The organism is Blastococcus sp. TF02A-26 (assembly GCF_003319125.1).
Classification (GTDB): Bacteria; Actinomycetota; Actinomycetes; order Mycobacteriales; family Geodermatophilaceae; genus Trujillonella.
Map to the genome: position 1 here is coordinate 53,875 of NZ_QOHG01000009.1, position 54,681 is coordinate 108,555.

63 protein-coding genes (2 of these 63 cut by a window edge) are annotated in these 54,681 nt (G+C 74.3%); 37 read left to right on the forward strand and 26 right to left on the reverse strand.

All coding sequences use genetic code 11. The features are described 5' to 3' along the window. Positions 1-294, forward strand: partial view of a DUF1028 domain-containing protein gene (locus DQ240_RS11895; protein ID WP_113839824.1) — the end only. It extends 621 nt beyond the left edge of the window; 294 of the gene's 915 nt are visible here — the last part of the coding sequence; its start codon lies beyond the left edge, outside the window; its stop codon occupies positions 292-294. 23 nt (positions 295-317) lie between these two features. Next, a complete protein-coding gene (locus tag DQ240_RS11900) occupies positions 318-818 on the forward strand; it encodes a hypothetical protein (protein ID WP_113839825.1) in 501 nt (166 codons plus the stop codon). 22 nt (positions 819-840) lie between these two features. Here the strand turns inward: DQ240_RS11900 and DQ240_RS11905 are convergent, their stop codons facing one another. Continuing rightward, a complete protein-coding gene (locus DQ240_RS11905) occupies positions 841-1,383 on the reverse strand; it encodes a PaaI family thioesterase (RefSeq protein WP_113839826.1) in 543 nt (180 codons plus the stop codon). After that, positions 1,373-1,879 carry a helix-turn-helix domain-containing protein gene (locus DQ240_RS11910; protein WP_233498659.1) on the reverse strand — a complete coding sequence of 169 codons (507 nt, stop codon included), beginning with the start codon at positions 1,877-1,879 and terminating at the stop codon, positions 1,373-1,375. Before DQ240_RS11910 ends, DQ240_RS11905 begins: the two co-directional genes overlap by 11 nt. Before the next feature lie 78 nt (positions 1,880-1,957). On the opposite strand from DQ240_RS11910, the gene DQ240_RS11915 reads away from it, so the two are divergent. Then, on the forward strand, positions 1,958-3,157 hold the full coding sequence (locus tag DQ240_RS11915) for a thiolase family protein (RefSeq protein ID WP_113839828.1): 1,200 nt from the start codon (positions 1,958-1,960) through the stop codon (positions 3,155-3,157). Positions 3,158-3,309: 152 nt separating this feature from the next. Here the strand turns inward: DQ240_RS11915 and DQ240_RS11920 are convergent, their stop codons facing one another. The 3 genes from DQ240_RS11920 to DQ240_RS11930 all read right to left on the reverse strand — a co-directional run bounded on the left by DQ240_RS11920 (position 3,310) and on the right by DQ240_RS11930 (position 6,820). Beyond that, the gene (locus DQ240_RS11920; protein WP_113839949.1) at positions 3,310-4,083 is read right to left on the reverse strand and encodes a succinate dehydrogenase/fumarate reductase iron-sulfur subunit; all 774 of its coding nucleotides are present in this window, start codon (positions 4,081-4,083) and stop codon (positions 3,310-3,312) included. 76 nt (positions 4,084-4,159) lie between these two features. Beyond that, positions 4,160-6,106 (reverse strand): fumarate reductase/succinate dehydrogenase flavoprotein subunit, encoded by a 1,947-nt coding sequence (locus DQ240_RS11925; RefSeq protein WP_113839829.1) that lies wholly within the window; start codon positions 6,104-6,106, stop codon positions 4,160-4,162. A gap of 12 nt (positions 6,107-6,118) precedes the next feature. After that, entirely contained in the window at positions 6,119-6,820 is a 702-nt protein-coding gene (locus tag DQ240_RS11930) for a succinate dehydrogenase cytochrome b subunit (protein WP_233498661.1), read from the reverse strand. 184 nt (positions 6,821-7,004) lie between these two features. Here DQ240_RS11930 and DQ240_RS11935 point away from each other — a divergent pair, with 184 nt between their 5' ends. Then, positions 7,005-7,613: a sulfite oxidase-like oxidoreductase gene (locus DQ240_RS11935; RefSeq protein ID WP_113839831.1), complete on the forward strand. Its 609-nt coding sequence runs from the start codon at positions 7,005-7,007 to the stop codon at positions 7,611-7,613. Continuing rightward, the gene (locus tag DQ240_RS11940; RefSeq protein ID WP_233498662.1) at positions 7,606-8,337 is read left to right on the forward strand and encodes an FAD-binding oxidoreductase; all 732 of its coding nucleotides are present in this window, start codon (positions 7,606-7,608) and stop codon (positions 8,335-8,337) included. Before DQ240_RS11935 ends, DQ240_RS11940 begins: the two co-directional genes overlap by 8 nt. Here the strand turns inward: DQ240_RS11940 and DQ240_RS11945 are convergent. Then, positions 8,334-9,776 (reverse strand): M1 family metallopeptidase, encoded by a 1,443-nt coding sequence (locus DQ240_RS11945; protein ID WP_113839833.1) that lies wholly within the window; start codon positions 9,774-9,776, stop codon positions 8,334-8,336. The genes DQ240_RS11940 and DQ240_RS11945 overlap by 4 nt on opposite strands. 108 nt (positions 9,777-9,884) lie before the next feature. On the opposite strand from DQ240_RS11945, the gene DQ240_RS11950 reads away from it, so the two are divergent. Next, positions 9,885-10,403 (forward strand): GNAT family N-acetyltransferase, encoded by a 519-nt coding sequence (locus tag DQ240_RS11950; RefSeq protein ID WP_113839834.1) that lies wholly within the window; start codon positions 9,885-9,887, stop codon positions 10,401-10,403. Between the two features lie 40 nt (positions 10,404-10,443). Here the strand turns inward: DQ240_RS11950 and DQ240_RS11955 are convergent, their stop codons facing one another. Continuing rightward, a complete protein-coding gene (locus tag DQ240_RS11955) occupies positions 10,444-12,564 on the reverse strand; it encodes a catalase (RefSeq protein ID WP_113839835.1) in 2,121 nt (706 codons plus the stop codon). Positions 12,565-12,697: 133 nt separating this feature from the next. Between DQ240_RS11955 and DQ240_RS11960 the strand changes: the two genes are divergently transcribed. Genes DQ240_RS11960 through DQ240_RS11970 form a run of 3 tightly spaced genes read left to right on the forward strand, consistent with a single transcriptional unit; the run spans position 12,698 to position 15,192 of the window. Continuing rightward, entirely contained in the window at positions 12,698-13,513 is an 816-nt protein-coding gene (locus DQ240_RS11960; RefSeq protein WP_233498663.1) for a formate/nitrite transporter family protein, read from the forward strand. A gap of 48 nt (positions 13,514-13,561) precedes the next feature. Continuing rightward, on the forward strand, positions 13,562-14,464 hold the full coding sequence (locus tag DQ240_RS11965) for an ABC transporter ATP-binding protein (protein ID WP_113839837.1): 903 nt from the start codon (positions 13,562-13,564) through the stop codon (positions 14,462-14,464). Beyond that, on the forward strand, positions 14,461-15,192 hold the full coding sequence (locus DQ240_RS11970; RefSeq protein WP_113839838.1) for a hypothetical protein: 732 nt from the start codon (positions 14,461-14,463) through the stop codon (positions 15,190-15,192). Before DQ240_RS11965 ends, DQ240_RS11970 begins: the two co-directional genes overlap by 4 nt. Here the strand turns inward: DQ240_RS11970 and DQ240_RS11975 are convergent. Next, the gene (locus DQ240_RS11975; protein WP_158548657.1) at positions 15,189-16,343 is read right to left on the reverse strand and encodes a serine hydrolase; all 1,155 of its coding nucleotides are present in this window, start codon (positions 16,341-16,343) and stop codon (positions 15,189-15,191) included. The two genes, DQ240_RS11970 and DQ240_RS11975, sit on opposite strands and share 4 nt — an antisense overlap. A gap of 83 nt (positions 16,344-16,426) precedes the next feature. Here DQ240_RS11975 and DQ240_RS11980 point away from each other — a divergent pair, with 83 nt between their 5' ends. Next, a complete protein-coding gene (locus tag DQ240_RS11980; protein ID WP_233498664.1) occupies positions 16,427-16,777 on the forward strand; it encodes an iron chaperone in 351 nt (116 codons plus the stop codon). A 4-nt stretch (positions 16,778-16,781) separates the two neighbouring features. Here DQ240_RS11980 and DQ240_RS11985 read toward each other — a convergent pair whose 3' ends face one another. Next, the gene (locus DQ240_RS11985; protein ID WP_113839840.1) at positions 16,782-17,327 is read right to left on the reverse strand and encodes a DUF1990 family protein; all 546 of its coding nucleotides are present in this window, start codon (positions 17,325-17,327) and stop codon (positions 16,782-16,784) included. Positions 17,328-17,354: 27 nt separating this feature from the next. On the opposite strand from DQ240_RS11985, the gene DQ240_RS11990 reads away from it, so the two are divergent. The 4 genes from DQ240_RS11990 (at position 17,355) to DQ240_RS12005 (ending at position 21,196) form a co-directional block, all read left to right on the forward strand. Continuing rightward, positions 17,355-18,218, forward strand: coding sequence for a HipA family kinase (locus DQ240_RS11990; RefSeq protein ID WP_233498665.1), 864 nt, complete (start codon positions 17,355-17,357; stop codon positions 18,216-18,218). Then, complete coding sequence (locus DQ240_RS11995) at positions 18,215-18,607, forward strand: DUF3037 domain-containing protein (protein WP_113839842.1); 393 nt, start codon at positions 18,215-18,217, stop codon at positions 18,605-18,607. Before DQ240_RS11990 ends, DQ240_RS11995 begins: the two co-directional genes overlap by 4 nt. 2 nt (positions 18,608-18,609) lie before the next feature. Next, positions 18,610-19,095 (forward strand): DUF3995 domain-containing protein, encoded by a 486-nt coding sequence (locus DQ240_RS12000; RefSeq protein ID WP_113839843.1) that lies wholly within the window; start codon positions 18,610-18,612, stop codon positions 19,093-19,095. Positions 19,096-19,207: 112 nt separating this feature from the next. Next, a complete protein-coding gene (locus tag DQ240_RS12005; protein WP_113839844.1) occupies positions 19,208-21,196 on the forward strand; it encodes a PhoX family phosphatase in 1,989 nt (662 codons plus the stop codon). A 23-nt stretch (positions 21,197-21,219) separates the two neighbouring features. On the opposite strand, the gene DQ240_RS12010 is transcribed toward DQ240_RS12005, so the two are convergent. From DQ240_RS12010 to DQ240_RS12035, 7 genes are all read right to left on the reverse strand, one after another. Further along, positions 21,220-21,513, reverse strand: coding sequence for a 4a-hydroxytetrahydrobiopterin dehydratase (locus DQ240_RS12010; RefSeq protein WP_113839845.1), 294 nt, complete (start codon positions 21,511-21,513; stop codon positions 21,220-21,222). Positions 21,514-21,527: 14 nt separating this feature from the next. Beyond that, positions 21,528-22,238: a phosphoadenylyl-sulfate reductase gene (locus DQ240_RS12015; RefSeq protein ID WP_113839846.1), complete on the reverse strand. Its 711-nt coding sequence runs from the start codon at positions 22,236-22,238 to the stop codon at positions 21,528-21,530. Next, positions 22,235-22,414 (reverse strand): Insertion element protein, encoded by a 180-nt coding sequence (locus DQ240_RS12020; RefSeq protein WP_113839847.1) that lies wholly within the window; start codon positions 22,412-22,414, stop codon positions 22,235-22,237. Before DQ240_RS12020 ends, DQ240_RS12015 begins: the two co-directional genes overlap by 4 nt. Beyond that, positions 22,411-24,084, reverse strand: a complete 1,674-nt coding sequence (locus DQ240_RS12025; RefSeq protein ID WP_113839848.1) for a nitrite/sulfite reductase — start codon at positions 24,082-24,084, stop codon at positions 22,411-22,413. Before DQ240_RS12025 ends, DQ240_RS12020 begins: the two co-directional genes overlap by 4 nt. A gap of 99 nt (positions 24,085-24,183) precedes the next feature. After that, entirely contained in the window at positions 24,184-24,279 is a 96-nt protein-coding gene (locus tag DQ240_RS24525) for a putative leader peptide (protein ID WP_369832008.1), read from the reverse strand. A 32-nt stretch (positions 24,280-24,311) separates the two neighbouring features. Further along, positions 24,312-24,863 (reverse strand): adenylyl-sulfate kinase, encoded by a 552-nt coding sequence (gene cysC, locus DQ240_RS12030; protein ID WP_113839849.1) that lies wholly within the window; start codon positions 24,861-24,863, stop codon positions 24,312-24,314. A 29-nt stretch (positions 24,864-24,892) separates the two neighbouring features. Then, positions 24,893-25,366 (reverse strand): Rrf2 family transcriptional regulator, encoded by a 474-nt coding sequence (locus DQ240_RS12035; protein ID WP_113839850.1) that lies wholly within the window; start codon positions 25,364-25,366, stop codon positions 24,893-24,895. 43 nt (positions 25,367-25,409) lie between these two features. On the opposite strand from DQ240_RS12035, the gene DQ240_RS24420 reads away from it, so the two are divergent. After that, positions 25,410-26,171 (forward strand): (deoxy)nucleoside triphosphate pyrophosphohydrolase, encoded by a 762-nt coding sequence (locus DQ240_RS24420; RefSeq protein WP_113839851.1) that lies wholly within the window; start codon positions 25,410-25,412, stop codon positions 26,169-26,171. Between the two features lie 79 nt (positions 26,172-26,250). Here DQ240_RS24420 and DQ240_RS12045 read toward each other — a convergent pair whose 3' ends face one another. Further along, on the reverse strand, positions 26,251-26,421 hold the full coding sequence (locus tag DQ240_RS12045) for a CsbD family protein (protein WP_113839852.1): 171 nt from the start codon (positions 26,419-26,421) through the stop codon (positions 26,251-26,253). A gap of 353 nt (positions 26,422-26,774) precedes the next feature. Between DQ240_RS12045 and DQ240_RS12050 the strand changes: the two genes are divergently transcribed. The 7 genes from DQ240_RS12050 to DQ240_RS12080 all read left to right on the forward strand — a co-directional run bounded on the left by DQ240_RS12050 (position 26,775) and on the right by DQ240_RS12080 (position 33,977). Next, on the forward strand, positions 26,775-28,394 hold the full coding sequence (locus tag DQ240_RS12050; RefSeq protein ID WP_113839853.1) for an ABC transporter substrate-binding protein: 1,620 nt from the start codon (positions 26,775-26,777) through the stop codon (positions 28,392-28,394). Positions 28,395-28,555: 161 nt separating this feature from the next. Continuing rightward, a complete protein-coding gene (locus DQ240_RS12055) occupies positions 28,556-29,479 on the forward strand; it encodes an ABC transporter permease (RefSeq protein ID WP_113839854.1) in 924 nt (307 codons plus the stop codon). After that, complete coding sequence (locus DQ240_RS12060; protein WP_113839855.1) at positions 29,472-30,443, forward strand: ABC transporter permease; 972 nt, start codon at positions 29,472-29,474, stop codon at positions 30,441-30,443. The genes DQ240_RS12055 and DQ240_RS12060 overlap by 8 nt, the downstream gene beginning before the upstream one ends. Continuing rightward, on the forward strand, positions 30,440-31,486 hold the full coding sequence (locus tag DQ240_RS12065; protein ID WP_113839856.1) for an ABC transporter ATP-binding protein: 1,047 nt from the start codon (positions 30,440-30,442) through the stop codon (positions 31,484-31,486). The genes DQ240_RS12060 and DQ240_RS12065 overlap by 4 nt, the downstream gene beginning before the upstream one ends. Positions 31,487-31,552: 66 nt before the next feature. Then, positions 31,553-32,638 carry an ABC transporter ATP-binding protein gene (locus DQ240_RS12070; RefSeq protein WP_113839857.1) on the forward strand — a complete coding sequence of 362 codons (1,086 nt, stop codon included), beginning with the start codon at positions 31,553-31,555 and terminating at the stop codon, positions 32,636-32,638. Positions 32,639-32,685: 47 nt separating this feature from the next. Next, a complete protein-coding gene (mshB, locus tag DQ240_RS12075; RefSeq protein WP_113839858.1) occupies positions 32,686-33,585 on the forward strand; it encodes an N-acetyl-1-D-myo-inositol-2-amino-2-deoxy-alpha-D-glucopyranoside deacetylase in 900 nt (299 codons plus the stop codon). Continuing rightward, positions 33,582-33,977 carry a hypothetical protein gene (locus tag DQ240_RS12080; RefSeq protein WP_113839859.1) on the forward strand — a complete coding sequence of 132 codons (396 nt, stop codon included), beginning with the start codon at positions 33,582-33,584 and terminating at the stop codon, positions 33,975-33,977. The genes mshB and DQ240_RS12080 overlap by 4 nt, the downstream gene beginning before the upstream one ends. Here DQ240_RS12080 and DQ240_RS12085 read toward each other — a convergent pair. Then, positions 33,931-34,689, reverse strand: a complete 759-nt coding sequence (locus tag DQ240_RS12085; protein WP_113839860.1) for a GNAT family N-acetyltransferase — start codon at positions 34,687-34,689, stop codon at positions 33,931-33,933. The genes DQ240_RS12080 and DQ240_RS12085 overlap by 47 nt on opposite strands. 151 nt (positions 34,690-34,840) lie before the next feature. On the opposite strand from DQ240_RS12085, the gene fdxA reads away from it, so the two are divergent. The 3 genes from fdxA to DQ240_RS12100 are packed head-to-tail and all read left to right on the forward strand — an operon-like array spanning position 34,841 to position 36,829. Continuing rightward, positions 34,841-35,167 carry a ferredoxin gene (gene fdxA, locus DQ240_RS12090; protein WP_158548659.1) on the forward strand — a complete coding sequence of 109 codons (327 nt, stop codon included), beginning with the start codon at positions 34,841-34,843 and terminating at the stop codon, positions 35,165-35,167. 23 nt (positions 35,168-35,190) lie between these two features. Further along, the gene (gene dapC, locus DQ240_RS12095; RefSeq protein ID WP_255410896.1) at positions 35,191-36,273 is read left to right on the forward strand and encodes a succinyldiaminopimelate transaminase; all 1,083 of its coding nucleotides are present in this window, start codon (positions 35,191-35,193) and stop codon (positions 36,271-36,273) included. A gap of 43 nt (positions 36,274-36,316) precedes the next feature. After that, positions 36,317-36,829: a DinB family protein gene (locus DQ240_RS12100; protein ID WP_113839863.1), complete on the forward strand. Its 513-nt coding sequence runs from the start codon at positions 36,317-36,319 to the stop codon at positions 36,827-36,829. Between the two features lie 7 nt (positions 36,830-36,836). On the opposite strand, the gene DQ240_RS24270 is transcribed toward DQ240_RS12100, so the two are convergent. Both DQ240_RS24270 and dapD read right to left on the reverse strand, forming a co-directional pair. Further along, positions 36,837-37,463 (reverse strand): hypothetical protein, encoded by a 627-nt coding sequence (locus DQ240_RS24270; protein ID WP_199589264.1) that lies wholly within the window; start codon positions 37,461-37,463, stop codon positions 36,837-36,839. A gap of 63 nt (positions 37,464-37,526) precedes the next feature. Then, on the reverse strand, positions 37,527-38,498 hold the full coding sequence (dapD, locus tag DQ240_RS12110; RefSeq protein ID WP_113839864.1) for a 2,3,4,5-tetrahydropyridine-2,6-dicarboxylate N-succinyltransferase: 972 nt from the start codon (positions 38,496-38,498) through the stop codon (positions 37,527-37,529). A 52-nt stretch (positions 38,499-38,550) separates the two neighbouring features. Between dapD and dapE the strand changes: the two genes are divergently transcribed. Genes dapE through DQ240_RS12135 form a run of 5 tightly spaced genes read left to right on the forward strand, consistent with a single transcriptional unit; the run spans position 38,551 to position 42,069 of the window. Continuing rightward, the gene (gene dapE, locus DQ240_RS12115) at positions 38,551-39,657 is read left to right on the forward strand and encodes a succinyl-diaminopimelate desuccinylase (protein ID WP_113839865.1); all 1,107 of its coding nucleotides are present in this window, start codon (positions 38,551-38,553) and stop codon (positions 39,655-39,657) included. A gap of 10 nt (positions 39,658-39,667) precedes the next feature. Then, on the forward strand, positions 39,668-40,495 hold the full coding sequence (locus DQ240_RS12120) for a TIGR00730 family Rossman fold protein (RefSeq protein ID WP_113839866.1): 828 nt from the start codon (positions 39,668-39,670) through the stop codon (positions 40,493-40,495). Positions 40,496-40,504: 9 nt separating this feature from the next. Beyond that, complete coding sequence (locus DQ240_RS12125) at positions 40,505-40,888, forward strand: DivIVA domain-containing protein (RefSeq protein WP_113839867.1); 384 nt, start codon at positions 40,505-40,507, stop codon at positions 40,886-40,888. Then, positions 40,881-41,345 carry an SRPBCC family protein gene (locus tag DQ240_RS12130; protein ID WP_113839951.1) on the forward strand — a complete coding sequence of 155 codons (465 nt, stop codon included), beginning with the start codon at positions 40,881-40,883 and terminating at the stop codon, positions 41,343-41,345. The genes DQ240_RS12125 and DQ240_RS12130 overlap by 8 nt, the downstream gene beginning before the upstream one ends. A gap of 4 nt (positions 41,346-41,349) precedes the next feature. Continuing rightward, positions 41,350-42,069 (forward strand): DNA alkylation repair protein, encoded by a 720-nt coding sequence (locus DQ240_RS12135; protein WP_113839868.1) that lies wholly within the window; start codon positions 41,350-41,352, stop codon positions 42,067-42,069. Positions 42,070-42,084: 15 nt separating this feature from the next. Here DQ240_RS12135 and DQ240_RS12140 read toward each other — a convergent pair whose 3' ends face one another. After that, positions 42,085-42,705 carry a LysE family translocator gene (locus DQ240_RS12140; protein ID WP_233498666.1) on the reverse strand — a complete coding sequence of 207 codons (621 nt, stop codon included), beginning with the start codon at positions 42,703-42,705 and terminating at the stop codon, positions 42,085-42,087. An 80-nt stretch (positions 42,706-42,785) separates the two neighbouring features. Here DQ240_RS12140 and DQ240_RS12145 point away from each other — a divergent pair, with 80 nt between their 5' ends. From DQ240_RS12145 to DQ240_RS12165, 5 genes are all read left to right on the forward strand, one after another. Beyond that, a complete protein-coding gene (locus DQ240_RS12145; RefSeq protein WP_113839870.1) occupies positions 42,786-43,682 on the forward strand; it encodes a DMT family transporter in 897 nt (298 codons plus the stop codon). A 131-nt stretch (positions 43,683-43,813) separates the two neighbouring features. Then, positions 43,814-44,362, forward strand: coding sequence for a DNA-3-methyladenine glycosylase I (locus DQ240_RS12150; protein WP_199589265.1), 549 nt, complete (start codon positions 43,814-43,816; stop codon positions 44,360-44,362). 120 nt (positions 44,363-44,482) lie between these two features. Then, the gene (locus tag DQ240_RS12155) at positions 44,483-44,650 is read left to right on the forward strand and encodes a DUF3117 domain-containing protein (RefSeq protein WP_081807929.1); all 168 of its coding nucleotides are present in this window, start codon (positions 44,483-44,485) and stop codon (positions 44,648-44,650) included. 89 nt (positions 44,651-44,739) lie between these two features. Then, positions 44,740-46,263, forward strand: coding sequence for a M17 family metallopeptidase (locus DQ240_RS12160; RefSeq protein ID WP_113839872.1), 1,524 nt, complete (start codon positions 44,740-44,742; stop codon positions 46,261-46,263). A gap of 1 nt (position 46,264) precedes the next feature. Next, on the forward strand, positions 46,265-47,725 hold the full coding sequence (locus tag DQ240_RS12165) for a hypothetical protein (RefSeq protein WP_113839873.1): 1,461 nt from the start codon (positions 46,265-46,267) through the stop codon (positions 47,723-47,725). A 3-nt stretch (positions 47,726-47,728) separates the two neighbouring features. Here DQ240_RS12165 and DQ240_RS12170 read toward each other — a convergent pair whose 3' ends face one another. Both DQ240_RS12170 and DQ240_RS12175 read right to left on the reverse strand, forming a co-directional pair. Next, positions 47,729-47,968 carry a DUF664 domain-containing protein gene (locus tag DQ240_RS12170; protein ID WP_233498667.1) on the reverse strand — a complete coding sequence of 80 codons (240 nt, stop codon included), beginning with the start codon at positions 47,966-47,968 and terminating at the stop codon, positions 47,729-47,731. 40 nt (positions 47,969-48,008) lie between these two features. After that, positions 48,009-48,569, reverse strand: a complete 561-nt coding sequence (locus DQ240_RS12175) for a TetR/AcrR family transcriptional regulator (RefSeq protein ID WP_113839874.1) — start codon at positions 48,567-48,569, stop codon at positions 48,009-48,011. Positions 48,570-48,644: 75 nt separating this feature from the next. On the opposite strand from DQ240_RS12175, the gene DQ240_RS12180 reads away from it, so the two are divergent. Together DQ240_RS12180 and DQ240_RS12185 are read left to right on the forward strand one after the other, a co-directional pair. After that, positions 48,645-50,186, forward strand: coding sequence for an AMP-binding protein (locus DQ240_RS12180; protein ID WP_113839875.1), 1,542 nt, complete (start codon positions 48,645-48,647; stop codon positions 50,184-50,186). Further along, a complete protein-coding gene (locus DQ240_RS12185; RefSeq protein WP_113839953.1) occupies positions 50,183-50,965 on the forward strand; it encodes a crotonase/enoyl-CoA hydratase family protein in 783 nt (260 codons plus the stop codon). Before DQ240_RS12180 ends, DQ240_RS12185 begins: the two co-directional genes overlap by 4 nt. A gap of 2 nt (positions 50,966-50,967) precedes the next feature. Here the strand turns inward: DQ240_RS12185 and DQ240_RS12190 are convergent, their stop codons facing one another. From DQ240_RS12190 to DQ240_RS12200, 3 genes are all read right to left on the reverse strand, one after another. After that, positions 50,968-52,470 (reverse strand): NAD(P)/FAD-dependent oxidoreductase, encoded by a 1,503-nt coding sequence (locus DQ240_RS12190; protein ID WP_113839876.1) that lies wholly within the window; start codon positions 52,468-52,470, stop codon positions 50,968-50,970. A gap of 23 nt (positions 52,471-52,493) precedes the next feature. Beyond that, positions 52,494-54,143 carry a SpoIIE family protein phosphatase gene (locus DQ240_RS12195; protein ID WP_113839877.1) on the reverse strand — a complete coding sequence of 550 codons (1,650 nt, stop codon included), beginning with the start codon at positions 54,141-54,143 and terminating at the stop codon, positions 52,494-52,496. A 92-nt stretch (positions 54,144-54,235) separates the two neighbouring features. Beyond that, positions 54,236-54,681, reverse strand: partial view of a spore photoproduct lyase family protein gene (locus tag DQ240_RS12200; RefSeq protein ID WP_199589266.1) — the final stretch only. The gene runs 670 nt beyond the window's last position; only the last 446 of its 1,116 coding nucleotides appear in the window; its start codon lies beyond the right edge, outside the window — the gene reads right to left on this strand; it ends in the stop codon at positions 54,236-54,238.

Here is a 54,681-nt window from a genome sequence, read left to right on the forward strand (position 1 = left end):
GACGTCGTCCGCGCGTTCCAGCAGGCCATCGGCGGCGACCCGGTGACCGCCGACCGCGTGCTCGAGGAGCTGCGGCTGCCGGATCCGCACTCGGAGCCCGACCACGTGCTGTGGCGCGCCGTGGTGGCGGGCCTGGCCGGGCGGGAGGACGCCGCCCGTGCCCTGCTGACCGAGCTGGCCGACGTCGCGCCGCAGTTCGTCGAGGTCGGCCGCCGCTTCGGCGACGCCGGTCTGGTGGACCCCGACCTGCTGTCGCGGATACTGCCCGGCGTGCCGGCGCCGACCGCCGGGTGAGCACCAGGACGGAGTGGGCGCCCGTGCGCAGGGTCGCACTCGTCGGGATCTCGCTCGTCCTGCTCTCGACCGGCTGCACGGAGGACGACGAGGCCGCGGAGGCGGCGCCGAGCGAGGCGCCGCCGGCCGCGACGGAGGGGCGCCCCCTCACCTTCGGGGCGACGCACGTGGCCGTCGACGGCCTGGAGGTGACGGCCGGGGAGCCGCGGTCCTTCACCCCGTCGGCGACGGCGGCCGTGCCGGAGCCGCCGCCGGCGCACTACGTGGTGCTCGACCTCAGACTCGAGAACGGTTCCTCGCGGCCGGTGAGCACGTCCCAGTTCGTCGTCACGCTGTCGAGCGGCGGCCGGGAGCAGGAACAGGTCTTCGACACGGTGGGTGGCGCCCCCGGCGACCTCGCCGGGATCCTGCCGCCCGGCTCCGGGACCGAGGTCCTCCTCGCGTTCGGCGCCGACGACCCGGCCGATCTCGAACTGCGCGTCCACCGCGAGGACGGGACCGACCCCTGGGTCTTCAGCACGTGAGGGCGCGGGGAGGCTGCCGGTCTCAGCCGGGGATCGGGAAGACCAGCAGGGAGCTGGAGGCCGTGGCCACGCTGCGTCCGGCGGCGTCGACCACCTCGCCCTCCGCGAAGGCCACCCGCCGGCCCGGCTTGACCACCCGGCCCACCGCGCGCAGCGGACCGCTGTCGGCGGTGACCGCGCGCAGGTAGGTGACCTTGAGCTCGATCGAGGTGTATCCGGTCCCCCGGGGCAGCGTGGAGTGGACGGCGCACCCGGCCACGGTGTCCAGCAGCGTGCACACCAGCCCACCGTGGACGACGCCGATCGGGTTGTAGACCGACTCGTCGACCAGGCAGGAGAACTCGACCCGGCCCTCCTCGACGGCGACCAGGTCCATCTGCACCAGCGGGACGATCGGCGGCGGGGGCAGCACGCCGTCCCGCAGCGCCTCGAGCGTCTCCAACCCGGAGCGCTCCAGGGCGCCGGCGGCGGTGAGCATCGGGTCGTACCAGGTGACGGTGCGCGAGCGCGGCTCGCCCCACGCGGCGGGTGCCGGCGCGATCTCCGGAGACAGGTCAGTGCTCATGGTCGTGGTCCTCGTCGGCGGGCAGGCCGGACAGCGCCCGGCCGGCGGGGGTGAGCTCTCGGGTGACCCGGGACCCGGTCGCCGGCTCGCCGCAGGTGCGGCAGATCCACTCCGCGTCGATGGCGTGCTCCGGATGCCCCGCGGGGGCGTGCTTGAGGCGCAGCGGTGGCTCGGCCGCGACCCACTTGTCGCCCCACTGCAGCAGGGCCTGCAGCACCGGCAGGAGGTCGCGGCCGGCCGCGGTCAGGTGGTAGCCCGACCGCGGCGGGGAGTCGCTGTAGGGGCGCTTCTCCAGCACGCCGGCGGTGACCAGCGCGTTGAGCCGCGCGGTCAGCCGGTCGCGCGGGGCGCCGGTGCCACGGGCGATGTCGCTGAACCGGTGGTTGCCCCAGGCGACCTCGCGGATGACGAGCAAGGACCACCGCTCGCCGACCAGCTCGAGGGAGCCGGCGATGGAGCAGGCGTCGCGGGGGAGGGGGAACGGAACGGCGGTCACCGCCATAGGTTTGCATGTCAAACCGACGCGCGCTAGTTTTCCCGCTGTCAGTTGGGAAATCGAACCGAGGAGTCCGTCATGCGTGACGCGGTGATCGTGGAGGCCGTCCGCACTCCGGTCGGCAAGGGCAAGCCCGGCGGATCGCTGTCCGGCGTGCACCCCGCCGACCTGCTGGCCGGTGTGCTGGAGAGCCTGGTCGAGCGCGCGGGCATCGACCCGGGTCTCGTCGACGACGTGATCGTCGGCTGTGTGTCGCAGGCCGGCGAGCAGGCCGCCAACATCGCCCGACGGGCCGCCCTCGGAGCCGGCTTCTCGGAGCACGTCCCGGCGACGACCGTGGACCGCCAGTGCGGCAGCAGCCAGCAGGCGGTGCACTTCGCCGCCCAGGGCGTCGTCTCCGGGGCGTACGACGTCGTGGTGGTCGGCGCGGTGGAGTCGATGAGCCGGGTGCGGATGGGCAGCGCTGCCCAGGGCGCCGAGGACGTGATGGGGGAGCGGTACGCCGCGCGCTACCCCGACGGCGGCGTGAGCCAGGGGGTGGCGGCGGAGCTGATCGCGGCGAAGTGGGGGCTGTCCCGCTCCCAGCTGGACGGCTACGCCGCGCGAAGCCACGCACGGGCGGCCGAGGCCTGGCGCACCGGCCTGTTCGCCGACCAGGTGGTCCCGGTCAAGGCGCGGCAGGCCGACGGGTCGCTCGCCCTGGTCACCACGGACGAGACGGTGCGGCCGGGCACGGACGTCGAGACGCTCGCGGGTCTGCGTCCGGCCTTCGCCGACGACGCCGTCGCCGCCCGCTTCCCGCAGATCACCGAGTGGCGGGTGACCCCCGGCAACAGCAGCCCGCTCAACGACGGTGCCGCCGCGCTGCTGGTCACCACCAGCGAGAAGGCGCGGGAGCTCGGTCTCCGGCCGCTCGCGCGCGTGCACACCACGACCGTCGTCGGGGACGACCCGCTGATGATGCTCACCGCGGTCATCCCGGCGACGCAGAAGGTGCTGCGTCGCGCCGGGCTCTCCATCGAGGACATCGACCTGTTCGAGGTCAACGAGGCGTTCGCCTCCGTCGTCCTCGCCTGGCAGGCCGAGACGGGCGTGACCACCGACAAGGTCAACGTGCACGGCGGGGGGATCTCGATCGGCCACCCGCTGGGCGCCAGCGGCGCGCGGATCATGACCACGCTCGTCGACGCGCTGCACCGGCGCGGTGCCCGCTACGGCCTGCAGACGATGTGCGAGGCCGGCGGTCTGGCCAACGCCACCATCCTCGAGCGCCTCTGACTCCGCCCTCCGAGGCATGGGTACCGATACCCCCGTCTGGAACCCCGGAGGCGCCGGTATCGGTACCCATGCCCAGGGGCCGCCGCCCCCGACGACGACGGAGGGCGGGGACCCCGTGCGGGTCCCCGCCCTCCGGCGGTGCTGGCGTTACCTCAGCTCTTGGGGCGAGCTCCCGCGCGCAGGGCGCCGAGCAGGTCGTGGTTGAGCCGGGAGATGGTCTCCATCGAGATGCCCTTCGGGCACGCCGCGGAGCACTCGCCGATGTTGGTGCAACCGCCGAAGCCCTCGCGGTCCTGCTGCGCCACCATGTTCACCACCCGGTCGTCGCGCTCGGGCTGGCCCTGCGGCAGCAGCCCGAGGTGGGTGACCTTGGCGGCGGTGAACAGCATCGACGAGGCGTTCGGGCACGCGGCGACGCAGGCGCCGCAGCCGATGCAGGTGGCGGCGTCGAAGGCGTTGTCGGCGTCCTTCTTCGGCACCGGCGTCGCGTGCGCCTCGGGCGCGGTCCCGGTCGGCACGCTGATGTAGCCGCCGGCCTGGATGATCCGGTCGAACGCCCGCCGGTCGACGGCGAGGTCCTTGATCACCGGGAACGCCGTCGCACGCCACGGCTCGACGTCGATCGTGTCGCCGTCCTTGAACGACCGCATGTGCAGCTGGCAGGTGGTGGTCTGCACCGCGCCGTCGTGCATGCCGTTGCCGTGCGCACGCCCGTTGATCATGACGCCGCACATGCCGCAGATGCCCTCGCGGCAGTCGTGGTCGAAGGCGACCGGGTCCTGCCCCTCCATGATCAGTTGCTCGTTGAGCACGTCGAGCATCTCGAGGAAGGACATGTCCGGCGAGACGTCGTCCAGCCGGTAGCTGACCATCTTGCCGGGGGAGGCGGCGTTCTCCTGGCGCCAGACCCGCAGCGTGATCCGCATGGTGCGCTCCTCGTGGGGCGCGGTGGCGGCCCGGGGGCCGTCCTCAGTCATCGTCATCGCTGGCTCCGCTGGTTCGTCACTTGTAAGAGCGCTGGGCGAGGTGGACGTACTCGTAGTTGAGGTCCTCGCGGTGCAGCACCGGGCCGGTGCCCTGCGGCGTCCACTCCCAGGCCGCCACGTAGGCGAAGTTCTCGTCGTCGCGCAGCGCCTCGCCCTCGGGGGTCTGGCTCTCGGCCCGGAAGTGCCCGCCGCAGCTCTCGCGGCGGTGCAGGGCGTCGATGCACATGAGCTCGGCCAGCTCGATGAAGTCGGCCACCCGGCCGGCGTGCTCGAGGTTCTGGTTGAACGAGCCCCAGGTGCCGAGCACCTTCACGTTGCTCCAGAACTCCTGGCGGATCTCCTGGATGCGGTCGATGGCCTTGCGCAGCCCCTCGTCCGTGCGCTCCATGCCGCAGTAGTCCCACATCAGCTGGCCCAGCTCCCGGTGGAAGGAGGCCACGCTGCGGGTGCCCTGGATCGACAGCAGCTGGTGGATCTGGTCGGTGACGCCCTGGACGGCCTCCTGCGCCGCCGGGTGGCTGTCGTCGACCTCGGGGAAGGGCCCGTCGGCGAGGTACTCGGTGATGGTCGACGGGAGCACGAAGTAGCCGTCGGCCAGACCCTGCATCAGGGCGCTGGCGCCGAGCCGGTTGGCGCCGTGGTCGGAGAAGTTGGCCTCACCGATCACGAACATGCCGGGGATCGTCGACTGCAGGTCGTAGTCGACCCACAGACCGCCCATCGTGTAGTGGACGGCGGGGTAGATCCGCATCGGCGTCGCGTAGGGGTCCTCGCCCGTGATCTGGGCGTACATGTCGAAGAGGTTGCCGTACTTGGCCTCGACGGCCGGGCGGCCCAGCCGCTGGATCGCCTCGGCGAAGTCCAGGTAGACACCCAGCCCGCCGGGGCCGACGCCGCGGCCCTCGTCGCAGACGTTCTTGGCCGCCCGCGACGCGATGTCGCGGGGGACCAGGTTGCCGAACGCCGGGTAGCGCCGCTCGAGGAAGTAGTCGCGCTCGTCCTCGGGGATCTGCCGCGGGTCGCGGGTGTCACCGCGCTCCTTGGGCACCCACACGCGGCCGTCGTTGCGCAGCGACTCGCTCATCAGCGTGAGCTTCGACTGGTACTCGCCGTGCACCGGGATGCAGGTCGGGTGGATCTGCGTGTAGCAGGGGTTGGCCATGTAGGCGCCCCGCTTGTGCGCCCGCCAGATCGCCGTGGCGTTGGAGCCCTTGGCGTTCGTCGACAGGTAGAAGACGTTGCCGTACCCGCCCGTGGCCAGGACGACGGCGTCGGCGTAGTGCGTGCTCAGTTCGCCGGTGACCAGGTCGCGGGCGACGATGCCGCGGGCGCGGCCGTCGACGACGATCAGGTCGAGCATCTCGGTCCGGGCGTGCTGCTCCACGTTGCCGAGCGCCATCTGCCGCTCGAGGGCCTGGTAGGCGCCGTAGAGCAGCTGCTGGCCCGTCTGGCCGCGGGCGTAGAAGGTGCGCGAGACCTGCGTGCCACCGAAGGAGCGGTTGTCGAGCAGGCCGCCGTACTCGCGGGCGAAGGGCACGCCCTGGGCGACCGCCTGGTCGATGATGTTGACGCTGACCTCGGCGAGGCGGTGCACGTTGTTCTCGCGGGCGCGGAAGTCGCCGCCCTTGACCGTGTCGTAGAACAACCGGTGCACGCTGTCGCCGTCGTTGCGGTAGTTCTTGGCGGCGTTGATGCCGCCCTGCGCGGCGACGCTGTGGGCGCGGCGGGGGCTGTCCTGGTACCAGAAGGACTTCACCTTGTAGCCGGCCTCGCCGAGCGTGGCGGCGGCGGAGCCGCCGGCCAGGCCGGTGCCGACGACGATGATCGTCATCTTGCGGCGGTTGGCCGGGTTGACCAGGCGGCCGCGGAAGCGTCGCTCGCTCCAGCGCTCGCCGATCGGGACGTCCGTGGGCGCCTTGGTGTCGGCGATCGGGTCGCCGACGCTGAAGAGGTCGAGAGGCATGCCAGAGGATCCTTACTCGATGATGCCGAAGAGGACGGCGAAGGGCGTGAGCAGGAAGCCGAGGGTCAGGACCGTCGCGATCGCCGTGGCGGCGTAGTTGACGGTCACCTCCCGGCGCCGGTTGCTCTGGCCCAGCGTCTGCGTGGCGCTCCAGATGCCGTGCCGCAGGTGCATGCCGACCAGGACGACCGCGATCGTGTAGAAGGCGACGGACACCGGGTTGGAGAAGCTCGCGATCACCCGGCCGAACGGCGAGGAGTCGTCGCTGTTCACCGTGCCCCAGGTGAGGTCGAGCAGGTGCCAGATGACGAAGGCGGCGATGATCACGCCGCCCCAGCGCATCGTCCGTGAGGCGTAGCTCTGCGCGTTGGCCTTCTTGGTCACGTAGCCCTGCGGGCGGGCCCGCTTGGCCTGGCGCCACAGCGAGACCGCGGCCCAGATGTGCGCGGCCACCGCGACCAGCAGGACGATCCGGATGATCCACAGCGCGGTCGCGCCCGGCAGGGCCGGGTTGCCGATGGTGCGGAGCCACTCGGAGTAGTGGTTGAACTCCTCGGCCCCCGCGAAGGCCTTGAGGTTCCCGATCATGTGCGCGATCAGGTACAGCACCAGGATGATGCCGCTGACCGCCATGACCACCTTCTTGAAGACCGAGCTGGTCTTCGCGGCCTTGGGCGCCCTGCGCTGGCCGGACTGCGTCGTCACCGTCACCACGAGCACGAAGGTAGGACCATGGCCCCTTTGCGGCCAGGTAAACACACGGTGACTCAGCTCATGTAAGGCTCCCCTAATCCCCGTTCCAGGCGGCGGAACGGTCCGCCGGTGTCCGAATCGTGACCTCCCCGTCAGTGGGAAGCTGGGGTCGCGCCGACGCGCGCACGACGAGAGGACGACGACCGTGGCAGGACCCACCCGCGGCTTCCTGGGCCGCCGCCGGGAGCGCGACCCGCGGCTGCCCCCCGGCCAGTACGACGCCGGCACCGACTGGCCGGTGCTCACCGCCGAGCCGACTCCGCGGATCACCCCCGAGACGTGGAGCATCACCGTCGACGGCCGGGTCGAGCAGCCCACCACCTGGAGCTGGGACGAGGCGCACGCGCTGCCCCGCTCGGAGTACCGCGGCGACATCCACTGCGTCACGACGTGGTCGAAGTTCGGCACCTGGTTCGCCGGCATCAGCGTCGACAGCCTGCTCGACGTCGCCCGCCCCACCGCCGAGGCGGCCTACGTCATGGCCGGGTCCAAGACCGGCTACACGACCAACCTCCCGCTGGCCGACGTCACCGGCGGCAAGGCGTGGATCGTCTGGGAGTACGAGGGCGGCCCGCTGCCGATCGAGCACGGCGGCCCGGTCCGGCTGCTCGTGCCGCACCTCTACTTCTGGAAGAGCGCGAAGTGGATCACCCGGCTGACGCTGATGCAGCGCGACCAGCCCGGCTTCTGGGAGCAGAACGGCTACCACGACCGTGGGGACCCGTGGCTCGAGCAGCGCTACCAGGGTGACTGAGCCGATGCTGGGCGCCGGCCGGCGCGCCCCGGCCGGCGGCTGGCGGACGGCGACCGTGCGGGAGGTCGACCGGCCGACGCCGCGCACCGTGCGGCTGCGCCTCGAGGTCCCCGACCGGCTCGACCACCTCGCCGGCCAGCACTACGTCGTCCGGCTGACCGCCGAGGACGGCTACCGCGCGCAGCGGTCGTACTCGCTGGCGTCGTCCCCGGGCGACCCGCTGGTCGAGCTGCTCGTGGAGCGGCTGGACGACGGCGAGGTGTCCTCCTACCTGGCCGACGTCGTCGAGGTCGGCGACGAGCTCCAGGTGCGCGGGCCGATCGGCGGCTGGTTCGTGTGGGAGGGCGACGCCCCGGCGCTGCTGGTCGGTGGCGGCACCGGCGTCGTCCCGTTCGTGTCGATGCTGCGCACCGCGGCCGAGCTGGGCCGGACGGAGCTGCTGCGGGTCGCCGTCTCCACCCGCACCCGGGCCGAGCTGCCGTACCTGGCCGAGCTCGAGGCGGCCGGGGCGGTGGTGCTCACGACGCGGGAGCCCTCGGGCATCCGGCCGGCGGGGCGGCTGACCGCCGCGGACCTCGTGCCGCTGTGGGAGCCCGGGCAGGACGTCTTCGTCTGCGGGTCGACGCCGTTCGCGGAGTCGGCGACGCGGGTGCTGACCGGGCTCGGCGTGCCGGAGCCGGCCATCCGGGTCGAGCGTTTCGGCCCCAGCGGCACCTCGGGTTAGCCGAGGCTCTCCGGCCTGCCCTCGCCGAGCCACTCCGCGAACAGGTCGTCCAGGTCCTGTCCGGAGACCTCCTCGGCGAGGGCGACGAAGTCCTCGGTGGTGACCGCCTGTCCGGCCTCGGCGCCGAACCACTCCTGGAGGAGCTCGGCGAAGTCGTCCTCGCCCAGTGCGGTGCGGACGGCGTGCAGGGTCATCGCGCCGCGCTGGTAGACGGCGGAGGAGAACAGCCGGTCGGTGTCCGGGCCGGGGTCCCCGATCGGGATCTGCCAGAAGCTGCTGCCGGCGGGCCGGGCGGCCAGCCGGTCGAACTCCTCCTGCGCGGTCGACGTCCCTTCCTCCTCGGCCCACAGCCACTCGGCGTAGGTCGCGAAGCCCTCGTTGAGCCAGATGTGCTGCCAGGCGCCGACGCGCACGCTGTCGCCGGCCCACTGGTGCGCCAGCTCGTGCACCACCACCGCCTCGGCGGAGGCCGCGTCGGTGAAGAAGGCCGGCGCGTAGACCGGGCGGGTCTGGGTCTCGAGCGCGAAGCCCATGTCCGGGACGTCGTCGACGATGCCGCCGGCCTGGTCGAACGGATACGGCCCGAACCACTCCGCGAGGAAGGCGAGCACCTCGGGCTGGCGGGAGAACGCGGCGTCGGCGGTGCTCCCGAGGGTCTCCGAGCCCGCGGCCTCCTGGTCGTCCAGCGCGGGGTCGACGGCGTCGACGTAGCCGATGCCGCCCTCCTCGTACTCGTCGAGCCGGAACTCGCCGACCGCGAGGGTCACCAGGTACGGGGCCATCGGCTGGTCGGCGGCCCACCGCCAGGTGGTCCAGCCGTCCTCGGTGGTGGAGCCGAGCAGCGCGCCGTTCGAGACGGCCTCCAGCCCCTCCGGCACGGCGATGGACACCTCCACGGTGGCGGCGTCGGCGGGGTGGTCGTTGACCGGGAACCAGGCGGCGGCGGAGTCGGGCTGGCCGACGGCGAGGGCGCCGTCCCCCGTCTGCAGGAACCCGGAGTCCCCCAGCCCGTCGTCCAGCGACTCCGGGACGCCGGCGTAGGTCACGACGGTGGTGAAGCCGTCGCCCTCGCCGAGGGGGAGCGCGGGGGTGACGGTCAGCTCGCCCTCGTCCCGGTCGGTCGCCGCGTCCTCGCCGTCGACCGTCACCGACGAGACCTCCAGACCCACGAGGTCGAGGTTGAACGCCGAGAGGGTCTGCGTGGCCGTGGCGACCACGGTGGCCGTGCCCTCCAGGGTGTCGGACTCCGGGTCGAAGCGGAGCTCCAGCGCGTAGCTCTCGACGTCGTAGCCGCCGTTGCCGTCGAGCGGGTAGTAGGGGTCGCCGTAGCCGTCGGCCCCGGGGACCGCCGCGGTGGCCGAGCCCGCGACCTCGGAGGTGCAGCTGCCCAGCAGCACGACCGTGAGGAGCGCCGCCGCTCGGGTCCGGCCTCGTGTCACGTGAGGTCCTCGTCTGTCGGTCCGGCCGTCGGAGCGTGCCGCACCCCGGTGCGCGGTGCCCAGGGGGGCGCGCGCGGTGCGGTCAACGGCGGACGGGAGAATCGGTGCATGCCGTCCGCCGAGGTCACCGCGTCCACCCGGGTGGACGACGGCCTCCGCGCCATCCTCCTCCAGGTCTGGACCGACGTCACGAACGCCGGTGGTGCGGTGGGCTTCGTCGCCCCGGTCACGCCGGACGTCGTGGCCCCCGTCCTCGACGCGCTCGTGGAGCGGGTGCACGCGGGCAGCCAGACCCTGTGCCTGCTCCGGGTGGACGGCGAGGTGGCGGGCTTCGCCGTCCTCTCCACCTCCGTGAGCCCGCTCCGCCGGCACTGGGCGACCGTGCTGCGGGTGCAGGTACACCCCTCCCGCCAGGGGCAGGGGCTGGGACGGGTGCTGATGGCCGGCGTGCACGACGTCGCCCGCGCGCGGGGGCTCGAGTTCCTGCACCTGACGGTGCGCGGCGGCTACGGGCTCGAGGGCTTCTACGAGCGGCTGGGGTACGAGGTCTTCGGCCGGATGCCCGGCGCCATCCGGATCGCCCCCGGCGACGACCGTGACGAGGTCCTGCTGATCCACCGCCTGTGACGCGGGGAGGGCGCGGCGTGGCAGCCCTCCCCGCGCCGGCTCAGGCGGCCGGTGCCGGCGGGACCACGTTGTTGGTGACCAGCGGGGTGCGGTCCCAGGCGCGGTGCATGCCCAGGGCCGCGACGGTCTCCGCCGCCATGGCCGCGTTGGCGCTCGGGCCGGTGATGACGCCGGGCGCCTCCGGGTCGATGCCGGCGGCGCGCAGCACCTCCACGCCGTCTCCCCAGGCGCCGATGCCCTTCAGGTGGCGGAACGCCTCCTGGAGCATCGTGACGGCGCGGAAGTCGCCGTCCTTCGGTGCGCCGTCGGCGACGACAATCGCGTCGAACTCGATCGACCGGCCGGTGGCGAAGGTGCGCTCGACGATCTCGACGTCCGAGCCGTCGACCAGCTGGCCGCCGTGCGGGGCGATGACCCGCAGCAGCGCGCCCTCGGCCGCGAGGGCCTTGCGCAGCTCGGCGATGCCCTTCAGGTCCGCACCCGGGCCGGCGACGACGCCGACGATCCGGCCGGCGATGGGGAAGGGCTCGGGCCTGATCTGGCGCAGCGCGGGGGAGAGGACGCCGGGCTCCACCGGCTCGGGCGCCGGGGCGGGCAGGCCGAGGCCGGCGGCGACCTGCACGCACAGGTCGGCGTCGATCTTGGCGAGCACCGTCAGTGCCCGCTCCTTGATGGACTGCTCGTACACCTTGCCGAGCTCGAAGGTGTACGCGTCGGCGATGTGCTGCTGCTCGATGCCGGTCAGGCTGGCGTAGAACATCGCCGCCTGCGAGTAGTGGTCGTCGAACGAGACGTGGCTCTCCCGGACGACCTCGCCCGCGACCGGGCGGGGCACCTCGACGTAGCCGCCGTCGGCCCAGTCGGCCGGGACGGGGCTCGCGTCGTCGACCGAGTTCGGGAGGTACGGCGCCTGACCCTCGTGGACGGCGTCCTGGTGGAAGCCGTCGCGCAGGTTGTCGTTGAGCGGGGCGTGGCTGCGGTTGATCGGGATCTGCCGCCAGTTCGGGCCGCCGAGGCGGGTCAGCTGGGTGTCGAGGTAGGAGAAGTTCCGCCCCTGCAGCAGTGGGTCGTTGGTGAACTCGATGCCGGGGACGACGTGGTTGGTGTTGAACGCCACCTGCTCGGTCTCGGCGAAGTAGTTCGTCGGGTTGCCGTCGAGCACGAGCTTGCCGATCGGCTGCACCGGCGCGAGCTCCTCCGGCACGATCTTGGTCGAGTCGAGCAGGTCGATGCCCTCGAACACCTGGTCGGGGGTGTCCGGGAAGACCTGCACGCCGAGCTCCCACTCGGGGAAGGCGCCGTTCTCGATGGCGTCGGCGAGGTCGCGGCGGTGGAAGTCGGGGTCGAACCCGGCGGCCAGCTGCGCCTCCTCCCAGGTCAGGGAGTGCACGCCCAGCGCCGGCTTCCAGTGGAACTTGACCAGGCAGGTCTCCCGGTCGGCGTTCACCAGCCGGAAGGTGTGGACGCCGAAGCCCTCCATCGTCCGGTAGCTGCGCGGGATGCCCCGGTCGCTCATGTTCCAGATCGTGTGGTGGGTCGCCTCGGTGTGGAGGGTGACGAAGTCCCAGAAGGTGTCGTGGGCCGACTGGGCCTGCGGGATCTCCCGGTCGGGGTGCGGCTTGCCGGCGTGGATGACGTCGGGGAACTTGATCGCGTCCTGGATGAAGAAGACCGGGATGTTGTTGCCGACCAGGTCCCAGACGCCCTCCTTCGTGTAGAACTTCGTCGCGAACCCGCGGGTGTCGCGCACGGTGTCGGCCGACCCGCGCGAGCCCAGCACCGTGCTGAAGCGCACGAAGACCGGCGTCTCCAGGCCCTTCTCGGCCATCACGGCCGCCCGGGTGAGCTTCCCGGCGGTGCCGTAGGCGGTGAAGACGCCGTGCGCGCCCGCGCCGCGGGCGTGGACCACGCGCTCCGGGATCCGCTCGTGGTCGAAGGCGTTGATCTTCTCGCGGAGGTGGAAGTCCTGGAGGAGGACGGGGCCGCGCCGGCCCGCCTTCAGCGAGTGGTCGGTGTCGGGGAGCCGCACCCCCGTGCCCGAGGTGAGGAAGGCCCCGGCCTGCGCGCGGGGGTCCCGGCCCTCACGCGGACCCTCGTAGGTCACCCCGGTCGGGCTGACCGTGGTGGGGGCTGACTGGTCGGGCTGGCGTGCGGGGGGCATGGCTTCTCCAGGTGGTCGTCGTCGGCTCCGACGTCCTGCCGCTACCCGGTGGATGCCGGCGGAACCTGCGCGTCCCTGCAGGTGGGACGGCGCGGCGCGGTGTCGTCGGCCCGCCCGCGGGTACGGGCCCGCGGTGGTCAGCGCACGCGAGGAGCTCGGGGAGACCGACGCCCCGGTGGAGGACGAGGTCGCCCAGGCCTTCGACCGGATCGTCGACCAGGGCGCCCAGCGGCTGCACCGCTCGTGGCGCGAGGTGCTCACGACCGGCTTCGCCGGCGGTCTCGAGGTGGGTGCGGGCGTGGTCGCCCTGCTGGCCGTCTACGCCGAGACCGGCAGCCACCTGCTGGCCGGGCTGGCGTTCTCGGTCGGCTTCATCGCGCTCATGCTGGCCCGCAGCGAGCTGTTCACCGAGGGCTTCCTCGTCCCGGTCACGGCCGTCGTCGCCAGGCGGGCCGGCGTCGCGCAGCTGGGGAAGCTGTGGGCCGGCACGCTGGTCGCGAACCTGGCCGGCGGGTGGATCGTCATGTGGCTGGTCGTGCACGCGCTGCCCGACCTCGGGGCGACCGCGGTCGAGTCGTCCCTGACCTTTGTCGACGCGCCGCTGGACCTCCGGTCGGTGTGCCTGGCGCTGCTGGCCGGCGCCTTCATCACCCTGATGACCCGGATGCAGCACGGCGCCGACTCCGAGGCCGGCAAGCTCGCCGCCGCGGTCGTGGGCGCGTTCCTCCTCGCCGGGCTGGTGCTCTTCCACAGCATCCTGGACTCGCTGATCGTCTTCGGCGCCATCCACGCCGGCGGACCGCTGGGCTACGGCGACTGGCTGGCCTGGTTCTGGTACACGACCCTGCTCAACGTCGCCGGCGGGCTGTTCGTGGTCACGTTCTTGCGGCTGCTGCGGAGCAAGGAGCTCATCCAGCAGGAGCGGGCCGAGGTGCGGCGCGGCGACTGACCGCCGCGCCTTCCCCGCAGCGCCGGGCGGGATCGCCATGATCGCCGTGTGATCGAGCTCGACGGGCTGACGAAGGTCTTCGGGGACCGCGTCGCCGTCGACGACCTCACCGTCCGGGTGCGGCCCGGCCGGGTGACCGGCTTCCTCGGTCCGAACGGCTCGGGCAAGACGACCACGATGCGCTGCGTGCTGGGCCTGGCCCGGCCCACCGCGGGGACGGCCACCGTGCTCGGCGTCCCCTATCGGCGGCTGTGGCGGCCCCTGACCCGGGTCGGGGCGCTGGTCGACCCGCGCGCCCGCCACCCCGGCCGCACCGCCTACGCGCACCTGCTGGCACTGGCCCGCTCCAACGGGCTCTCCCGCGCCCGCGTGACCGAGGTGGTCGACCTGGTCGGGCTGGAGGCGGTGGCCCACGACCGGGTCGGCGGGTTCTCTCTCGGCATGGGGCAGCGGTTGGGCATCGCCGCGGCGCTGCTGGGCGATCCGGAGGTGCTGCTGCTCGACGAGCCGGTCAACGGCCTGGACCCCGAGGGCATCCGGTGGGTGCGCGAGCTGCTGCGCGCGTTGGCCGCCGAGGGGCGCACCGTGCTGGTGTCCAGCCACCTGATGAGCGAGATGGAGGACACCGCCGACCACCTCGTCGTCGTCGGCCGGGGCCGGCTGCTCGCCGACGTGCCGATGGCCGAGCTGCTCGGGGCGTCGGCCGCCGTCCGGGTGCGCAGCCCGCAGGCGCCCCTGCTGGCCGCCGCCCTGCGGCGGGCCGGCGCCGCGGTGACGCTCGAGCTCGACGGCGCGCTGCGGGTCGAGGGCATGGACCCGGCCCGGGTCGGGGACGCCGCGTTCGCCACGGGCGTCCCGGTGCACGAGCTGACCCGGGTGGTCGCCTCGCTGGAGGCCGCCTACCTCGAGCTCACCGGCGGCGAGGTCGAGTTCCGGGCCGGTCTGCCGTGACCGGGCTGCTGTCGAGCGGGTGGATCCGGCTGCGGTCGGTCCGGTCCACCTGGTGGTGCACCGCCGTGTACGTCGTCGTCGCTGCGGGCTTCGGGTGGCTCGCCGCGGCCGGGACGCCGACGTCGTCGCGGGCCGACGTCGCCGTCGAGGTCGCCCTCACCGGGTTCGGCTTCGCACAGCTGGCACTGGTCGTGCTCGGCGTGCTCTCGGTGAGCGCCGAGTTCGGCACCGGCAGCGCGGTCTCGGCGCTGGTCGCGGTGCCCCGGCGGACGTCCTGGCTGGCCGCGACCACCGCCGTCGTCGCCGGCTGGGCGGCGCTGCTCACCGCGCTGGTCGCGCTCGGATGCGCCGTCGCCGCGCGGGCGCTGATCGCGGTGCCCGGCGGGGTGTCCCCGACCGACCCCGTCGTGCTGCGGGAGCTCGGCCTCCAGGTGGCCGGCGCGGTGCTGGTCACCGTGCTGGGCGTGGGGCTCGGCGCGGTGCTGCGGGCGACGGCCGGCGGGGTCGGGTTGGGCATCGCCCTGGTGTTCGTGCTGCCACCGGCGCTCGCCGTGGCCGGGAGCCGGTGGGCGGAGCGGGGCTCGCAGGCGCTGCCGGCGCTGCGGGTCGGCCAGGAGTCGTTCCTGGCGGTGGACACGACCTGGCCGGTCGGCCTGGCGGTCACCGGGGCGTGGGCGGCCGGCGCGTGGGCCCTCGGCGCGCTGCTGCTGGAGCGGCGCGACTTCTAACGGCCGAAGGCCGCCGCCCGGAACGCGTCGAACAGCGGCGGCGGCTGCGGCGAGGCCCACATCTGGTTGGTCAGCAGCACCGCCGTCGTCCCGGGAACGGGGTCGGTCCACCAGGAGCTCCCCAGGCCACCGTCCCAGCCGAAGGAGCCCGCCGACCGGCCACCGGGTTCGTCGGTGCGGCGGACGCCGATGCCCAGGCCCCAGCCGCCGCCCTCGTCGTCGACCGGGCCCACCTGCTCGGTGAGCATCGCCGTCACGGTCGGCCCGGCGAGCACCCGCGATCCGTCGGCGGCCCGGCCCCCGGCGCGGAGCATCGCGGCGAACCGCGCCAGGTCGTCGACCGTGGAGACGAGTCCGTCGCCGCCGTCGGGAAAGGCCGGAGGCCGAGCCCACTGGCCGTCGGCCGGGTCGTAGCAGTCGCGCCGGCCGTCCTCGCCCGGCGGCGTCCAGTGCGGGCCCCACCGGTCGCGCGCGTGATCGGGGACGCCGAAGCCGGTGTCGCGCATGCCGAGCGGCTCCAGCACCCGCTCGGCGAGGACCTCGGGCAGCGGCCGGCCCGTGGCGCGTGCCACCAGGACGCCGAGCACGCTGGCGCCCAGGTGGTACAGCCACCGCTCGCCCGGCTGGTACGCCAGCGGCACGGTGGCCACGAGCCGCAGCCACTCGTCGGGCGGCGGCGCGGCCTGCGGCTGCGGCGGCCCGGCGGGGAGCCCGGTCGCGGCCAGGGCCGCGAGAGTCGGGGTCGGCCAGGAGGTCGCGGTGAAGTCGATGCCCAGGCCGAGGCGGAACGTGAGCACGTCGCGGACGCTGATCGGCCGGCGCGCGGGCACCGTGCCGGCCGAGGCGTCGGCCGGGTCGGCCAGGACGACGCGGTCGGCCAGTTCCGGCAGCAGCCGGTCGACCGGCTCGTCGAGGGTGAGGGTGCCGTCGTCGACCAGGGTCAGGGCCGCGGCGGCCACCACCGGCTTGGTCGTCGAGGCGATCCGGAAGACGTCGTCGGGCCGCACGGCGTCGTCCCCGCCGGGGGTGTGGGTGCCGGCGGATCCCCGGGCGACCTCGGCGCCCCGAGACACCGCCCAGGCCGCGCCGGGCACCTGCCCCTCGGCCACCGCGGCGGTCACGACCGCCCCGACGTCCTCCGCCAGCCCCACGCCGCCTCCTCCGTCGCCGGTCCTCTGGTAGGACGGCCCGCAGCCGCGGAACTCACCGCCGCCGTGCCGACCCAGGAGGCGCCGTGTCCGCACCGTCGACCGTCGAGGAGTACCTCGCGGCGCTGCCCGACCAGGCCCGTGGCGTGCTGGGCGAGGTGCGCGCCGCCGTGCTGCGCGGGATGCCGGGGGCGACCGAGACCGTCCGCTACGGCATGCCGGCCGCGATGCTCGGGCACCGGTACGGCCTGCACTTCGCCGCCTGGAAGAAGCACGCAGCGCTCTACCCGGTGCCGGTGCTCGACGGCGACCTCGAGGCGGAGGTGGCGCCGTACCGGTCGGGCAAGGACGCCGTCCACCTGCGCTACGGGCAGCCGGTGCCGGTGGACCTGGTCGAGCGCATCGCGGCCGCCGTCGCCGTCCGTCGCGGCGGCTGAGGGCTCACCCCCGGGCGGCGCCCCGGAAGGCGGCCAGGTAGCGCTTCGTGGCCAGCGACTGCATGCCCCAGGCGAACGGACCGGCCAGCCGGGCGGCGGGGGAGGCCAGCCGGGAGAAGACCCGCAGCGTCACGGTCACCTCGCCGGTCGGCGAGATCCGCACGAGGAAGGCCTCCTCGCCGCTCTCGGGGTGGCCGGGCAGGGTGCCGTAGGCGAAGCCGCGCTCGTCCCCCTCGGTGCGCGCCCACACGACCCGGCAGGGGATGTCGAAGCCCAGCCGGTCCAGCCCGGCGGTGAGGACGACGACCGTGCCCGGCTCGGTGGCCGGTCCGGTGGCGCGCACCCGCAGACCGACGCTGTGCTGCGCCCGCCACCCGAACACCGCAGCGACGCAGCGGTCGAACACCGCGCGTCCGCTGCCCACCGGGAGCACGTGCTCGGAGTGCCGGTAGCCGGCCGGCAGGTCCGGCTCCGCGGTGGCGCCGATCTCCGCGTAGGTGAACGGGACATCGGTCAGGTCGGCCGGGGTGACGGCGCGCAGGAGTCCCACACCGTCGAGTGTGCCCCGACGACTAGGTTGACCAGCACTGTGCTGCCCGCCGTCACCGCCACCCGCTACGTCACCCCGCTGCGCGAGGGTGGCTCGCTGCCGGGGCTCATGGAGGCCGACGACCTGGGCACCTACGTCGTCAAGTGGCGGGCCGCGGGGCAGGGCGTGCGCGTCCTGGTCGCCGAGGTGGTGTGCGGGGAGCTGGCCCGGGCGCTGGGCCTGCCGGTCCCCGCCCTCGTCACCGTCGACGTGGCACCCGAGCTGGCGGTGGGGGAGCCCGACGTCGAGGTGCAGGAGCTGCTGCAGCGCTCGGCCGGGGTGAACCTCGGGCTGGACTACCTGCCCGGCGCGCTGGACTTCGAGGCCGGCGTGGGCGAGGTCGACGCCGCGCTGGCCGGCCGCGTCCTGTGGTTCGACGCGCTCATCGGCAACGTCGACCGGTCCTGGCGCAACCCCAACATGCTGTTCTGGCACGGCCGGCTGCAGCTCATCGACCACGGCGCCGCGCTCACGTTCCACCACAACTGGCCCGGCGCCCCGGCCGCCGTCGCCCGCCCGTACGACGCCGCCCAGCACGCGCTGGTCGAGTGCTCGCCGGACGTCCGCGCCGCTGACGCCGACCTGGCCCCGCGGGTGACCCGGCCGGTGCTGGAGCGGGTCCTGGACCAGGTGCCGGACGAGTGGCTGGACGAGCCGGACCAGTCGCCCGACGAGACGCGGCGCCGCTACGTCGACCAGTTGCTGGCGCGGCTGGCCGCGCGGGACGCCTGGGTGCCCGGCCTGGTGACCGCGGCGGCGTCGGGCGGGGCCGGCCGGAAGCGCCCGCGGGTGGGGCAGAACCGCCCGGCCTGGCTCGGACCGCCGCCCCCTGAGGGGATGACCCAACGGTGAAGCGGGACACCTTCGAGTACGCCGTCCTGCGGGTGGTGCCGCGCGTGGAGCGCGGGGAGTTCCTCAACGCCGGGGTGATCGTCTACAGCCGGCAGCGGGACTACCTCGGCGTGCGGCTGCACCTGGACCCCGAGCGACTGCGGGCGCTGGACCCGACCGCCGACGCCGAGGCGATCGCCGGCGCGCTGCAGGCGGTCGCCGACGTGTGCGCCGCCGACGGCGCCTCGGGTGCGGCCGGCCGTGAGGCGATGGGGTCGCGGTTCCGGTGGCTGACCGCGCCCCGCAGCACCGTGGTCCAGACCGGGCCGGTGCACACGGGGCTCACCGCGGATCCCGAGGCGGAGGCCGACCGGCTGCTGCGCCTGCTGGTCCTGCCGGTCACCGAGTAGCCGTGACCTCCGGCCGTCTGCTCCCCGTGGCGGCCTGGGGCGCCGCCGTCCTCGCGGCCGGGCACGCGGCCTGGAGCGTCTACTGGACGGCGGGCGGCACCGCGCTGCTCGACACCGTCGGCGGCTCGGTCGAGGAGGCCGCGCGCCGGGGCGGTGCCGCGGCCGTGGCGGTCGGTGCGGTCACGGTGGCCCTGAAGCTGGTCGGCGTGCTGCTGGCGCTCGCGCTGGTCCGGCCGTGGGGCGAGCGGCTGCCGCGGCGGCTGCTCGAGCGCGTCGCGACGGGGGCCGGGGCGCTGCTCGCGCTGTACGGCGGGGTCCTCGTCGTCGTGGGGGCGGTCGCCCTCACCGGCGCCGTGGGGGAGCCGGCCGATCCGCGCGCCCTGCGCTGGCACGTGCTGCTGTGGGACCCGTGGTTCCTGCTGTGGGGCCTGTTCCTGACGACCGCCGCAGTGGTCCACCGCCGCGGGGCCGGTACACCGGACAGGTGAACGGCAGGTGAGCGGCTCCTTCACGCTCCCTGTGTCCGGCGGTCACCCCGCCGTCGATCGGGCTGCCTAGCTTCGGGCCGAGATCGACCGCCACCAGCCCTGGAGCACCACCATGACGCTGTCCACCGACCACCCCGTCGAGGCCACCGGCGACCCCGAGGACGTCTCGACGAACCCGACGACGGCGCGGCCGCTGATGGCCGTCGCCGAGGCCCGCCTGAGCCGGCGGGGCGTCCTCGCGGGCGGCTTCCTCGCCGCGGCCGGCTTCCTCACCGCCGGTCTGATCGACCCGCCCGCGGCCGCGGCCCGACCCGGCGGCGGCGGGGGTGGCGGCGGAGGTGGTGGTCACCAGGGCGGCCGGATCGGCTTCCAGGCGATCGGACCGAGCACCCTCGACGAGGTCGTCGTCGCCCCGGGGTACACGGCCCGGCCGTTCATCCCGTGGGGCACGCCGATCCTCGGCTCCTTCCCGGCCTTCGTGCCGGGTACCCCGGGTGAGCCGGGAGGCGTGGCCACCGGCAACACCGCCGCCCAGCAGGCCGAGCAGATCGGCATGCACCACGACGGCATGACGTACTTCCCGCTGCACGACGGCCCCCGCGGCAACGAGTCGGGCCTCCTCGTGCTGAACCAGGAGTACACCGACGAGTTCTACCTGCACACGGCCCGCTACCCGGGGACGGCGGACGCGGCCGCGGCCTACCGGCCGAGCACCGCGGAGGGCGTGCGCAAGTCCCAGAACGCGCACGGGGTGTCGGTGGTGGAGGTGCGGCGGCGCGGCAACGGCCAGTGGGAGCTCGTCCGGTCCGCGCGCAACCGGCGCATCACCGCGAACACGCCGATGTCCTTCTCCGGTCCCGCCGCCGGCCACCGGCTGGTGCGCACCGCCGCCGACCGGCAGGGACGCACCCCGCTGGGCACCTTCAACAACTGCGCCAACGGCGAGACGCCGTGGGGCACGTACCTGACCTGCGAGGAGAACTTCAACGGGTACTTCCGGGTCGACGGCACCCTCGACGCCGAGAGCGCCGGGCTCGCCACCCGCTACGGCGTGGGCGGCGACCGCAACGGCTGGGCGGTCCACGACGCGCGCTTCCGGGTGACGCCGCAGGACCCCAACGAGCCCAACCGCCACGGCTGGGTCGTGGAGATCGACCCGTTCGACCCGCGGTCCACCCCGGTCAAGCGCACCGCCCTCGGCCGGCTGAAGCACGAGGACGCCACCGTCCACGTCAGCCGCGGCGGCCGGGTCGTGGTCTACATGGGCGACGACCAGGTCAACGAGTTCGTCTACAAGTTCGTCAGCGCGCGCAACTGGCAGTCCATGCGGGCGCAGGGCAGGAGCCCCCTCGACGAGGGCACCCTCTACGTCGCCCGGTTCAACGAGGACGGCAGCGGCGACTGGCTGCCCCTCGTCCACGGCCAGGGCCCGCTCACCGCGGCCAACGGGTTCGCCGACCAGGGGGACGTGCTCGTCAAGACCCGGCTGGCGGCCACCGCTCTCGGCGCGACGCCGATGGACCGGCCGGAGTGGACCGCCGTCGACCCGCGCACCGGCACCGTCTTCGTGACGCTGACCAACAACACGTCGTCGGCCAAGGTCGAGAACCGCGCCAACCCCCGCAAGCCCAACCCGTGGGGTCACATCGTGCGCTGGGACGAGCAGGGCGGCGACCACACCGGCACCCGCTTCGCCTGGGACCTGTTCCTCCTCGCCGGGCCGGGGGGCGGCGTGGACGGCTCCACCATCGCCGCGGAGGACGCGTTCGGGTCGCCCGACGGGCTGTGGATCGACCCGGACAGCCGGGCGTGGATCCAGACCGACGGCACCCAGCCGAACCGGGCCAACAACCAGATGCTGGTCGCCGACGCGGCGGCGCGGTGGGACGCGGAGCCGGAGGTGCGTCGCTTCCTCACCGGCGTCGTGGGCTGCGAGGTCACCGGCATCGCCTCCACCCCCGACCGGCGGACGCTGTTCGTCAACCTCCAGCACCCGGGGGAGAACGGCGGCAGCACCTGGCCGCGGCTGGACGGGATCACGACCCCCCGCTCGGCCACCGTCGTCATCACCAAGGACGACGGCGGCGTCATCGGCAGCTGAAGTGCGCGGACGCGGCCCTGTCCCTACGCGGGCAGGGCCGCGTCGATCCGGCGGGCCAGGTCCAGGTCCAGCTCGGTCACCCCGCCGGCGGAGTGGCTGACCAGCGCCAGGTGCAGCGTCCGCCAGCGCAGGTCGACGTCGGGGTGGTGGTCCATCGCCTCGGCGGCGAAGCCGATCCGCACGAGCGCGGCGACCGCGTCACCGAACGTGGGCAGCTCGACGCTGCGGCGCAGCCCGTCGGTGTCGCCGGACCACAGGGGCAGGTCGCGGAGCGCGGCGGAGACCTCGTCGGGGGACAGGCGCGGGGGTCGGGTCACCCCCGGATCATCGCTCAGGTGTGCAGGCCGCACTCGGTCTTGCCGCGACCGGCCCAGCGACCCGCGCGCGGGTCCTCGCCGGGGGCGACCGGCCGGGTGCAGGGGGCGCAGCCGATCGACGCGTAGCCGATCTCCTGCAGCGGGTTCACCGGCACCTGGTGCTCGGCGATGTAGGCGTCGACGTCGGCGTCGGTCCAGGCGGCCAGCGGGTTGACCTTCACCATGCCCCGCTTGGCGTCCCAGTCGACCACCCGGGTGCCGGCGCGCGTCGGGGACTCGTCCCGGCGCACGCCGGAACCCCAGGCGACGTACCCGGCCAGCGCCTGCGCCAGCGGCTGGACCTTGCGCAGCGAGCAGCACAGGTCGGGGTCGCGCTGGTGCAGCTCGGGGCCGTACTGCGCGTCCTGCTCGGCGACGGTCTGCGGCGGGGTGACGTTCACCAGGGTGATCGGCATGACGCCGCTGACCCAGTCGCGGGTGCCGACGGTCTCGGCGAAGTGGTAGCCGGTGTCGAGGAAGACGACGTTCACGCCGGGGACGGCGCGCGACGCCAGGTGCGCGAGCAGGCCGTCGGCCATCGAGGAGGTGACGGCGAAGCCTCCGCCGAACGTCTCCCCGGCCCAGGTCAGGACGGCCAGGGCCTGCTCGACCGGGTCCGCGATGCCCTCGAACCGTGCGTCGGCCTCGGCGGCCAGTTCCGGCGTCGCTGCGATGGCGGTCGTCATCCCTGCTGCACTCCCGTTCCGATCAGGCGGACGGAGAACGCCCGCAGGCAGGCACTGCAGTGCCAGCCCGAGGTCTTCTCGTCCTCGTACGGGGTGAGGTCCTCGTCCCCGCAGTACGGGCAGTGGAACACCGGGAGCTGGCGCTGCCTTCCCGACCCGCCGCCCTCCTCGCTCACAGGAGCCAGTCCTCCTCGGCCCGCGAGACGTAGTGGGCGAACGACTCACCGTCGGTCCGGCGGGCGAGGAAGCCGCGCAGCACGCGCTCGCAGTAGTCGGCGGTCTCGGCCTTGGTCACCTTGTGGCCGCGGAACTTGCGGCCGAAGGTCCGCTCGACGCCGAGGTGCCCGCCCAGGTGGACCTGGAAGCCCTCCACCATCTCGCCGGAGTCGTCCTTGACCATCGAGCCCTTGAACCCGATGTCGGCGGTCTGGAAGCGCGCGCAGCTGTTCGGGCAGCCGTTGACGTTGATGCCGATCGGCACGTCGAAGTCCGGCAGCCGCTTCTCCAGCTCGGCGTAGAGGTCCTGCGCGTGCTGCTTGGTCTCGACGATGGCCAGCTTGCAGAACTCCAGGCCGGTGCACGCCATCGTGCCGCGGCGGAAGGCGCTGGGCCGGACCTGCAGGTCGTGGGCGGCCAGCGCGTCGACCAGCGCCTCCACCTTCTCGTCCGGCACGTCGAGGATGACGAGCTTCTGCTGCGTCGTCGTCCGGATGCGGCCGGCGCCGTACTCGTCGGCCAGGTCGGCGATGGTGGTGAGCAGCGAGCCGCTGATCCGGCCGGTCCGCAGCGCGAACCCGACGGCGTTGAGGCCGTCCTTCTGCCGGCTGACGCCGACGTGGTCGCGCTGGTCGTGCTTGGCCGGGGCCGGCGCCGGGCCGTCGGGCAGGGCGCGGTGCAGGTACTCGTCCTGCAGGACCTGGCGGAACTTCTCCGGGCCCCAGTCGGCCACGAGGAACTTGATGCGGGCGCGGTTGCGCTGGCGGCGGTAGCCGTAGTCGCGGAAGACCGACGTCACGCCGGCCCAGACCTCGGTCACCTCGTCGGGGCGGACGAAGACGCCGAGCCGCTGGGCGAACATCGGGTTGGTCGACAGCCCGCCGCCGACCCACAGGTCGTAGCCGGCCTCGCCGGCCTCGTTGCGGACGCCGACGAAGGCGACGTCGTCGATCTCGGGCTCGGTGCAGTGGTCGACGCAGCCCGACATGGAGGTCTTCCACTTGCGCGGCAGGTTCGAGAACTCGGGGTTGCCGACGTACTTCTCGACCGTCGCGGCGATGACGTCGGTGGCGTCGATGACCTCGTCCTCGAGGATCCCGGCGAGCGGGCAGCCGAGCATGACGCGGGGCACGTCGCCGCAGGCCTCCATGCTGCTCAGCCCGACGGTCTCCAGCCGCCGCCAGATCTCCGGCACGTCCTCGATGCGGATCCAGTGGTACTGCACGTTCTGCCGGTCGGTGACGTCGGCGACGTCGCGGCCGAACTCGGTGCTGATGCCGCCGATGACCCGCAGGGCGTCGCTGGTCAGCTGCCCGCCGTCGATGCGGACCCGCATCATGAAGTAGGAGTCCTCGAGCTCCTCGGGCTCCAGCACGGCGGTCTTGCCGCCGGGGATGCCCTGGGCGCGCTGGGTGTAGAGACCCATCCAGCGCATCCGGCCGCGGAGGTCACCGGGGTCGATCGAGTCGAAGCCGGCCTTGGCGTAGATGTCGATGATCCGCTGCTGGACCTCGAGGCCGTCGGAGTCCTTCTTCATCCGCTCGTTCGGGTTCAGCGGCTCGCGGTAGCCGAGCGCCCACTGGCCCTGCCCGCGCTGGGGCCGGTTGCTGGTTCGCGTGGGGGAGGACACGACAGGTGCTTCTTCCTGCGCCGTTCGCCGGGGCCGGTCCCGGTCGGGAGGCGCTGCCAGGTCGGGGGGCGCAGCAGGTGCTGCGGCGGAGGACTGGTGTCAGCGCGCGGCGCGACACACGGCGCTGCTCACGCGCGCCAGGTCGATGTGCCGGCGCGCGACGAGGAGGACGCCACCACCGGTCACGCCCTCCATCGTCTCACACGGCCGCGACTGGCCGGTGTGACTCAGGCAACGGGGGCGGGGGACCCCTCCATGGCGGCGCGGATCCGTGCCACCGACTCGGCCAGCGGGGTCACCGAGGTGTCGATGACCAGGTCGGGGCGGACCGGCAGCTCGTAGGGGTCGTCGATACCGGTGAATCCGGTGATCTCCCCCGCCCGCGCCCGGGCGTAGAGGCCCTTCACGTCGCGCCCCTCGCAGACCTCCAGCGGGGTGGAGAGGTGCACCAGCAGGAAGCGGCCGTGCCGCTCCACCAGGGCGCGCGCCTGCTCGCGGGCTTCCTCGTAGGGGGCGATCGCGGCGACGACGACGGTGCCGCCGTGCTTGACCACCTCGCCGGCCACGAAGCCGATCCGCCGGATGTTGAGGTCGCGGTGCTCGCGGCTGAAGTCCAGCTCGCTGGACAGGTGGGTGCGGACGACGTCGCCGTCGAGCACGGTCACCGGCCGCCCGTCGGCCTCCAGCCCGGCGACCAGGGCGTCGGCGATCGTGGACTTGCCGGCTCCGGAGAGGCCGGTCAGGAACACGGTGACGCCGGTGCGCGGGGAACTGCTCATGCGGGCAGTCTCGCCCAGCGCCGTCGGCCTCAGGCCCCGGGGGCGTCGCCGAAGGACCGCCAGGCGCTCTCGACATCGGCCAGCTCGGTCACCTCGGCGGGCAGCTTCCCGGCGACGACGTCGGCCAGCGTGACCTCCTCCAGGACCCGCCGGTAGGCCGCGCGGGCCGCCACCCACACCGCGGCGAGCGGCTCGGCGGTGCCCGGGTAGGAGACGTCCTCGGGGCGCCGCCCGTGCACCTCGGCGAGGAAGCCCTGCTCGACCCGCATGACACGGGCGATCGAGATCTCCTCCGCGGGCAGCGCGAGCCGGTAGCCGCCCTCGCGGCCGCGCTGGCTGGTCACCAGCCGGGCGTGCTGCAGGTCGCCGAGGATGGACTGCAGGAACCGGGACGGGATGTCCTGCGCGGTGGCGATCTTGTCGCAGGTCAGCGCGCCCGGCGCGGCGGCGGCCAGCTCCAGGGCGGCGCGGACGGCGTAGTCGACCCGGGCGGTGATGCGCATCGCCCCATCTTGCCGCCTCGCGGCCCTCTGTCAGGGTTGAGCGGTGCCCCAGCTGCGTTTCAGCACCCTCGTGGAGGCGCCGCTGACCGTCGCCTTCGACGTCGCGCGGGCCCTCGGCCGCCCCTGGGGCCGGCCGCTGGTCGAGGTGGAGTCGGAGCGGCCGTTCCGCGACGTGTACGCCGCGGGACCGCGCCGCGGCCAGGGCCGGCTGACCCACACGCGGCGGTTCACCCCGACCGCGGCGGGCACCGTCGTCGACGAGCAGCTGGACTGGGAGAGCGCGCTCCTCGGCGGCCTGGCGGACCGGCTGTGGCTGCGCCGCCGGGCGGCGCGGGCGATGCGGGCGCACCTGGACGCCTATGCGGCCGCAGCCGCCCGTCGCGCGCTGGACGTCGTGCAGGTCGTCGGTGTGGCGCTGGTCGAGGGCGACCGGGTGCTCGTCGCGCAGCGCGCGGACGGGCCGTTCGCCGGCTGCTGGGAGTTCCCGGGCGGCAAGGTCGAGGCGGGGGAGTCCGACCTCGAGGGACTGGTCCGGGAGTGCCGCGAGGAACTGGGGGTCGAGGTCGCGCCGCAGGCGTTCCTCGGCGAGGTGCCGCTGGACGGCGTCGTCGGCGGTGGCGCCCCAGGCGCCTCGACGCTGCGGGTCTGGTGGGGACGCGTCGCCGCCGGGGTCGTGACGCCGCACGAGCACACGGAGCTGCGCTGGCTGCGGTCCGAGGAGCTGGACGGGCTGGACTGGATCGCCGCGGACCGGCCGCTGCTGCCCGCCGTCGCCGGACTGCTGGACCGGCTCGCCGCAGGCTGAACGACGACGAGGGGGGTGCGGGCTCTCGGCCCGCACCCCCCTCGTCGTCGACCCCGGCCGGGAGGCCGGGGTCAGTCGATCACTTGAAGGCGTCCTTGATCTTCTCGCCGGCCTGCTTCAGGTTGCCGGCCGCCGAGTCCTTCTTGCCCTCGGCCTCCAGGTCGCGGTCGTGGGTGGCGGCACCCAGGGTCTCCTTGCCGCGCCCGGCCAGCTCCTGGGCCTTGTTGGCGATCTTGTCGTCGCTGCTCATGGTCAGCTCCTCTCGTCGGCTTCCCCCGCGGCATACCCGGTGCAGCCTGCGACGACACTCTGAGCGACGCCGCAATCCGTTCGGGTGTCCTCCGATGTGACCGCAACGACTCCCGTCGAGGGGCCGTCCCCACGGAGGGCTTGCGGCGAGGCTGTGAGATCGTGAGCCGAGGTCACAAAAGGGCAACGCCGGTGGCACGCCCTCCGATGGCTCCTTAGCGTTGTCGGACGTGCACGGGGAGACCCCGCTCCGTTCACGTTCTCGACAGCTGACCGTCAGGGTCGCGGGCCGTGCTCCGGTCCCTGGCGACCAGTCCGTTCCCCCGCGTCAGCGGGACGAGAGAGGTCAACTCCGTGGCATTCAACAAGCGCCCGTCCGCGCTCGTCGCGACGGCACTCGCCGGCGCGCTGCTGCTGTCCGCCTGTGGCGGCGGCAGTGACGACGGCGGCTCCGGTTCCGGTGGCGGCGGTGGTGGCGGCACGTTCACCGCCTACATCAACGAGCCCAAGAGCCCGCTCGTCCCCGGCAACACCACCGAGAGCGAGGGCGCGAAGGTCATCGCCGCCCTGTGGACCGGCCTGGTGGGCTTCGCCGAGGACGGCGAGGTCGAGTACTCCGGCGTCGCCGAGTCGATCGAGTCCGAGGACAACCAGAACTGGACGATCACCCTCAAGGACGGGTGGACGTTCCACGACGGCACGCCGGTGGACGCCCAGTCCTTCGTCGACGCCTGGAACTACACCGCCAACCCGCAGAACGCGCAGGACGGCGGCTCGTACCTGTCCCGCATCGCGGGCTTCGCCGAGCTCGAGGCCGGCACCGCGACCGAGCTCAGCGGGCTCGCGGTCGTCGACGACCTGACCTTCACCGTCCAGCTGCAGACGCCGTTCGCGCTGTTCCCGGCGGTCGTGGGCTACGACGCGTTCAACCCGCTGCCGGACGTCTTCTTCGAGGACCCCGACGCCTTCGGTACCAACCCGGTGGGCAACGGCCCCTTCCAGGCCGACAGCGAGTACGTCCCCGGTCAGGGCATCACCCTGACCCGGTACGACGACTACGCCGGTGAGGACGCCGCGCAGGCCGACGGCATGGAGTTCATCGTCTACGCCGACCAGGCCACCGCCTACACCGACGCCCAGGACGGCAACGTCGACATCGTCGACGTCATCCCGCCCGACGTGATCTCCGAGGCCGAGAGCGAGTTCGGCGACCGGTTCATCAACACCGAGGTCTCCCAGATCACCTACCTGGGCTTCCCCACCTACGACCAGCGCTTCGCCGACCCGCGGGTGCGCCAGGCCATCTCGATGGCCATCGACCGGGACGCCATCTCCACGGCGATCTTCGAGGGCACCCGCACCGCGGCCGACTCGTTCATCTCGCCGGTCGTCGACGGCTACCGCGAGGGCGCCTGCGAGTACTGCACCTTCGACGTCGACGCGGCCAACGCGCTCCTGGACGAGGCCGGTTTCGACCGCAGCCAGCCGGTGAACCTGTGGTTCAACGCCGGCGGTGGCCACGACGCGTGGATGGAGGCGGTGGGCAACCAGCTGCGGCAGAACCTCGACGTGGACTTCAGCCTGCAGGGCAGCCTGGACTTCGCGCAGTACCTGCCGCTGGGTGAGACGAGGGGCTTCACCGGCCCGTTCCGCTACGGCTGGAGCTTCGACTACCCGGCCGCGGAGAGCTACCTGACCCCGCTGTTCACCCCGCAGGCCTTCCCGCCGATCGGGTCGAACTACCCGTTCTACGACAACCCCGAGGTCACCGACCTGATCAGCCAGGGTGACCAGGCGGCGACCGAGGAGGAGGCGATCGAGCTGTACCAGCAGGCCGAGGACCTCATCGCCGAGGACATGCCGATGGCGCCGCTGTTCTTCACCCAGATCCAGACCGTGCACACCGAGAACGTGAGCAACGTCCGGATCGACCTGTTCCAGCGGCCCGTCTGGTCCGAGGTCACCGTCAACTGACGGTCGGCGACCGACCGCTGGCAGGACCGCACCACACCCACCGCCGGGGGCGTCCGTCTCTCAGACGGGCGTCCCCGGCGGCGCGTGCGCCGCCGAACCCGCACGATGGACACCGGCGTCGGGGCAGCTCACCACCGACGCACCACACCCCCGGGGGGACCATGGGCCGCTACATCGCGCGCCGACTGCTGCTGATCATCCCGGTGCTGCTCGGCGCTTCCTTCCTGATCTTCGCGATGGTCTACGCCCTCCCCGGCGACCCCATCCGCGCGCTCGCCGGCGACCGCCCGATCTCCCCGGCCGTCGTCGAGGTCCTGACCGAGCGGTTCAACCTCAACGACCCGCTGTGGGTGCAGTACTGGGAGTACCTGAAGGGCCTGTTGTCCGGTGACCTGGGCACCGACTTCCGCGGCCGGCCCGTCCTGGACACCATCGAGCGGACCCTGCCGGTCACCATCCGGCTGACCCTCGTCGCGATCCTGTTCGAGGCGGTCATCGGCCTCGTCGCCGGCGTGCTGGCCGGGATCCGCCGCAACGGGTTCCTGGACAACCTGGTGCTCGTCTCGACGACGGTGATCGTGTCGATCCCGATCCTGGTGCTCGCGTTCATCGCGCAGCTGCTGTTCGGGCTGAAGCTCGGCTGGTTCCCCATCGCCGGCACCCGCGACGGCTGGTACGGCTACGTCCTGCCCGGCCTGGTGCTCGCCTCGGGCTCGCTGGCCTACGTGGCCCGGCTGACCCGCACCAGCGTGGCGGAGAACCTGCGGGCCGACTACGTCCGGACGGCCAGGGCCAAGGGGCTGCCGAGGAGCCGGGTCATCGTCCAGCACACGCTGCGCAACAGCCTGATCCCGGTCGTCACCTTCATCGGTGCCGACATCGGGAGCCTGCTGGGCGGCGCGATCGTCACCGAGACGGTGTTCAACCTCCCCGGCATCGGCCGCGAGGTCTTCGACTCCATCCGCTCCCAGGAGGGCGCGGTCGTCGTCGGCATCGTGACCCTGATGGTCTTCTTCTTCATCTTCTTCAACCTGGTGGTCGACGTGCTCTACGCCGTCCTGGACCCGAGGATCCGCTATGACTGACCAGCAGCAGGCCGACCTGCGCCACGACGAGGTCCAGGCCGGGACGACGACCGGGCTGGCCAGCCCCTCGGTCGACGTCACCAGCGACCGGCAGAACAGCCTGTGGTCCGACGCCTGGGCCTACCTCAAGCGCAGCGTCTTCTTCTGGATCGGCGCCGTCCTCACGCTGCTGTTCATCGTGATGGCGGTCTTCCCGCAGCTGTTCGCGCGCGGCCAGGACCCGCGGGCCTGCGACCTGGCCAACTCCAAGGCCAGGCCCTCGGCCGACCACTGGTTCGGCTACGACGTCCAGGGCTGCGACTACATGTCCAACGTCGTCTACGGGGCGCGGAACTCGCTGATCATCGGCATCTTCGCCGTGCTCGTCGTCCTCGTGCTGGGCGTCGTGGTCGGCGCGATCGCGGGCTACTTCGGCGGCGTGACCGACGGCGTCCTGTCCCGGATCGCGGACATCTTCTACGCACTGCCGCTCATCCTCGGCGCGCTGGTCCTGCTCCGCGTCGGCCCGCAGACCGACATCCCGATCATCAACTCGCGCGGTCCCGGAGCCGTGGCGCTGGCGCTGGCGCTGTTCGGCTGGATGACGGCGATGCGGCTGGTCCGCTCGCAGGTGATCGCGGTGAAGAGCTCCGACTACGTCGCCGCCGCGCGCGCGATGGGGGCCTCGAACAGCCGCATCCTGGTCCGGCACATCCTGCCCAACGCCGTGGCCCCGGTGCTCGTCTACACGACCATCACCATCGGCGTGCTCATCGCCGCGGAGGCGACGCTGACCTACCTCGGCGTCGGCCTGCAACGACCGGCGTTCTCGTGGGGTCTGCAGATCGAGGCCGGCCAGGACTCGATCCGCAGCGCCCCGCACCTGGTGCTGTTCCCCAGCATCGTCCTGACCCTGACCGTGATGGCCTTCATCATGATGGGCGACGCCCTGCGCGACGCCCTCGACCCGAGGCAGCGCGCATGACCCTCCCGCAGACCACCACCGCCGCCGGCGTCCCCGCCCCGGGCACCCCGCTGCTCGAGGTGGACGACCTGCACGTCGAGTTCCGCCAGCGGTCCGGCGTCGTCCACGCCGTCAACGGTGTCAGCTACGAGCTGGCCGCCGGGCAGACGCTGGCCATCCTCGGCGAGTCCGGCTCCGGGAAGTCGGTCTCCGCGCAGGCGATCATGGGCATCCTCGACACCCCGCCTGCGGTGATCCGCGGCGGCATCCGGTTCGAGGGCCGCGACCTGCTCACCATGTCGGCCGAGGACCAGCGCAAGATCCGCGGCCCCGGCATCTCGATGATCTTCCAGGACGCCCTGTCGTCGCTGAACCCCGTCTACAGCGTGGGCTGGCAGATCGGCGAGATGTTCCGGGTGCACCGCGGCGCCTCCCGCAAGGAGGCCAAACGGAAGGCCGTCGAGCTGATGGACCGCGTGCGGATCCCGGCCGCGGCCCGGCGGGTGGACGACTACCCGCACCAGTTCTCCGGCGGCATGCGGCAGCGCGTGATGATCGCGATGGCGATCGCGCTCGACCCGCGGATCCTCATCGCCGACGAGCCGACGACGGCGCTCGACGTCACCGTGCAGGCGCAGGTCATGGACCTGCTCAAGGACCTGCAGCGGGAGACCGGGATGGGCCTGATCCTCATCACCCACGACCTCGGCGTGGTCAACGAGGTCGCCGACGACGTCGCGGTCATGTACGCCGGCCGCATCGTCGAGCGCGGCACCGTGGACGACGTCTTCACCGACGCCGCGCACCCCTACACCGACGGGCTGATGAAGTCGGTGCCGCAGGTCGAGGCCAAGGGCGGCCGCCTGCAGCCGATCACCGGCCAGCCGCCGAACCTGGCGGCCATCCCGGGTGGGTGTCCGTTCCACCCGCGCTGCTCCCACCGCCGGCTGGGCGCCGCCGCGGCCCCGGGCCGGGAGTGCGCCACCGACGTCCCGCCGCTGCGCCTGGTCGCCCCGGGCCGCGAGGCGGCCTGCCACTACAGCGAGGAGGTGCTCGGTGTCTGACGACAGCCGCGGGAGCATCGCAGCGAGGAACGAGCGAGGAGCGGACCGGGGCGCGGAGGCAGACCGATGACATCGCCTGAGTCCGAGCGGGACCGCGAGGTCGCCCAGGCCCGGGCGGCCGCCGCGCCACAGCCGGCCTCCGGTGAGGCGCTGCTGGAGATCCGCGGGCTGCAGAAGCACTTCCCGCTCACCCAGGGCGTCGTCTTCAAGCGGACCGTCGGTCACGTGCGCGCCGTCGACGGCGTGGACCTGACGCTGCGCCGCGGCGAGACCGTCGGCCTGGTCGGCGAGTCCGGCTGCGGCAAGTCGACGGTGTCGAAGCTGCTGGTCGCGCTGGAGAAGCCGACCGGCGGGTCGATCGTCTACAAGGGGACGGACGTCGCCGGCCTGTCCGGGCGCGCGCTCAAGGACTACCGGCGCGAGGTCCAGATCATCTTCCAGGACCCCTACGCGTCGCTGAACCCGCGGATGACCGTCGGCGACATCGTCGCGGAGGGCTGGTCGGTGCACGCCGACGTCGCCCCGAAGAAGGGCCGGCTGCAGCGCACGCAGGAGCTGCTGGACCGGGTCGGGCTCAACCCCGACTACGTGAACCGCTACCCGCACCAGTTCTCCGGTGGTCAGCGGCAGCGCATCGGCATCGCCCGCGCCCTGGCGCTGCGGCCGGAGGTCATCGTCTGCGACGAGCCGGTCTCCGCGCTGGACGTCTCCGTCCAGGCGCAGGTCGTGAACCTGCTCGAGGACCTGCAGGACGAGTTCGGGCTGTCCTACCTCTTCATCGCCCACGACCTGTCGGTGGTGCGGCACATCTCCGACCGGGTCGCCGTCATGTACCTCGGCTCGATCGTCGAGGAGGGCACCGACGAGCAGGTCTACACGACCCCGTCCCACCCGTACACGCAGGCGCTGCTGTCGTCGGTCCCGCTGCACGAGCCGCACCTGCGCGGTCAGAAGGACCGGATCCTGCTGCAGGGCGACGTCCCGAGCCCGGCCGACCCGCCCTCGGGCTGCCGCTTCCGCACCCGCTGCTGGAAGGCCCAGGACATCTGCGCGCAGGAGCCGCCGGCGCTCGTGGACCGCGGTCAGGGCCACCCCGCCGCCTGCCACTTCGCCGAGGCCCGCACCGTCGTCCCCGTCGAGGTCGTCGAGTAGGTCCCGCTGCCTCGGCCGGGGACGGCGACGGGGGAGAATGGCCCACCGTGACCTCCGCTGACCGCCGCCTGCTGCTGGTGCACGCCCATCCCGACGACGAGACGATCAACAACGGCGCCACGATGGCCCGTTACGTCGCCGAGGGTGCCCAGGTCACGCTGCTGACCTGCACGCTGGGCGAGGAGGGCGAGGTCCTCGTCCCCGAGCTCGCCCAGCTGGCCGCCGACTCCGCCGACCAGCTCGGCGGGTTCCGGATCGGGGAGCTGTCGGCGGCCATGACGGCGCTCGGGGTCACGGACTGGCGGTTCCTCGGCGGCGCGGGGCGCTACCGCGACTCCGGGATGATCGGCACCCCGGCGAACGAGAAGCCGCGGGCCTTCTGGAACGCCGACCTCGACGAGGCGATCGGGCACGCCGTCGCCGTCGTCCGCGAGACCAGGCCGCAGGTCGTCGTCACCTACGACGAGAACGGCGGCTACGGCCACCCCGACCACATCCAGGCCCACCGCGTGGCCATGGGCGCGGTCGCGGCGGCCGCCGACCCGGCCTACCGCCCCGACCTCGGCGAGCCGTGGCAGGTGGCGAAGGTCTACTGGTGCTGCGTGCCCCGGTCGGTGCTCCGGGCGGGCGCGGAGCAGATGGCGTCGCTGGGGGAGGCCTCCCCGTTCGAGCAGCTGGGCGCGATCGAGGACATCCCCTTCGCCGTCGCCGACGAGGTGGTCACCGCCGCGGTCGACGGGCGGGCGCACGCCGGGGCCAAGGACGCCGCCATGCGCGCGCACGCCACGCAGATCACCGTCGACGGACCGTTCTTCGCGCTGTCGAACAACTTCGGCCAGGAGGTGCTCGGCGTCGAGTACTACCGCCTGGTCGCCGGGGAGCGCGGGCCGGCCGGGGACGCGCCGAACGGCTGGGAGGACGACCTGTTCGCGGGTCTGCCCGGGTGAGAGCGGTCGCCGGGGGTGCGGCCGCGGTGCTGGTGGCCGCCTGGTTCGCTCTCGTCGAGGTCCTCTGGCTGCCGCTGCGCATCGGCGGGTTCCCGGTGCCGCTGTCGATCCCCGTCGCCATGGCCGTGAACCTGCTCCTGGTGACCTGGACCCACCGGCTGACCGGGTCGCGGGTCGCCGCCGTGCTGCCCGCGCTGGTGTGGCTGGTCGTCGTCGTCCCGGCCAGCCAGCAGCGCTCCGAGGGCGACGTCCTGCTCATCGGGGACTGGCGGGGCCTGGCGTTCCTGCTCCTCGGCGTGCTCGGCGCCTCGCTCGCCGTGGGCCGGGTCGTCGGGACCCCGCCGGCTAGGGGAGCGGCGCCCGCCGGTAGTGGTAGCGGTGGTGCTCGATGAAGCCGTCCCGGCGGTAGAGCGCCCGGGCCGCGGCGTTGGACTCCACGACCTGCAGGTAAGCCCAGCGCGCCCCGCGGCCGGCGCCCCACCGGTACAGCGCGGCCATCACGGCCGAGGCGAGCCCCTGCCGGCGGTGCGCCTCGTCCACGGTCACCGCGCTCACCCCGAGCCAGCCGTCGGTGACCACGCCGCGGGCGACGGCGGCCAGCGGTGCCGGCCCGGGCTCCAGGCGCACCGAGGCGAAGACGACGTCCTCGGCGTCGGTGAGCACCCGCCGGGCGGCCGGGGGCAACTCGCGGCCGCCGTGCCGGTAGCCGGCCAGCCAGGCGTCGTCGGGCACGGGGGAGAGATCGACGGCGACCCGGGCGTCGTCCGGGGGGACCGGCAGCGGAGCGGTCAGGACGAGGGTGTCCTCGTCGCGCTCCCAGCCCGCTGCGGCGAACGCCGTCGCGGCCGGGCGGGCCTGCGTGCCGGGCAGCTGCACCGCCGGACGCAGGTCGCGGGCGGCGTACCAGCGGGTGACCGCGTCGACGGCGTCGGGCAGCGGGCACCCCGGGTCGCCGACGACGAGGGCGGAGTTGGCGCGACCGGTGAACCCGCCCCCGGCACGCAGCAGCCAGTCGCCGAGCCGTTCGGTCTCCCAGCCCCGCCAGCCGCGGGCCGCGAGGAGCTCGAGGTCGACGACGCCCAGCGGCGAGCGGCTCTGTCCCATGCCCCCGATCCTCCGGGCGGCGCGCCCGCCGACCCGAAGGGGGTGGGCGTGCGGCCGGTCGCGCCCTCCACGGGGCGAGACGTCATACTGTGCGGCGAGATGTGACCGGGCGAGAAGCCCCGGTCGAGCTGCGCGTTCGGGAGGCAACACCGTGACCTACGTGATCACCCAGGCCTGTGTCGACGTCCTCGACAAGGCCTGCATCGACGAGTGTCCGGTGGACTGCATCTACGAGGGCGACCGGATGCTCTACATCCACCCCGACGAGTGCGTCGACTGCGGTGCGTGCGAGCCGGTCTGCCCGGTGGAGGCCATCTACTACGAGGACGACGTCCCGGACAAGTGGAAGGACTTCTACAACGCCAACGTCGAGTTCTTCTCCGACCTGGGCAGCCCCGGCGGCGCGGCGAAGACCGGCAAGGTCGGCCGGGACCACCCGATGGTCGCGGCCCTGCCGCCCCAGGGCGAAGGGCACTGACGCCCCCCGTCGCCGGCGCCGGCCTGCCGGACTTCCCCTGGGACTCCCTGGCGGCGGCCCGCGCGCGGGCGGCCGAGCACCCGGGTGGGGTCGTCGACCTGTCCATCGGGACGCCGGTCGACGACACCCCTGAGGTCCTGACCGCGGCGCTGGCCGCGGCGGGGAACTCGCCGGGCTACCCGACCGCGCTCGGCACCGCCGAGCTGCGGACGGCGGCCGCCGGCTGGCTGGAGCGCCGCCTCGGCGTCCGGCTCGCCGACCCGCTCGGGGCCGATCCCTCGGTGATCCCGACCGTGGGGTCGAAGGAGCTGGTCGCGCTCCTGCCGACCCTGCTCGGGTTGCGCGGTGGCACGATCGTGATCCCCGAGGTCGCCTACCCCACGTACGAGGTCGGCGCCGTGGTGGCCGGCCTCTCGGTGGTGCGCAGCGACGTCCCGCCGGCCGATCCCGGCGACGTCGCCCTGGTCTGGATCAACTCCCCGGGCAACCCGCACGGGCGGGTCCTCTCCGACGAGCAGCTGCGCGGCTGGGCGGCCTGGGGCCGGGAGCACGGCGTCCCCGTCGTCGCCGACGAGTGCTACGCGATGCTCGGCTGGGAGGTCGAGCCCCGCTCGCTGCTGCACCCGGCGATCGCCGGCGACGACCACACCGGGCTGCTCGCGGTGCACTCGCTGTCCAAGCAGTCGACCGCCGCCGGGTACCGCGGCGGGCTCCTCTCCGGGGACCCGGCGCTGGTCCGCCGGATCTGGGACGTGCGCCGGCACCTGGGCCTGCTGGTGCCCGGGCCGGTGCAGGCCGCCATGGCCGCGGCGCTGGCCGACGACGCCCACGTCGACGAGCAGCGCGAGCGCTACCGGAGCCGCCGAGAGCGGCTCGCCGCCGCCGTCCGCGGTGCCGGCGCGCGGATCGACGCCTCCGAGGCTGGCCTCTACCTGTGGGTCACCCGCGACGAGGACTGCTGGACGACGATCGACTGGCTGGCGGGCCTGGGGATCGTCGCCGCCCCGGGCTCCTTCTACGGGCCGGCCGGCGCCCGCCACGTCCGCATGGCCCTGACCGCCACCGACGAGCGGATCGCCGCCGCCGCGGAGCGTCTCTCCGCCTGAACCGGGTGCGGCGGGGGCACCGGCGGCGCTAGCGTGCCGCGGCATGACGCCGCCCCGTGTCCGACCGGCGTACGCGGCCGACGAGCGCACGCAGCTCCTCGGCTGGCTGGACCTGCAGCGGGCCCTGGTGCCCTGGAAGTGCGCCGGGCTGACCGAGGAGCAGGCCTCCCTCGCGGTGCTGCCGTCGTCCCCGCAGATGTCGGTGGCCGGGCTGGTCTCGCACCTGCGCTGGACCGAGCACTGCTGGTTCGAGGTGCTGTTCCTCGGCTGGCCGGCCACCGACAACCCGCAGTTCGACGAGTCCCGCCCGGGCGCCGACATGCGGGTCGACGGGGTCCCGCTGGCGCGGTTGCTCGAGGAGTACGAGACGCAGTGCGCCTGCGCCCGCGAGATCGTCGCGAGCCACTCGCTGGACGACACCTGCCGCAACTCCGAGTACGCGCCGGGGGTCACCCTCCGCTGGGTGCTGCTGCACATGCTCGAGGAGACCGCCCGGCACGTCGGTCACCTGGACGCGATGCGGGAGCTGATCGACGGGCGCACCGGCTACTACTGACGCCGGGTCAAGGGCAGGGTGACTCGCCGGCATCCAGCGTCGTGGCCAGCTCGACGGCCATGGCCTCGTGCTGCTGGTACGCCTCGGGGAAGCCGCTGCGCTGCACCCGCTGGGCGCTCTCGGTCAGCCGCGCGGTGTCCCAGCCGGGGACCTCGAGCAGGCGGTCGTAGAAGATCCCGGCCGCGTAGAGCGGGTCCTGGACCTGCTCCGGTGTGCCCCAGCCCTGCGAGGGGCGCTGCTGGAACAGCCCCAGCGAGTCCCGGTCACCGTGGTCGAGGTTGCGCAGGCTCGACTCCTGCATCGCCGTGGCCAGGGCGATGACGACGGCCCGCTCGGGGAGTCCGCGGTCCCGCCCCACCTGCGCGATCGTGCGGGCGTTGCCGATCTGCTCGGTCGTGAGCTCGACGCCCGAGGCGGGCAGCACGCACGCCGTCTCCGCCGGCTCGTCCCCGTCCGGGACGCCCTTCCAGGCCACCCCGACCACGACGGCCAGCAGCAGCAGCGCGGCCGGCCACCAGCGCGGCGGTGTGAGGCCGCGGAGCCCCGACGCCCGTCGACGTCGACGCCGTCGCCCCGACGGGCGGGGGCGCGGACCGGCCGACGGGCGGCGGGCCACCGTGCTCGCGGGGCTCATCGCCGTCGAGGGTAGGTGGGTTCCCTGTCAGGACCCTGGAGGTCGCGGGTGGCGTCGCTCGCGTCAGTTCTTGTGCAGGTCCGCGTTGAGCGCGCCCCACTCGCCGGCGCGGGGGAGCGCCTCGAGCGCGCCGCTCACGCTGTTGCGGCGGAACAGCAGCCCGCTGCGGCCGGAGAGCTCCCGGGCCTTGACCCGGGAGCCGTCGGGGAGGCTGACGACCGAACCGGCGGTCACGTAGCAGCCGGCCTCGACCACGCAGCCGTCGCCGAGGGAGATGCCCACCCCGGCGTTGGCGCCGAGCAGGCAGCCGCTGCCGATGGAGACGACCTCCTTGCCGCCGCCGGACAGGGTGCCCATGATCGACGCGCCGCCGCCGATGTCGCTGTCGGCGCCGACGACGACGCCCGCGCTGATCCGGCCCTCCACCATCGACGGGCCCAGCGTGCCGGCGTTGAAGTTGACGAAGCCCTCGTGCATGACCGTCGTCCCCTCGGCCAGGTGCGCGCCGAGCCGGACCCGGTCGGCGTCGGCGATGCGGACGCCGGAGGGGATGACGTAGTCGGTCATCTTCGGGAACTTGTCCACACCGAAGACGGTCACGTTGCCCACCGCGGCGCGCAGCCGGTGGGCGTTGAACGTCGCCGCCTCGACCGGGCCGGCGCTGGTCCACGCCACGTTGGTGAGCAGGCCGAAGATGCCGGTGAGGTCGGCGCCGTGCGGGCGGATCAGCCGGTGGGAGAGCAGGTGCAGCCGCAGCCAGACGTCGTAGGTGTCCACCGGCGGCGCGGACAGGTCGGCGATCACCGTGCGGACGGCGACGACCTCGACCCCGCGGGCGTCGTCGGTGCGCACCAGGCCGCCGTAGTCGGGGCCGAGCTCCCCGGACAGCTCCAGGGCGCCCAGCTTCTCCGTACCGTTCGCGGCGCCGTCCGGGGCGCCCAGGCGCGGCTCGGGGAACCAGACGTCGAGGACGGTGCCGGACCGGGTGAGGGTGGCCAGGCCGGCGGCGACAGCGGAGCGGGGAGCGTCGGTCACGGGTCACGACGCTACCGAGCGCGGATCGCCGGTTCGCATAGGCTCGGCAGTCGTGAGCGCGCTGCCCGAGCTGGACCTGTCCGCCGACGTCCTCACGCTCACCCGCGCGCTGGTCGACGCGCCGTCGGTCTCCGGCGAGGAGGCCGCGCTGGCCGACGCCGTCGAGGCCGCCCTGCGCGCCCTCGGTGGCCTCGAGGTGGAGCGCGTGGGGGACACCGTCCTGGCCCGCACGAACCTCGACCGGCCGACCCGCGTCGTGCTCGCCGGACACCTGGACACGGTGCCGATCGCCGACAACGTGCCGAGCCGGCTCGACGGCGACCGGCTGTACGGCTGCGGCACCAGCGACATGAAGTCCGGCGACGCGGTGATCCTGCGGCTGGCCGCCCGCTTCGGGGTCCCCGGCGCGGAGCCGGCGCACGACGTGACGTTCGTCCTCTACGACAACGAGGAGGTCGAGGCCGTGAAGAGCGGTCTCGGCCGGGCCGCCCGCGAGCGCCGCGGCTGGCTGTACGGCGACCTCGCGGTCCTGCTCGAGCCCACCGACGGCGAGATCGAGGCCGGCTGCCAGGGCACGCTGCGCGCGGTGCTGGAGGTGCCCGGCCGGCGCGCGCACAGCGCCCGCAGCTGGCTCGGCGTGAACGCCGTCCACGGCGCCGCCGGGATCCTGACCACGCTGGCCTCCTACACCGCCCGCGAAGTCGACATCGACGGCTGCCGCTACCGGGAGGGCCTCAACGCCGTCCGGATCGAGGGCGGGGTGGCCGGCAACGTGATCCCGGACGTGTGCCGGGTGACGGTGAACTTCCGCTACGCGCCGGACCGGGACCCCGATGCCGCCGAGGCCCACGTCCGCGAGGTGTTCGCCGAGGCGCTGGCCGCCGGCGCCACGCTCGCCGTCGTCGACAACGCCGGGGGCGCGCTCCCGGGGCTGTCCGAGCCGGCCGCGGCCGCGTTCGTCGCCGCGGTGGGACGCCCACCGCGGGCGAAGCTGGGCTGGACCGACGTCGCCCGCTTCGCCGCGTTCGGCATCCCCGCCGTGAACTACGGCCCCGGCGACCCGCAGCTGGCGCACACCCGCGAGGAGTCGGTCCTGGTCGAGCGACTCCAGCCGGCCGAGGACGCCCTCGTCGCCTACCTCTCCACCCCTCCGGCCTGAGGAGCCCCGCATGACCACCACGCCCGAGCCGGCCGCCGGTCGCCGGCCCCGGCCCACCCGGCACCGCGGTCCGGTGATGCTCCGCGGCGGTGAACCGGACCCCAGGACCGTGGGGACGACGACCGACCAGCGGCTGCTCGACCGCCGCGGCCCGACCGACTGGGTGCACACCGACCCCTGGCGCGTGCTGCGCATCCAGAGCGAGTTCGTCGAGGGCTTCGGGCTGCTCGCCGAGCTGCCCAAGGCGGTCAGCGTCTTCGGCAGCGCCCGCACCAGGCCCGACGACCCGTACTACCAGGCGGGTGTGGAGATCGGTGCCGCGCTGGCGAAGGCGGGCTACGCGGTCATCACCGGCGGCGGCCCGGGCGCGATGGAGGCGGCCAACCGCGGGGCGTGCGAGGCCGAGGGCCTGTCGGTCGGGCTCGGCATCGAGCTGCCGTTCGAGCAGGAGCTGAACGAGTGGGTCGACGTCGGCATCGCCTTCCGCTACTTCTTCGTCCGCAAGACGATGTTCGTGAAGTACGCGCAGGCCTTCGTGATCCTCCCCGGTGGGTTCGGCACGCTCGACGAGCTGTTCGAGTCGCTCACCCTGGTGCAGACGCGCAAGGTCACCCGGTTCCCGGTGGTGCTCTACGGCAGCGCGTACTGGGCCGGGCTGATCGAGTGGATCCGGACGACGATGGTCCCCGCCGGGACGATCAGCGCGGCCGACCTCGACCTGATCACGATCACCGACGACGTCGCCGAGGTCCTCGCGGTGATCCGCGAGTCGGAGACGCGGGGGGACGGCGGCGGCGGCATGCGCGCGCCCCTGCCCTCCGGCCCGATCGACGCCTGAGGCCTCGCCGTGCTGTCCGCGGTCGTCTTCGTCGTCACCGTGCTGCTGGTCGGCGGGCTGCTGTTCCTCGTCGGGTCGCTCCTGCTCGGCCGCGGCGAGACCCAGCCGCCGGCGGACCTGGACCGCTCCCCGGTGGAGCTGCCCGCCGACCGGCCGGTGACCGGCGACGACGTGCGGGCCCTGCGGATCTCCGTCACCGCCCGCGGGTACCGGATGACCGAGGTCGACTGGCTGCTGGAGCAGCTCGCCGAGACGATCGAGGACCGGGACCGGCAGCTCGCCGAGCTCCGCGCCCGCCCCGCCGCACCGCAGCCGCGCACGACCTCCGACGACACCCCACCCCACGACACCGCCGCGAGCGGGAACGGAGCGCCGCCCGGTGCGCATGCGTGAGCTGACCGAGCGGATCGACGTCGAGGCGCCCCCGGAGCGGGTCTGGGCGGCGCTCACCGACTGGACCCGGCAGGGCGAGTGGATGCTCGCCACCGACGTGGAGACGGTCGGCGGTCCGGCCCAGGGGGTGAAGGGCCGGCTGGCCGCGCGCACCGGGCTCAAGCTGCCCGGACGACGCCGGCACGTGGGTGTCCTCGACACGATGGTGATCACCGAGTGGGAGCCGCCGCGCCGGGTGGTCGTGCAGCACACCGGCCGCATCGTGCGGGGGCCCGGCATCTTCGAGGTCGAGCCGCGCGAGGGCGGCGGGTCGACGTTCGTGTGGACCGAGCAGCTGTGGCTGCCGTTCGGGTTCCTCGGCGTCGCGGGCTGGCCGCTGGCCAAGCCGTTCGTCGTCCTCGGGGTGCGGCTGTCGCTGCGCCGGTTCGCCGCCTTCGCGCGCACGCACCCCGCCTGATCCGGTGTCGGCGGCCGCGATCCGCACCGAGCTGGCGGAGCTGGCCGACCCGGTGCGTGCCGCCGGCATGGCGCGCTACTTCCAGGTGCGGCCGGGTGGCTACGGCGAGGGCGACCGCTTCCTCGGGATCGCCGTCCCCCCGCAGCGGGCGATCGCCCGCCGGCACGCCGCGGCGACGTCCCTGGCCGACGTCGACGAGCTCCTCGGCAGCCCGTGGCACGAGGAACGGCTGACCGCCCTGTTCGTCCTGGTCCGTCGCTTCGAGCGGGGGGACGACGACGAGCGTGCCCGGATCGTGGAGCTGTACCTGGCCCGGCGCGATCGGGTGGACAACTGGGACCTCGTGGACGCCTCGGCGCCGTACGTCCTCGGTCCCTGGCTGCTCGACCGCGACGACTCCGTGCTCGACGAGCTGGCCGGGTCCGACTCGCTGTGGGACCGCCGGTTAGCGGTGATGGCGACCTTCGCCGGCATCCGCGCCGGCCGGCCCGAGGCGACGCTGCGGATCGCCGACCGGCTGCTCACCGACCCCGAGGACCTGGTGCAGAAGGCGGTGGGCTGGATGCTGCGCGAGGTCGGCAACCGCGACCCGGCGCGGGCCGAGGAGTTCCTCGTGCCGCGGTACCGGCGGATGCCGCGGACGATGCTCCGGTACGCGATCGAGCGGTTCCCCGCGGAGCGGCGGCGCGACTACCTCGCCGGACGGGTCCGACCGTCGGCTTGACCGGGGCCCGGGGGCTCAGCTCCGGTCGAGCGCCAGCCGGGCGCCGAAGCCGAGCAGGGCGCACGCGGTGAGCGCGTCCAGAGCGCGCCGCACCGGCCGCCGGGTGAGCACCCGGCGGGCCCGGTGCAGCCCGGCGACCATCACCAGCGACCAGCCCAGCCCGAGGACGGCGTGGGTGAGCGCGAAGGCGACCAGCACCGGCACGGCGGCGTCCGGGCCGAGGAACTGCGGCAGCACGGCGAGGTAGAAGGCCAGGACCTTCGGGTTGGTGATGTTGCTGAGGAAGCCCTGCCGGAAGCCCCTCAGGGCCGCGCCTCCGCCGACGGTGCCGCCGGCCAGGTCGGCGTAGTCCCCGCGGACGGCCGAGCGCAGCGACTGGATGCCGAGGAACACCAGGTAGGCGATGCCCAGCCAGCGGATCGTCTGGAAGAGCGGCTCGACGCGCAGCACCACCGCGGCCAGCCCGGCCGCGGCCGCCGTCCCCTGGACGACGTTGGAGGCGGTGATGCCCAGGGCGCTCCAGGTACCGCGGCGCCGTCCGCCGGCGAGGGTGTTGCGGATGACGACGGCGGTGTCCGCGCCCGGCACGAGGACGAGGACCGCGGCGAAGACGACGAAGGAGCCATAACCGGACACGCGCCCAGCCTGACGGGGGGAGTCGGCGCCCCGCCAGGCGGTGGTCATGATGAGCGCGTGCGGAACGTGGGAGCGGGTCGGTGAGCCGGCGGGGCTGGGTGCTCTTCCTCGCGATGTCGGTGATCTGGGGCGTGCCGTACCTGCTGATCAAGGTGGCCGTGGAGGACCTCTCGCCGGTGGTCGTGGTCTTCGGCCGCTGCGCGATCGGGGCCGCGCTTCTGCTGCCCTGGACGATCGCCCGGGGACACCTCCGCCCGGCGCTGCGGCACTGGCGGTGGCTGCTGGCGTTCACGCTGCTGGAGATGACCGGGCCCTGGCTGCTGCTGGGGTACGCGGAGACGTCGCTGTCCAGCTCGCTGACCGGTCTGCTCGTCGCGGCGGTGCCGTTCGTCGCGGCGATCGCGGGGCGGGTGCTGGGGGAGGAGCGGCTGACGCCGGTCCGGCTGGCCGGTATGGGGCTGGGCGTCGTCGGCATCGCGGTCCTGCTCGGCCTGGACGTCGGCGGGGCGCAGCTGCTGCCGCTGCTGGCGGTCGCGGCCACCGTCGTCGGCTACGGGACGGCGCCGATGATCGTCACCCGGAAGCTGGCCGACGTCCCGGGGGTGGCGGCGAGCTCGATCGCGCTGCTGGTCACCGCGGTCGTCTACGCGCCGTTCGCGCTGACCCGCCTGGACGAGGTGCCCGCGGCGCCGGCACCGGCGCTGCTCTCGGTGGTCGTCCTCGGGGTCGTGTGCACGGCGCTGGCCCTGTCGCTCTTCTTCGCGCTGATCCACGAGGTCGGCCCGCAGCGGGCACTGGTCATCACGTTCCTGAACCCCGCCGTCGCCGTCCTGCTGGGGGTGCTGCTGCTGGACGAGCCGTTCACCCTCGGCCTGGCGCTGGGGCTGCCGCTGGTCATCGCCGGGTGCGTGCTGGCGACGCGGCGCAACGAGCCCCGCGTCGCCGAGACCCCCGCCGTGGAGACCCCCGTCCCCTGAGCCGCCGGCCGGGGAGTTCTACCCGGGGAGCTCGTGCTCTGCCCAGCACGGTGGGCAGAGCACGAGCGATCGCGGGACACCCGGGCCACGGGCACGTCGGCTCGTCGGTGGTCGCGGTTAGCGTCCCGGCCGTGGACCGCGTCCGATGCGCCTGGGGGGACAGCACCCCCGACTACGCCCGCTACCACGACGAGGAGTGGGGAGTGCCCCTGCACGGGGACGACGCGCTCTTCGAGCGGCTCACCCTCGAGGCGTTCCAGTCGGGGCTGTCGTGGCTGACCATCCTGCGCAAGCGGCCGGCCTTCCGGGTGGCCTTCGCCGGGTTCTCGATCGACGCCGTCGCGGAGTTCACCGAGACCGACCGCGAGCGGCTGCTCGCCGACGCCGGCATCGTGCGCAACCGGGCCAAGATCGACGCCGCCGTCACCAACGCGCGGGCGGCGCAGCGGCTGCCGGAGGGGCTCTCGGCGCTGCTGTGGTCCTTCGCCCCGCAGGGGCCGCGGCAACGGCCGGCGACCCTCGCCGAGGTGCCCGCCACGAGCCCCGAGTCGGTCGCCATGGCGAGGGAACTGAAGCGCCGCGGGTTCGCCTTCGTGGGCCCCACGACGGCCTACGCACTCATGCAGGCGACCGGGATGGTGGACGACCACGTGGCCACCTGCTTCCGCGCCCTCACCTGAACGGTGTCCCCAGGTTGGTCTCGCGGGCGGGGATACGGGATCATGGGCAGAGCTCATTGCACGGAGACAAGCCACACCGCCGCCACCAGCGGTGGCGGGTGGCCGGCGAAGGAGGCACGCATGGCGGCCATGAAGCCGCGCACGGGTGAAGGTCCCCTGGAGGTCACCAAGGAGGGGCGCGGCCTGGTCATGCGCGTACCGCTCGAGGGCGGCGGGCGGCTCGTCGTCGAGCTGTCGCCCGACGAGGCGACGGCGCTCTCGGAGGCACTGAAGGGCGCGACCAGCTGAACACCGCGGCGAGCCGCCCTTCGGGCGGCCCCGCACCGGGCGACGCGGCCCCGGTCGCCGGCACGACGCCGGCGGCCGGGGCCGCGCCGTTGCCGCGGGTCGCGCTGCTGGCCGGCCTGCCGACCCTCGGTGAGGACGACGTCCTCGCCGTACCGGTCGGTGCGGGCGGCACGCTGCCCGTCTGGCTGACCCGACCCGGCCCCGGGCAGGTGGCGCCGGTGCAGCCGGAGCTGCTCGCGGGAGCCCTGCGCGACACCGGCAACACCGGCGGCGCCGGGAAGATCACCAACCTGCCCGTCCCCGGACGGCGACCGCGCAGCGTGGTCGCCGTCGGCACAGGCGCCGGCACGTTGCCGGAGCTGCGTTCGTACGTCGGCATCGCCGTGCGCCGGGCACAGACCCTGGCCGAGTTCGGCGCCCGCCGACTGGTGCTCCCGCTCGACGGCGTGGCCCCCGCCGGTGCCGACGAGGTGCGCGCGGCGGTCGAGGCGGCGCTCCTGGCGGGGTACCGCTACCGCGACACGAGCCGGCCGCACCCACCCCGCCTGGCCGAGGTGGCCGTCGTCGCGGCCGACGCCGAGGACCTCCCCGTGGCCGAGGCGGCCCGCACGGGCCAGATCACCGCGGAGGCCGTCGCGTGGGCGCGCGACCTGGTCAACACCCCGGCGGACACGAAGGACCCGGAGTGGCTCGCCGCGCAGGCGCGGCAGCGGCTCGGAGAGCTCGACTCGGTCACCGTGACGGTGCTCGGCCCCGACGAGCTGCGGGCCGGCGGCTTCGGCGGCGTGCTGGCCGTCGGCAGCGGTTCGGCGCGCTCGCCGCGCGTGGTCGTCGCGAGCTACCGGCCGCCCGGGGCGGACGGCGGTTCCCCGGTGCTGGTCGGCAAGGGCATCACCTTCGACACCGGTGGCCTGTCGATCAAGACCACCGCCGGCATGCGCGAGATGAAGACCGACATGGCCGGGGGAGCTGCGGTGCTCGCCGCCCTGGACGCCGCGGCGCGCCTGCGGCTGCCGGTCGCCGTCACCGCCGTCGTCCCCGCCGCGGAGAACGCCGTCTCCGGCGACTCGTACCGCCCCGGTGACGTCGTCCGGCACGTCGGCGGTCGCACCACCGAGGTGCTGAACACCGACGCGGAGGGGCGGCTCGTCCTCGCCGATGCCCTCGCCCACGCCCGCCTGGAGCTCGGCGCCACCGTACTGGTCGACGTCGCCACCCTCACGGGCGCGATGAAGTCGGCCCTGGGCAACCGCACCGCCGGGCTGTACGCGACCACCGACGGGCTCGCCGACGCCCTCGCCACCGCCGCCGGCCACGCCGGGGAGCGGGTCTGGCGGATGCCCCTGGCCGAGGAGTACGGCGACGCGCTGGAGAGCGCCGTCGCCGATGCGAACAACGCGCCCGGCAACCCCGGCGGCACCACCGCCGCCCTGTTCCTGCGGCCCTTCGCCGGGGAACTGCCGTGGGCACACCTCGACATCGCCGGGCCGGTCCGCGCCGGGTCCGACGAGGCGGAGATCGTGAAGGGCGGCACCGGGTACGGCACCCGCCTGCTGCTGCGCTGGCTGGAGGCCGGCGCACCGGTCGACCCCATCCCCACGGCGGAGGACTGACATGGCCGACGACAGTGGCGTCGTCTTCCCGGCGGGTCCCGACGGCCGGCGGAGCACCGCCGCGGTCGGCCGAGCGGTCGTGGCCGACGCCCTGCGTCCGGTCGACCCGACCGGAGCGCGCGCCGCCGAGCAGGAGACGAACTGGCGGGCCGGCTACCTGGTCCACTTCCGCCGGCTGGTCGAGGCCGGACTGGGGGAACCGGAGGCGGCCCGCAGGATCGCGGACGCCGGGCTGACCTCGCTGCACGACCGCATGCGCGTCGCGGTCGACGGGGACGAGCGGCCGCTGGCCACCCTCGGCACGGCCCCGGCTGGACGGAGCCTGCGCACGGTCGAGGTGCCGGGCGGCGCCGAACCCGAGCGCGAGCTCTCCCTGCCGTACCGCGGCTCGCGGCTGCGCGGGGACGACCTGGCCCGCCGGCTCGACGCCTGGGTCGTGTGCGGGGCGATGGAACCGTCGGCCGCCGACGCCGTGCGCACCGTCGCCGCCCACCCCGAGTGGCTGGCGCTGCCCGACCGGACCGTGGTCGTGCTGGGTGCCGGTGCCGAGATGGGGCCGCTGACGGCGCTGCTGCGCTGGGGTGCCCGGGTGGCCGGCGTCGACCTGCCCCGCGAGCCGCTGTGGCGCCGCGTCCTGGAGACCGCCGGCCGCAGCGCGGGCACGCTGCTGGTGCCGTCCGGCGAGGAGGACGGCGACCTCGCGGGGTCCGCCGGCGTCGACCTGGTCGGCGAGGTCCCCGCGGTCGCCGAGTGGGTGGCCTCGCTGCCCGGCGGCCTCGTGCTGGGCAACTACGTCTACGCCGACGGGGCGGACAACGTGCGGGTGTCCACCGCCGTCGACGCGCTCACCCTCCGGCTGCAGCGCGAGCACCCCGACCTGGCGCTGGGCTTCCTCGCCACGCCCACCGACGTCTTCGCCGTACCGCGCGAGGCGGTCGAGCACTCCGTCGGCGCCTACGCCGGCCGGTCCACCCCCGCCAAGCTGCTCGTCCGTCCGCTGCGCACCGTGTCCGCGGGCCGGCTGCTGCAGCGCGGCTACCTGCCCGGTGCCGACCCCGGCGTCAACGACAGCCTCGTGCCGCAGCAGGGCCCGAACTACGCGCTGGCGAAGCGGCTGCAGCGCTGGCGGGCCACCACGGCCCGGGCCGCCGGGACGACGGTGTCGATGAACGTCGCGCCGCCGACCCGCACCCGGTCGGTGGTCAAGAACCGGGCGCTCGCGGCCGCCTACGCCGGAGCCCACCGCTTCGGCGTCGAGGTCTTCGAGCCGGCGACCTCCAACGTGCTGATGGCGGCGCTGCTCGTGCACGACCTGCACACCGGCGGCGGGCCGCGGCACGACCAGCCGTGGCAGGACGAGGCGCACGCCGCGGTGCACGGCGGGCTGTGGCGGACGGCCTACGCGCCGCGCAGCGCTCTCGGGCTCGCCGCGGTGCTCGGCCTGGGCGCCGCGCGCGGCTGACGCCTACTCGCCGGTCACGCCGTCGATCGCCTCGCGCAGGAGGTCGGCGCGGCCGTCGTGCCGCGCGGTCTCCTCGACCGGGTGCAGCAGCACGGCCAGCGTCAGCGACGACGGCGGATGCGTGCGTGCCAGCTGCTCGCGGTTCAGCCCCTCGGCCTTCATCAGCGGCGTCTCGCGCTGGTAGGCCAGAACGCCGTCAGCTGGGCGGGTCTCGGAGGCGTTCTCCGGCGGATCGGTGCGCACGGGGCCACCCTCCCACCCGACGTGGCCGGTCCCCGACCGCTCAGCCCTGCCCGGGTGCCCGGTCCGTCCATCGCCGGAGCACCTGCCGGTCCAGCCCGCGGTCCTCCCGCAGGACGCTGGTCAGGGCGAGCCCGCGGTACAGCGCGAGCAGCCCCTCGACGTCGACCCGGTCACGCTCGGGCCGGGGCGCGAGCTCCTCGAGCAGCTCGCGGACCGCCGCGCCGATCCGGCGCTCACCGGGCAGCAGGGCGGCGCGGAGGACGGGCTCGGTGCGCGCGGCCTGCCACAGCTCCAGCCCGGCGAGGAACAGCGGTCCCGACATGACGCCGGTCAGCAGCTCCACCTCGTCGACCGGCCGACCCGTCGCCGCCTCGGCGCGCAGCCGGTTGACCTGCTCGTCGGCCACGTGGGACACGGCCGCGACGAGCAGCGCCTCCTTGGTCGCGAAGTGGTGCAGCAACGCGCCGCGCGAGACGCCCGCGCGCTCCTGCACCCGCTGCGTCGTCGTCCCGGCGTAGCCGTGCTCGACCAGGCAGTCGATGGTGGCGGCCAGCAACCGGGCGCGGGTGTCGGCGCGGCGCTCGGCCTGGGTGCGTGCCACGCGGGCACGGTAGCCGTCGACATACCGTCTGGACTGACTGTATGTTGCCGACCGACCCGTAGGAGGTGGTCAGCGGTGCTGACGACGGAGTTGGTGCGGCGGGGCGCGCGACGGCACGCCGAGCGGACCGCGGTGTACAGCGGCGACGAGTCCCTGACCTTCGGGGAGGTGGACCGGACGGCCAACCGGATGGCCCACGTGCTCACCGGCCTGGGCGCCGGCCCGGGTTCCCGGGTGGGGTTGCTGGTCGACAACGGCCTGTGGTCGATCCCGATCGACTTCGCCTGCCTGAAGGCAGCGGTCGCCCGGGTGCCGCTCAACGCGCGGCTCTCCGCCGCCGAGCAGGCCCGCATGCTGACGTCGACCGGGGTGCGCGTGCTGGTCTTCGGTGCGGCCCTGGCCGAGCGTGCTGCGGAGCTGGGCGAGCTGGTCGACGGACTCCGGCTGATCTCGCTCGGGCCCACGACGGACGTGGACGCGGTCGACCTGCTGGCCGAGATGGGCCAGGCCAGCAGCAGCGATCCGATGCTGCCGTGCGCACCGGAGGACCCGGTCCTGGTGCTGTACACCTCGGGCACCACGGGTGCCCTCAAGGCCGTCGTCCACACGCAGGCCAGTTACGCCGCCATCTGCGCGAACGTCCTCGGCAACCTGGTCTCGCCGGGACGGGACTCGGTGATGCTGCACGCGGCCTCGCTGATCCACGCCAGCGGCACCTTCGTGCTGCCGTACTGGATCCGTGGCGGGGCGGCGGCCGTGTTGCCCGGCTTCGATCCGGGCAGCTACCTCGACAGCCTCGCCCGCCACCGCGCGACGGAGATCAACCTCGTGCCGACCATGCTGGGGATGCTGCTGACCTCCGGCGCTGCAGAGCGGGCGGACGTCTCCAGCCTGCGCACGGCCGTGTACGGGGCCAGTCCCATGCCCGGCCCCGTGCTGGCCGAGACCCTGGAGCTGTGGGGCCCGCGGCTGGTGCAGTACTACGGGCAGACCGAGGCGCCGCTGGCCATCACGGTGCTGGACGCGCAGGACCACACCGACCCGTCGCTGGCCGGCAGCTGCGGGCAGCCGTCGGTGGACGCCGAGGTGCAGGTGACCGACGAGGACGGCCGGTCGCTCCCGGCCGGGGAGATCGGCGAGCTGCGCGTGCGGGCCCCGTTCGCGATGGCCGGCTACGCCGACGCCCCGGAGCTCACCGCCGAGACGGTCACCGGGGACGGCTGGGTGCGCACCCGCGACCTCGCCCGCTTCGACGACCGCGGCTATCTCAGCCTGGTCGACCGCACGAGCGACATGATCATCACCGGCGGCTACAACGTGTACCCGCGGGAGGTGGAGGAGGCCCTCGCGGCCCACCCCGCGGTCGCCGGCGCCGCCGTCGTCGGGGCGCCGGACGAGACCTGGGTGGAGGCGGTCACGGCCTTCGTCACCCTCCGGCCGGGGATGCAGGTCACCGAGCGCGAGCTCCAGGACGCCGTCCGCTCGGTCCTCGCCGGCTACAAGGTGCCCAAGGCCGTGCACGTGGTCGACTCGCTCCCGCTCTCCCCGGTCGGCAAGGTCCTCCGGCGGGCGCTGCGCGAGCCGCTGTGGGCCGACGGCGGACCGGTGCGGCGGTGAGCGCCCCGAGCGGGGCAGAGGCCGTCACCGTCGAGCGCGACGGCCCGGTCACGACCGTCCGGCTGTCCCGTCCGCACGCCCGCAACGCCGTCGACGGGCCGACGGCGGCGGCGCTGGCCGACGCCTTCCGTGCCTTCGACGCCGACCCCGACGCGGCGGTGGCCGTGCTGCACGGTGAGGGGGGCACCTTCTGCGCCGGCGCCGACCTGCGTGCGGTCGGCACGCCCACCGGCAACCGCACCGAGCCCGACGGAGACGGCCCGATGGGCCCCACCCGGATGCGGCTGTCCAAGCCGGTCGTCGCCGCGATCGCCGGGCACGCGGTGGCCGGCGGCCTGGAGCTGGCCCTGTGGTGCGACCTGCGGGTGGCCGACGAGACGGCGGTCTTCGGCGTCTACTGCCGGCGGTGGGGGGTGCCGCTGATCGACGGCGGCACCGTGCGGCTGCCCCGGCTGATCGGGACCGGCCGGGCGATGGACCTGGTGCTCACCGGCCGGTCGGTCGACGCGGCCGAGGCGCTGCAGATCGGCCTGGCGACCTCGGTGGTGCCCGCCGGGCAGGCCCTGACCACCGCGCAGGAGCTCGGCCGGCGCCTGGCCGCGTTCCCGCAGACCTGCCTGCGCGGGGACCGCGCCTCGCTGCTCGAGCAGGAGGGCCTCGACGAGGAGGCCGCCCTGGCCAACGAGTTCCGCCACGGGCTCACCTCGCTGGCCGTCGACGCCCTGCCCGGGGCGGCCCGCTTCGCCGGCGGCGAGGGCCGGCACGGCGCCGGCGTCTGAGGTCAGGCCGGACCGACGAGGCCGGCCACGATCTCGGCCGACAGCGTCACCAGCGGCAGCCCGCCGCCGGGGTGCGCGGAGCCGCCGACGAGGAAGAGCCCGGGCACCGGCCCCCGGTTGCCCGGCCGCAGGAAGGCCGCCCGCGCACCGTTGCTCGACGTCCCGTAGATCGAGCCGCCGACGCTGCGGGTCTCCCGCTCCAGGTCCGCGGGCGTCCGCACGACTCGCCACCGGACCCGGTCGCGGACGTCGAGCCCCCGCCGGGCGAGCACCTCGAGCACCCGGTCGGCGTAGCGGTCGGCCAGCCCGGGCTCGTCCCAGTCGACCCCGCCCGCCGGGTCGTGCCGCGGCGCGTTGACCAGCACGAACCACGACTCGCTGTCGGCGTCGGGGCGGGTGGCCGGGTCGTCGGGAGCGCTGACGTAGACCGTCGGGTCCTCGACCGGCCGCGGGGCACCGCGGTGCCGGCCGACGCCGAAAACCGCGTCGAACTCGGCGTCGTAGTCGTCGGGGAACAGCACGGTGTGGTGCGCCAGGTCCGGCGTCCGCCCGCGGAGCGCCAGCAGCAGCACGAAGCCCGACAGGGACGGCGTGCTGCGTCGGAGGTCGCGGCGCACCCGCCGGGTGGCGCCCAGCGGCGGCAGCAGGTCGCGGTAGAGCGCAGTCGCGTCGGCCCCGGAGACGACGACGTCGGCGCGCGCCACCTCGCCGTCGGCCAGCACCACGCCGGCCGCCCTCCCACCCTCGACCAGCACCCTGTCGACCGCCGTCCCGGTGCGGATGCGCGCACCCCGCTCGACGGCGCGGTCGGCGACGGCCTGCGCCAGCCGGTGCAGCCCGCCGCGCACGTACCAGGACCCGAAGGCCTGCTCGACGTGCGGAACGGTGGCCAGCACGGCCGGCGCCCGCCGCGGGTCGGAACCGGAGTAGGTGGCGTACCGGTCGAGCAGCATGCGCAGCGCGGGGTGCGGCAGGGAGGCCCGTCCCAGGCCGCGCAGGGTGCGCCACGGCGCGACCGTCGCGACGTCCCGGCCGCTGCGGGCCAGCCGGGCGAGGGTGGCGGCGCCGGCCAGCGGCGACCGGAGGAAGGGCTGCTCGGTCACCCGCCACATCTCGGCCGCCCGCGCCATCAGCGCGGTCCACTGGGTGCCGGCGCCGCCGCCCAGCCCGGCGTCGAGGGCGGCCGGTATCGCGTCGGGGTACCCCGGCAGGGCCAGGGAGGTCCCGCCGGGGAACCGGTACGCCACCGCCGGGTCGAGCCGGACGAGGTCCACGGACTCCTCGAGCGCCCCGCCGGTCGCCGCGAACAGGTCCCGGTAGACCTGGGGGAGGGTCACGAGGCTGGGGCCGGTGTCGAAGCCGTGGCCGTCGCGGGCGTACCAGCCCAGCTTCCCGCCGACGGTGTCGGACTGCTCCAGCACCGTGACGTCGTGGCCGAGGGCGGCGAGCCGGGCCGCGGCCGCCAGCCCGCCGAGGCCGGCGCCGACCACCACCGCCCGAGCCATGCCGCCACGGTAGGCGGTGCGGGTCAGGCGGGGACGGTGATCGCCAGGACGGCGAGGTCGTCGGCCTCGAACCGCGATCCGCGGACCCGCTCGGCGACCGCGCCGGCGATCGTCTCGGCGATGCACTCGGCGGCGTCGGGACCCGGGCGGGTGAGCAGCCGCGCCAGGCCGTCCTCGCCGAGCTGCTCGCCGTCGGCGTCGCGGGCCTCGGTCACCCCGTCGGTGTAGAGCACGAGGGAGGCGCCGGGGCCCAGCTCCAGGGACAGCGACTCGAACCGGGCGTCGTCGCCCACCCCGAGCGGACGGCCCACGACGCCGACCTCCGCCCACGCCGCGCCGGAGCGCAGCAGCGGCCGGGGGTGGCCGGCCACGGCGAGCCGTGCCCGCGCGCCGCCGGGACCCGGTTCGAGCACGAGGCAGACGGCGGTGACGAAGCGGAGCGGGCCGCCGGCCTGCTCGTGCACCAGGGCGGCGTGGACGGCGGCGAGCACCTCGGCCGGGTCGCCGGAGCCGGCGGCGGCCGCCCGGGCGGTGTGCCGGGTCAGGGCGGTGACCGCCGCCGCCTCGGCGCCGGTGCCGCAGACGTCGGCGATCAGCACCATCCAGCGTCCGTCGGGCAGCGGGACGACGTCGTAGGTGTCGCCACCGACGAGAGCCGGGCCGCCGGGCCGGTAGCGGGCGGCCAGGTCGAGACCGGGGACCGAGGGGAGCGTGGAGGGCAGCAGGCTCCGCTGGAGGGTGTCGGCCAGCTCGCGCATCTCCGACTCGGCACGCAGCCGGCCCAGGAACTGGCCGATCTGCCGCCCGGCGTTGCCCAGCACGTCGAGCAGCTCCGGCGGGGCGGGCCGGGACTGCCGGGTGAACAGCTCGCAGACGCCGAGCAGGGTGTCCCCGCGCAGGACCGGGAACGCGACGCCGGTGCGGAACCCCGCGGCCCGGGCGGCCGCGGCGCCGTGGGCCGGCGGCGCCGTCTGCAGGTCCTCGACCGCGAGCGGGGCCTGGCGGCGCCACGTGAGGCCGGGCAGCCCCTGACCGCGGACGAACGTCATCCCCTGTTTGGCCTGGTGCAGGGCGGCGACGTCCACCCCGGGGACCGCCCAGATGCCGCCGTAGACGAGCTGCTGACCGGTCGGGTCCGGCGCCCAGAAGGTCGCGCAGTCCCAGTCGAGCTCGGCGCAGAGGCTCGGGAGGAGCCGCTCGAACGCCGCGTCCGCGTCCGGCGCCTCGGTGAGCGCCGCGGTCACCCGCAGCGTCGCCGCCAGGTACCGGCTCACCTGCAGCTGGCGCTCCAGCAGGATGGTGGTGCTGGCGTCGCGGAGCACGGCGACGATGGCGTCGCCGAGCCCGGGGAGGTCGACCCGGCCGAGGGTCACGTCGATCGCGACCTCGTGACCGTCGGCGTGCAACGCCGGCAGCTGCGTCGTGTTGCCGACCAGCTCGCCCTTCCCCGTGGTCAGGAAGCGGGTGATGTGCGCGCCGTGCCCGGCCCGGAACCGCTCGGGCATGATCGCCGTCAGCGGCAACCCGACGACGTCGGCCGCCGCGTGCCCGAGCAGCGTGGTCACCGCGGAGTTCACGTAGACGATCCGGCCACGGGCGTCCGCGGCCACGACGGTGTCCGGCAACGACGCCAGCAGCGAGGCGGCGGAGTCGCCGTCCAGTCGCTCGGGCATGGTGGCTCCCCCCGGACGGCCCCGTGCTGTCGTCCCAGGGTCGCACACGGGCGGTAGGACCTCGCTCACCGCGAGTCCACGGGCCGGCCGCGTCAGAACGCGTACCGGACGCGCAGCCACGGGGCGTGGTGCGCGATGAGCTCCAGCAGCCGCTCGACGCCGGCGCGCTTGACGTCGTTGCGGTAGCGCACGTTCCACTGCCCGTTCTGGCTGCGCTTGGGCTGCTGCAGGTCCGGCCGCCAGAGCAGGTCCTCGGCCTTGGGGTGCCAGCCCAGGTTGACCTCGTGCAGGTCCCGGTTGTGGGTCAGCATGATCACCTCGGCGGCCGCCTGGGCCTTGGCCGCGGGGCCGAGCTCGTCGTCCAGCTGCCGCAGCAGCTGCGCCCAGTCGGCCTCCCAGCCCTCCCGGAGGACGACCGGCGAGAGGTTGAGGTGCACCTCGTAGCCGGCCTCGACGAAGTCGTCGACGGCGGCGATCCGGTCCGCGATGCGGCTGGTGCGCACGTCGATGACGCGGGAGTCGGCGTCGGGCATGAGGG

Excerpts from the sequence above, each read along its gene's own strand:
- DQ240_RS11905 (WP_113839826.1), bottom strand. The coding sequence starts at position 1,383 with ATGAGCACTGACCTGTCTCCGGAGATCGCGCCGGCACCCGCCGCGTGG.
- DQ240_RS11915 (WP_113839828.1), top strand. The coding sequence starts at position 1,958 with ATGCGTGACGCGGTGATCGTGGAGGCCGTCCGCACTCCGGTCGGCAAG.
- DQ240_RS11920 (WP_113839949.1), bottom strand. The coding sequence starts at position 4,083 with ATGCGGATCACGCTGCGGGTCTGGCGCCAGGAGAACGCCGCCTCCCCC.
- DQ240_RS11925 (WP_113839829.1), bottom strand. The coding sequence starts at position 6,106 with ATGCCTCTCGACCTCTTCAGCGTCGGCGACCCGATCGCCGACACCAAG.
- DQ240_RS11950 (WP_113839834.1), top strand. The coding sequence starts at position 9,885 with ATGCCGTCCGCCGAGGTCACCGCGTCCACCCGGGTGGACGACGGCCTC.
- DQ240_RS11955 (WP_113839835.1), bottom strand. The coding sequence starts at position 12,564 with ATGCCCCCCGCACGCCAGCCCGACCAGTCAGCCCCCACCACGGTCAGC.
- DQ240_RS12005 (WP_113839844.1), top strand. The coding sequence starts at position 19,208 with ATGACGCTGTCCACCGACCACCCCGTCGAGGCCACCGGCGACCCCGAG.
- DQ240_RS12015 (WP_113839846.1), bottom strand. The coding sequence starts at position 22,238 with ATGACGACCGCCATCGCAGCGACGCCGGAACTGGCCGCCGAGGCCGAC.
- DQ240_RS24525 (WP_369832008.1), bottom strand. The coding sequence starts at position 24,279 with ATGGAGGGCGTGACCGGTGGTGGCGTCCTCCTCGTCGCGCGCCGGCAC.
- cysC (WP_113839849.1), bottom strand. The coding sequence starts at position 24,863 with ATGAGCAGTTCCCCGCGCACCGGCGTCACCGTGTTCCTGACCGGCCTC.
- DQ240_RS12035 (WP_113839850.1), bottom strand. The coding sequence starts at position 25,366 with ATGCGCATCACCGCCCGGGTCGACTACGCCGTCCGCGCCGCCCTGGAG.
- DQ240_RS12045 (WP_113839852.1), bottom strand. The coding sequence starts at position 26,421 with ATGAGCAGCGACGACAAGATCGCCAACAAGGCCCAGGAGCTGGCCGGG.
- DQ240_RS12055 (WP_113839854.1), top strand. The coding sequence starts at position 28,556 with ATGGGCCGCTACATCGCGCGCCGACTGCTGCTGATCATCCCGGTGCTG.
- DQ240_RS12060 (WP_113839855.1), top strand. The coding sequence starts at position 29,472 with ATGACTGACCAGCAGCAGGCCGACCTGCGCCACGACGAGGTCCAGGCC.
- DQ240_RS12065 (WP_113839856.1), top strand. The coding sequence starts at position 30,440 with ATGACCCTCCCGCAGACCACCACCGCCGCCGGCGTCCCCGCCCCGGGC.
- DQ240_RS12070 (WP_113839857.1), top strand. The coding sequence starts at position 31,553 with ATGACATCGCCTGAGTCCGAGCGGGACCGCGAGGTCGCCCAGGCCCGG.
- DQ240_RS12085 (WP_113839860.1), bottom strand. The coding sequence starts at position 34,689 with ATGGGACAGAGCCGCTCGCCGCTGGGCGTCGTCGACCTCGAGCTCCTC.
- DQ240_RS12100 (WP_113839863.1), top strand. The coding sequence starts at position 36,317 with ATGACGCCGCCCCGTGTCCGACCGGCGTACGCGGCCGACGAGCGCACG.
- DQ240_RS24270 (WP_199589264.1), bottom strand. The coding sequence starts at position 37,463 with ATGAGCCCCGCGAGCACGGTGGCCCGCCGCCCGTCGGCCGGTCCGCGC.
- DQ240_RS12120 (WP_113839866.1), top strand. The coding sequence starts at position 39,668 with ATGACCACCACGCCCGAGCCGGCCGCCGGTCGCCGGCCCCGGCCCACC.
- DQ240_RS12130 (WP_113839951.1), top strand. The coding sequence starts at position 40,881 with ATGCGTGAGCTGACCGAGCGGATCGACGTCGAGGCGCCCCCGGAGCGG.
- DQ240_RS12155 (WP_081807929.1), top strand. The coding sequence starts at position 44,483 with ATGGCGGCCATGAAGCCGCGCACGGGTGAAGGTCCCCTGGAGGTCACC.
- DQ240_RS12165 (WP_113839873.1), top strand. The coding sequence starts at position 46,265 with ATGGCCGACGACAGTGGCGTCGTCTTCCCGGCGGGTCCCGACGGCCGG.
- DQ240_RS12190 (WP_113839876.1), bottom strand. The coding sequence starts at position 52,470 with ATGGCTCGGGCGGTGGTGGTCGGCGCCGGCCTCGGCGGGCTGGCGGCC.
- DQ240_RS12195 (WP_113839877.1), bottom strand. The coding sequence starts at position 54,143 with ATGCCCGAGCGACTGGACGGCGACTCCGCCGCCTCGCTGCTGGCGTCG.